At 63.5% G+C, this 57,671-nt stretch carries 41 protein-coding genes, 3 tRNA genes and 2 CRISPR repeat arrays (2 of these 46 running past the window's edge); of the genes, 33 read left to right on the top strand and 11 right to left on the bottom strand.

The genetic code is table 11. The annotated features are described in order from the left end of the window. From QUG03_RS04990 to QUG03_RS04970, 5 genes are all read left to right on the top strand, one after another. On the top strand, positions 1 to 1,141 hold the 3' portion of the coding sequence (locus tag QUG03_RS04990; RefSeq protein ID WP_500819561.1) for an ATP-binding cassette domain-containing protein. 599 nt of this gene lie to the left of the window's left edge; 1,141 of the gene's 1,740 nt are visible here — the last part of the coding sequence; its start codon lies beyond the left edge, outside the window; its stop codon occupies positions 1,139 to 1,141. Continuing rightward, on the top strand, positions 1,138 to 2,271 hold the full coding sequence (locus tag QUG03_RS04985; RefSeq protein ID WP_500819560.1) for an ABC transporter permease: 1,134 nt from the start codon (positions 1,138 to 1,140) through the stop codon (positions 2,269 to 2,271). Before QUG03_RS04990 ends, QUG03_RS04985 begins: the two co-directional genes overlap by 4 nt. A 154-nt stretch (positions 2,272 to 2,425) precedes the next feature. Then, positions 2,426 to 3,526: an ABC transporter permease gene (locus QUG03_RS04980; protein ID WP_500819558.1), complete on the top strand. Its 1,101-nt coding sequence runs from the start codon at positions 2,426 to 2,428 to the stop codon at positions 3,524 to 3,526. Then, entirely contained in the window at positions 3,523 to 4,938 is a 1,416-nt protein-coding gene (locus QUG03_RS04975; protein WP_500819556.1) for an efflux transporter outer membrane subunit, read from the top strand. Before QUG03_RS04980 ends, QUG03_RS04975 begins: the two co-directional genes overlap by 4 nt. A gap of 86 nt (positions 4,939 to 5,024) precedes the next feature. Beyond that, a complete protein-coding gene (locus tag QUG03_RS04970) occupies positions 5,025 to 6,308 on the top strand; it encodes a ferredoxin reductase family protein (RefSeq protein WP_500819554.1) in 1,284 nt (427 codons plus the stop codon). An 83-nt stretch (positions 6,309 to 6,391) separates the two neighbouring features. On the opposite strand, the gene QUG03_RS04965 is transcribed toward QUG03_RS04970, so the two are convergent. Next, a complete protein-coding gene (locus tag QUG03_RS04965; RefSeq protein ID WP_500819553.1) occupies positions 6,392 to 6,826 on the bottom strand; it encodes a DUF411 domain-containing protein in 435 nt (144 codons plus the stop codon). Between the two features lie 73 nt (positions 6,827 to 6,899). Continuing rightward, positions 6,900 to 7,214, bottom strand: a complete 315-nt coding sequence (locus QUG03_RS04960) for a hypothetical protein (RefSeq protein ID WP_253313764.1) — start codon at positions 7,212 to 7,214, stop codon at positions 6,900 to 6,902. A gap of 326 nt (positions 7,215 to 7,540) precedes the next feature. Here QUG03_RS04960 and QUG03_RS04955 point away from each other — a divergent pair, with 326 nt between their 5' ends. The 5 genes from QUG03_RS04955 to QUG03_RS04935 all read left to right on the top strand — a co-directional run bounded on the left by QUG03_RS04955 (position 7,541) and on the right by QUG03_RS04935 (position 13,308). After that, a complete protein-coding gene (locus tag QUG03_RS04955) occupies positions 7,541 to 9,664 on the top strand; it encodes a TonB-dependent receptor domain-containing protein (protein ID WP_500819551.1) in 2,124 nt (707 codons plus the stop codon). A 252-nt stretch (positions 9,665 to 9,916) separates the two neighbouring features. Continuing rightward, on the top strand, positions 9,917 to 10,207 hold the full coding sequence (locus tag QUG03_RS04950; RefSeq protein ID WP_227104831.1) for a DUF2218 domain-containing protein: 291 nt from the start codon (positions 9,917 to 9,919) through the stop codon (positions 10,205 to 10,207). Between the two features lie 160 nt (positions 10,208 to 10,367). Next, complete coding sequence (locus QUG03_RS04945) at positions 10,368 to 11,477, top strand: ABC transporter substrate-binding protein (protein ID WP_486635801.1); 1,110 nt, start codon at positions 10,368 to 10,370, stop codon at positions 11,475 to 11,477. After that, positions 11,474 to 12,538, top strand: a complete 1,065-nt coding sequence (locus QUG03_RS04940) for a FecCD family ABC transporter permease (RefSeq protein ID WP_166452709.1) — start codon at positions 11,474 to 11,476, stop codon at positions 12,536 to 12,538. Before QUG03_RS04945 ends, QUG03_RS04940 begins: the two co-directional genes overlap by 4 nt. Then, the gene (locus tag QUG03_RS04935; RefSeq protein WP_500819549.1) at positions 12,535 to 13,308 is read left to right on the top strand and encodes an ABC transporter ATP-binding protein; all 774 of its coding nucleotides are present in this window, start codon (positions 12,535 to 12,537) and stop codon (positions 13,306 to 13,308) included. Before QUG03_RS04940 ends, QUG03_RS04935 begins: the two co-directional genes overlap by 4 nt. Before the next feature lie 67 nt (positions 13,309 to 13,375). On the opposite strand, the gene cas3f is transcribed toward QUG03_RS04935, so the two are convergent. Then, complete coding sequence (cas3f, locus tag QUG03_RS04930) at positions 13,376 to 16,735, bottom strand: type I-F CRISPR-associated helicase Cas3f (protein ID WP_500819548.1); 3,360 nt, start codon at positions 16,733 to 16,735, stop codon at positions 13,376 to 13,378. After that, positions 16,732 to 17,706: a type I-F CRISPR-associated endonuclease Cas1f gene (gene cas1f / locus QUG03_RS04925; RefSeq protein WP_500819546.1), complete on the bottom strand. Its 975-nt coding sequence runs from the start codon at positions 17,704 to 17,706 to the stop codon at positions 16,732 to 16,734. Before cas1f ends, cas3f begins: the two co-directional genes overlap by 4 nt. A gap of 206 nt (positions 17,707 to 17,912) precedes the next feature. Then, positions 17,913 to 20,523: direct repeats of the CRISPR family, unit length 28 nt; unit sequence GTTCACTGCCGGATAGGCAGCTTAGAAA. 169 nt (positions 20,524 to 20,692) lie between these two features. Here cas1f and QUG03_RS04920 point away from each other — a divergent pair. Further along, positions 20,693 to 21,172 carry a DUF1203 domain-containing protein gene (locus tag QUG03_RS04920; protein WP_500819544.1) on the top strand — a complete coding sequence of 160 codons (480 nt, stop codon included), beginning with the start codon at positions 20,693 to 20,695 and terminating at the stop codon, positions 21,170 to 21,172. 701 nt (positions 21,173 to 21,873) lie between these two features. Continuing rightward, positions 21,874 to 24,654 carry a PKD domain-containing protein gene (locus QUG03_RS04915; RefSeq protein WP_500819543.1) on the top strand — a complete coding sequence of 927 codons (2,781 nt, stop codon included), beginning with the start codon at positions 21,874 to 21,876 and terminating at the stop codon, positions 24,652 to 24,654. A gap of 272 nt (positions 24,655 to 24,926) precedes the next feature. On the opposite strand, the gene QUG03_RS04910 is transcribed toward QUG03_RS04915, so the two are convergent. Further along, the gene (locus QUG03_RS04910; protein ID WP_500819542.1) at positions 24,927 to 28,823 is read right to left on the bottom strand and encodes an amino acid adenylation domain-containing protein; all 3,897 of its coding nucleotides are present in this window, start codon (positions 28,821 to 28,823) and stop codon (positions 24,927 to 24,929) included. Positions 28,824 to 29,495: 672 nt separating this feature from the next. Between QUG03_RS04910 and csy1 the strand changes: the two genes are divergently transcribed. The 6 genes from csy1 to QUG03_RS04880 all read left to right on the top strand — a co-directional run bounded on the left by csy1 (position 29,496) and on the right by QUG03_RS04880 (position 38,687). Then, positions 29,496 to 30,839, top strand: coding sequence for a type I-F CRISPR-associated protein Csy1 (csy1, locus tag QUG03_RS04905; protein WP_500819540.1), 1,344 nt, complete (start codon positions 29,496 to 29,498; stop codon positions 30,837 to 30,839). Next, positions 30,836 to 31,834, top strand: coding sequence for a type I-F CRISPR-associated protein Csy2 (gene csy2 / locus QUG03_RS04900; protein WP_500819539.1), 999 nt, complete (start codon positions 30,836 to 30,838; stop codon positions 31,832 to 31,834). The genes csy1 and csy2 overlap by 4 nt, the downstream gene beginning before the upstream one ends. A gap of 12 nt (positions 31,835 to 31,846) precedes the next feature. Further along, positions 31,847 to 32,899: a type I-F CRISPR-associated protein Csy3 gene (gene csy3, locus QUG03_RS04895; protein ID WP_500819538.1), complete on the top strand. Its 1,053-nt coding sequence runs from the start codon at positions 31,847 to 31,849 to the stop codon at positions 32,897 to 32,899. A 3-nt stretch (positions 32,900 to 32,902) separates the two neighbouring features. Continuing rightward, complete coding sequence (gene cas6f / locus QUG03_RS04890) at positions 32,903 to 33,460, top strand: type I-F CRISPR-associated endoribonuclease Cas6/Csy4 (protein WP_500819536.1); 558 nt, start codon at positions 32,903 to 32,905, stop codon at positions 33,458 to 33,460. Positions 33,461 to 33,589: 129 nt separating this feature from the next. Next, a CRISPR array of direct repeats spans positions 33,590 to 34,817; the repeat unit is 28 nt; unit sequence GTTCTCTGCCGGATAGGCAGCTTAGAAA. A gap of 152 nt (positions 34,818 to 34,969) precedes the next feature. Then, entirely contained in the window at positions 34,970 to 37,648 is a 2,679-nt protein-coding gene (locus QUG03_RS04885; protein ID WP_500819535.1) for a TonB-dependent receptor plug domain-containing protein, read from the top strand. Positions 37,649 to 37,727: 79 nt separating this feature from the next. Further along, the gene (locus QUG03_RS04880; protein WP_500819534.1) at positions 37,728 to 38,687 is read left to right on the top strand and encodes a bifunctional helix-turn-helix transcriptional regulator/GNAT family N-acetyltransferase; all 960 of its coding nucleotides are present in this window, start codon (positions 37,728 to 37,730) and stop codon (positions 38,685 to 38,687) included. 139 nt (positions 38,688 to 38,826) lie between these two features. Here the strand turns inward: QUG03_RS04880 and QUG03_RS04875 are convergent. The 3 genes from QUG03_RS04875 to QUG03_RS04865 form a co-directional block, all read right to left on the bottom strand. Further along, positions 38,827 to 38,901, bottom strand: a tRNA-Glu gene (locus QUG03_RS04875). A 6-nt stretch (positions 38,902 to 38,907) separates the two neighbouring features. Then, a tRNA-Arg gene (locus tag QUG03_RS04870) sits at positions 38,908 to 38,984 on the bottom strand. Positions 38,985 to 39,026: 42 nt separating this feature from the next. Then, positions 39,027 to 39,422, bottom strand: a complete 396-nt coding sequence (locus QUG03_RS04865) for a hypothetical protein (RefSeq protein WP_500819532.1) — start codon at positions 39,420 to 39,422, stop codon at positions 39,027 to 39,029. Between the two features lie 403 nt (positions 39,423 to 39,825). Between QUG03_RS04865 and QUG03_RS04860 the strand changes: the two genes are divergently transcribed. From QUG03_RS04860 to QUG03_RS04850, 3 genes are all read left to right on the top strand, one after another. Then, positions 39,826 to 40,344: a DUF2975 domain-containing protein gene (locus tag QUG03_RS04860; RefSeq protein ID WP_500819531.1), complete on the top strand. Its 519-nt coding sequence runs from the start codon at positions 39,826 to 39,828 to the stop codon at positions 40,342 to 40,344. Positions 40,345 to 40,347: 3 nt separating this feature from the next. Next, the gene (locus QUG03_RS04855) at positions 40,348 to 40,581 is read left to right on the top strand and encodes a helix-turn-helix domain-containing protein (RefSeq protein ID WP_500819529.1); all 234 of its coding nucleotides are present in this window, start codon (positions 40,348 to 40,350) and stop codon (positions 40,579 to 40,581) included. A gap of 282 nt (positions 40,582 to 40,863) precedes the next feature. Then, positions 40,864 to 41,163 carry a hypothetical protein gene (locus tag QUG03_RS04850; RefSeq protein ID WP_500819528.1) on the top strand — a complete coding sequence of 100 codons (300 nt, stop codon included), beginning with the start codon at positions 40,864 to 40,866 and terminating at the stop codon, positions 41,161 to 41,163. A 432-nt stretch (positions 41,164 to 41,595) separates the two neighbouring features. Here QUG03_RS04850 and QUG03_RS04845 read toward each other — a convergent pair. The 3 genes from QUG03_RS04845 to fdhD form a co-directional block, all read right to left on the bottom strand. Further along, positions 41,596 to 41,689, bottom strand: a tRNA-Ser gene (locus QUG03_RS04845). A 61-nt stretch (positions 41,690 to 41,750) separates the two neighbouring features. After that, the gene (locus QUG03_RS04840) at positions 41,751 to 42,977 is read right to left on the bottom strand and encodes an aspartate kinase (RefSeq protein WP_227104858.1); all 1,227 of its coding nucleotides are present in this window, start codon (positions 42,975 to 42,977) and stop codon (positions 41,751 to 41,753) included. A gap of 217 nt (positions 42,978 to 43,194) precedes the next feature. Beyond that, positions 43,195 to 44,004 carry a formate dehydrogenase accessory sulfurtransferase FdhD gene (fdhD, locus tag QUG03_RS04835; protein WP_500819527.1) on the bottom strand — a complete coding sequence of 270 codons (810 nt, stop codon included), beginning with the start codon at positions 44,002 to 44,004 and terminating at the stop codon, positions 43,195 to 43,197. A gap of 137 nt (positions 44,005 to 44,141) precedes the next feature. On the opposite strand from fdhD, the gene fdnG reads away from it, so the two are divergent. The 12 genes from fdnG to QUG03_RS04775 all read left to right on the top strand — a co-directional run. Next, positions 44,142 to 47,198 carry a formate dehydrogenase-N subunit alpha gene (gene fdnG, locus QUG03_RS04830; RefSeq protein ID WP_500819526.1) on the top strand — a complete coding sequence of 1,019 codons (3,057 nt, stop codon included), beginning with the start codon at positions 44,142 to 44,144 and terminating at the stop codon, positions 47,196 to 47,198. Between the two features lie 9 nt (positions 47,199 to 47,207). Further along, the gene (gene fdxH, locus QUG03_RS04825; RefSeq protein WP_500819525.1) at positions 47,208 to 48,080 is read left to right on the top strand and encodes a formate dehydrogenase subunit beta; all 873 of its coding nucleotides are present in this window, start codon (positions 47,208 to 47,210) and stop codon (positions 48,078 to 48,080) included. Then, positions 48,077 to 48,706 (top strand): formate dehydrogenase subunit gamma, encoded by a 630-nt coding sequence (locus QUG03_RS04820; protein WP_235086813.1) that lies wholly within the window; start codon positions 48,077 to 48,079, stop codon positions 48,704 to 48,706. Before fdxH ends, QUG03_RS04820 begins: the two co-directional genes overlap by 4 nt. Beyond that, positions 48,703 to 49,629 carry a formate dehydrogenase accessory protein FdhE gene (gene fdhE / locus QUG03_RS04815; RefSeq protein ID WP_500819524.1) on the top strand — a complete coding sequence of 309 codons (927 nt, stop codon included), beginning with the start codon at positions 48,703 to 48,705 and terminating at the stop codon, positions 49,627 to 49,629. Before QUG03_RS04820 ends, fdhE begins: the two co-directional genes overlap by 4 nt. Positions 49,630 to 49,776: 147 nt before the next feature. Then, positions 49,777 to 50,784, top strand: a complete 1,008-nt coding sequence (locus tag QUG03_RS04810; protein ID WP_500819522.1) for a hypothetical protein — start codon at positions 49,777 to 49,779, stop codon at positions 50,782 to 50,784. Positions 50,785 to 50,801: 17 nt separating this feature from the next. Beyond that, entirely contained in the window at positions 50,802 to 51,170 is a 369-nt protein-coding gene (locus QUG03_RS04805) for a response regulator (RefSeq protein ID WP_235086808.1), read from the top strand. A gap of 13 nt (positions 51,171 to 51,183) precedes the next feature. Further along, positions 51,184 to 51,534, top strand: a complete 351-nt coding sequence (locus QUG03_RS04800) for an STAS domain-containing protein (RefSeq protein ID WP_107800491.1) — start codon at positions 51,184 to 51,186, stop codon at positions 51,532 to 51,534. Beyond that, the gene (locus tag QUG03_RS04795) at positions 51,524 to 53,776 is read left to right on the top strand and encodes a chemotaxis protein CheA (RefSeq protein WP_500819521.1); all 2,253 of its coding nucleotides are present in this window, start codon (positions 51,524 to 51,526) and stop codon (positions 53,774 to 53,776) included. The genes QUG03_RS04800 and QUG03_RS04795 overlap by 11 nt, the downstream gene beginning before the upstream one ends. Then, positions 53,773 to 55,410 (top strand): methyl-accepting chemotaxis protein, encoded by a 1,638-nt coding sequence (locus QUG03_RS04790; protein WP_107800493.1) that lies wholly within the window; start codon positions 53,773 to 53,775, stop codon positions 55,408 to 55,410. The genes QUG03_RS04795 and QUG03_RS04790 overlap by 4 nt, the downstream gene beginning before the upstream one ends. Positions 55,411 to 55,422: 12 nt before the next feature. After that, the gene (locus QUG03_RS04785) at positions 55,423 to 55,983 is read left to right on the top strand and encodes a chemotaxis protein CheW (protein ID WP_107800494.1); all 561 of its coding nucleotides are present in this window, start codon (positions 55,423 to 55,425) and stop codon (positions 55,981 to 55,983) included. Between the two features lie 6 nt (positions 55,984 to 55,989). Continuing rightward, positions 55,990 to 57,570 carry a methyl-accepting chemotaxis protein gene (locus tag QUG03_RS04780; RefSeq protein WP_500819520.1) on the top strand — a complete coding sequence of 527 codons (1,581 nt, stop codon included), beginning with the start codon at positions 55,990 to 55,992 and terminating at the stop codon, positions 57,568 to 57,570. 76 nt (positions 57,571 to 57,646) lie between these two features. After that, positions 57,647 to 57,671: the 5' portion of a chemotaxis protein CheD gene (locus tag QUG03_RS04775; protein WP_107800496.1), read on the top strand. It continues 500 nt past the right edge of the window; the window shows 25 of its 525 coding nt (coding positions 1-25); its start codon is at positions 57,647 to 57,649; the stop codon falls past the right edge of the window.

The following is a 57,671-nucleotide window of genomic DNA, read 5'->3' as shown; positions in this document are numbered from 1 at the left end:
CGAACGCTGCGACGAAGTGCTGCTGATCAACGCCGGCCAGCTGAGCTACGCCGGCGCGCCCGGCGAGCTGATCCGACGCATGGAGGGCCGCAGCGTGCAGCTGCGCGGCATCGCCGGCAACCCTCGTCAGATACTGCGGCGCGCACTGCGTCAGCCGCAAGTGCTGGACGGCGTGATCCAGGGCCAGGCGCTGCGCCTGGTGCTGCGCCAGGCCGGCCGGCCGCCTGAGCTGAGCGCCTTGCAGGCCGGGCCGGACGCCTGTTTCGTCGTGGTTCCGCCGCGGCTGGAGGACGCCTTCATCGAACTGCTGGGCGGCGGCCCCGGCGGCGACTCGGGCCTGGCCGAGCAGATGCCGCCGGCGCAACTGCCGGCCGGCGTGGACCCGGACGCAGTGATCCGCGCCGAACAGCTCACGCGCCGTTTCGGCGATTTCGTCGCCGCCGACAATATCGACTTCCAGGTGCGGCGCGGCGAGATCTACGGCCTGCTCGGCCCCAACGGCGCCGGCAAGTCCACCACCTTCAAAATGCTGTGCGGCCTGCTGCGGCCCAGCGCCGGCCAGGCCAGCGTGATGGGCATAGACCTGAAACGCAGCGCCAGCCGCGCGCGCCGGCAGCTGGGCTATATGGCGCAGAAATTCGCGCTCTACGGCAATCTCAGCGTCGCCCACAATCTGGACTTCTTCTCCGGCATCTACGGCCTGAGCGGCCAGACGCAACGCGACACCGTCGCCGAAATGGTCCGTGTGTTCGCGCTCGCGCCCTATCTGGACATGCTCGCCGGCGCGCTTCCCCTGGGCTTCAAACAGCGGCTGGCGCTGGCCTGCGCGCTGATGCACCGGCCGCCGCTGCTGTTTCTGGACGAACCCACCTCCGGCGTCGACCCCATCACCCGCCGCGAATTCTGGACCCATATCAACGGCCTGGTGGACAAGGGCGTCACCGTGATGGTCACCACCCATTTCATGGACGAGGCCGAATACTGCGACCGCATCGGCCTGGTCTACCGCGGCCGGCTGATCGCCAGCGGCACCCCGGACCAGCTCAAGCGCCAGGCCGCCGGCGTCGATGAAGACGTCACCATGGAGGAAGCCTTCATCCGCCTGGTGGCGGCCGACGACCGCGCCGGAGTCCCCGCATGAGCGCCGCCGTCAAACCCGCCCGCCTGCTGGCCTTGTGCCGCAAGGAAGCCATGCAGATCGTGCGCGACCCCAGCAGCATCCTGATCGCCTTCGTGCTGCCGATGGTGCTGCTGTTCATCTTCGGCTACGGCATCAATCTGGACGCCAACAAGGTGCGCATCGGCGTGGTGCTGGAAGACAGCGGCGTCGAAGCCCGCCGCTTCGCCGACGCGTTGGCGGGCTCGCCCTATCTGGAAGTCCATCCCGGACATGACCGCGCCGAGATGCGCGCGCGGCTGGCCGCCGGCGAAGTGCGCGGCATGGTGGTGATTCCCGCCGACTTCTCCGCCAAAACCCTCCAGGGACGCGGCGCGGCCGCGGCGCAGCTGCTCACCGACGGCGCCGAGCCCAATACCGCCAACTTCCTGGCCAGCTATCTGCAAGGCGCCTGGCAGATCTGGCAGACCCAGCGCGCGCAGGATCGCGGCCTGCCGCCGCCGGCCCCGCTGCGGCTGGAGCCGCGCTACTGGTTCAATCCCGACACCGTCAGCCGCAACTATCTGGTGCCCGGCTCCATCTCGGTGATCATGACCATCATCGGCGCGCTGCTCACCTCGCTGGTGGTGGCGCGCGAATGGGAGCGCGGCACCATGGAGGCGCTGCTGTCCACCCCGGTGACCCGCGCCGAACTGCTGCTGTCCAAAATCCTGCCCTATTACCTGCTGGGCATCGCCGCGATGCTGGTCTGCGTGCTGGCGGCCACCCTGTTGATGGACGTGCCGCTGCGCGGCTCCTGGTGGCTATTGTTCATCGTCAGCAGCCTCTTCCTGGGCAGCGCCCTCGGCCTGGGCCTGCTGCTCTCCACCGTCACCCGCAACCAGTTCGTCGCCGCCCAGGGCGCGCTCACCGCCGCCTTCCTGCCGGCCACCATGCTGTCCGGCTTCGTGTTCGAGATCAACAGCATGCCGCCGCCGGTGCAGGCCGCCACCTATCTGGTGCCGGCGCGCTATTTCGTCAACGCGCTGCAAACCCTGTTCCAGGCCGGCGACATCTGGCCGGTGTTGTTGCTCAACACCGTCTGGCTGCTGCTGTCCGCGGCCTTCTGGCTGGGGCTTACCGCGCTTAAATTCCGCCGTCGGCTGGATGATTAGAGCCTGTTCAAAATCTCGCGAGCAAGAGCGAGACAAGGCGAAAACGGCTGAAGAAGCGGAATGTACATAAAGTACATGAGCATTCTGAGGAGGTTTTCAACGCGGTATCGCCGCAGCACAGCAGATTATGAACAGGCTCTTAGAAAGGTCTACCATGTGGCACGCACTGCTCACCCTGATCCACAAAGAACTGCGGGCCCTGCTGTCCAACCCGCAAAGCCGCCGGCTGCTGATCATGCCGGTGCTGTTGCAACTGCTGCTGTTCCCCTTCGCCGCCACGCTGGAAGTCAAGAACAGCACCCTGGCCATCTACAACCAGGACGGCGGCGCCGCCTCCATCGAACTGTCCCAGCGCCTGGCCGCGGCCCAGGCTTTTCCGCAGCTGCTCAATATCCGCAGCGAAGCCCAGTTGCGCGACGCCATAGACCGCCAGCAAGCGCTGCTGGCCATCCGCATTCCGCCGGATTTCTCCCGGCGGCTGGCTCAAGGCAGCGCGCCGCCGCTGCAAGCCGTCATCGACGGCCGCCGCTCCAATAGCGCGCAAATCGCCTTCGGCTACGCCCAGCAAATCGTCGCCCAGTACACGCGCGAACTCAGCTCCGCGCCGCCGCCGGCCCAGTTGCTGGTTCGCCATCTGTACAACCCCAATCTGGAATACCGCTGGTTCGTGCTGCCCAGCCTGGTGGCCATCATCACCACCATAGGCTGTCTGATGGTCACCGCGCTGTCATTGGCGCGCGAACGCGAGGAAGGCACGTTCGACCAATTGCTGGTCACCCCGCTGACCCCCGGCTACATCATGGCCGGCAAGGCCGTGCCCGGCATGCTGGTGGCCGCGCTGCAAGGCAGCGTCATTTCCGCCGCCGCGGTATGGATCTACCAAGTACCCTTCGGCGGCGGCGTCGCCCTGCTCTATCTTTCCATGCTGTGCTACGGCCTGGCCCTGTCCGGCTGCGGCCTGCTGATCTCGGCGCTGTGCGCCAACCAGCAGCAGGCCTTTCTCGGCGTGTTCGGCTTCATGGCCCCGGCGGTGATTCTGTCCGGTTATATGGCGCCGGTGGAAAACATGCCCTGGCCGCTGCGCGCGCTCAGCGCCGCGGACCCGCTCAGCCATTTCATCATCGTGATCAAGGGCCTGTTTCTCAAAGGCTACGGCGCGGCCGAGGCCTGGCCGCACTTGTGGCCGCTGCTGCTCATCGCCGCCGCCACCCTTGGCCTGGCCTACCTGATCTTCCGTCACCGGAGCGGACAATGAATCCATCTCGCCTCGCCATCTGCGTCTTGCTAGCCCTGCTCGCCGGCTGCGTCGTCGGCCCCGACTACCGGCCGCCGACGCCGGCGCAACTGCTGCCCGCCGTCAGCGCGGAAACCGAGCCGGAAGCCGCCGGCTGGTGGCAGGCCTTCCAGGACCCGGCGCTGAACCGCCTGGTCGGCGCCGCGCTGCGCCATAGCCCGGACCTGGCCAGCGCCGACGCCAACATCCGTCAGGCGCGCGCCGCGCTGGAGATCAACACCGGCGCACAATGGCCTCAACTCAACGCCGGCGGCCGCGTCAGCCGCGACCAACTAAGCCGCCGCGGCGAAGCGCTGGCCAATATCCCCTTCGCCAACCCGCAGACCCTATTTACCGACTACCGCGCCGGCTTCGACGCCAGTTGGGAAATCGATCTGTTCGGCCATACCGCCCGCAGCGTGGAAGCCGGCCGCGCCCGGCTGGACGCCAGCCGAGAGCAAGCCGCCGACGCCGCCTTGCGCGTGGCCGCCGAAACCGCGCGGCTGGCGCTGGACTACCGCTACTGGGGCTTGCGCGCCGACAACGCCGCCGCCCAGGTCCGCTGGCGCGCGGAACTGGCGCGGCTGAGCCGGCTGCAAGTCCAGGCCGGCCTCGCCGGCGCCGGCGAACTGGATCAGGCGGAAACCGAAAGGCTGCGCGCCGACGCGCAGCTGCAACCGCTGCTCGCCGCCCGCCAGGCCGCGCTCGCCGCGCTGGGCCCGCTGACCGCGCTGCCGACGGAACAGCTGCGCGCGCTGCTGGACGCCGCCGCGCCCGCCCCGCGGCTGCCCGCCGCGCCCGCCGCCGGCCTGCCGTCGGAACTGCTGCTGCGCCGGCCGGACCTGCGCTCCGCGGAACGGCAGTTGGCGGCCGCCAGCGCCGACATCGGCGTAGCCGCGGCCGAGCAATACCCGCGCTTCAGCCTGCTGGCCAGCGGCGGCTGGGACAGCGTCCGCCCCGGCGACTTCGCCTCCCAGGCCAGCCGCTACTGGAGTTTGGGGCCGCAGCTCAGCCTGCCGTTGTTCGCCGGCGGCCGGCTGCAAGCCCAGGTCCGGGCGCGCGAGGCAGGCTACGACGCCGCGCTGGCGCAATACCGCAAGGCGGTGCTGCAAGCGCTGGCCGATGTGGAAACCGCGCTGCTGCGCAGCCAGGCCGGCCGCGTCCAGGACACGCGGCTGGCCGAGGGAGAAGCCGCGCTGCAACGCCAGCTTGGCTACGCCCGCCAGCGCGTCGCCGTCGGCGAGGCCGCGCAAAGCCACGTGCTGGAAGCGCAATTGCAGCTTGCCGCGCTGCGCGAACAGCGGCTGGCCGCGCGGCAAACGCTGTCCGCCGACCTGATCGCGCTGTACAAGGCGCTGGGCGGCGACACCCAGGCCGGCAAGCCGCCACGCTAAACCGGCCCCCGCGCCGCGTTTAAGCTGCGCTTAAGTTTGCGGTGTTCCAATCGCCTTAATCCCCTATCGCAAGAAAGGACATGGCGATGAACCGTAGACTCCCCCTGCTCAGCCTGCTGCTGCTCGCCAGCGGCGCCTTGTACGCCGCCGCCAGCCTGTGGCAAAACGGCCTGCCGGCCAACTACTGGCAATGGCGACACGAACTGGTGCTGCTCAGCGGCGTGCAATTGATGGCCGTGATGAGCGCCGCCATGCTGCTGGCCGTGCGCCCGCGCTGGCTGGAACCGCTGCTGGGCGGCCTGGACCGCCTCTACGCGCTGCACAAGCAGCTGGGCATCGCCGCCGGCCTGCTGCTGGCGGCTCACTGGCTGGTCAAGCTGTCGCCCAAGCTGATGCTGGCGCTGGACTGGGTCGCTCCCCGCATCAGAAGCGGCGGCGGCGGCAAAGACCCGCTGGTCTCGCTGGCCAAGGACATGGGCGAATGGGCGGCCTGGGCGGTGCTGGCCATGGTGATCCTGGCGCTGCTGCGCGCCGTGCCCTATCGCTTCTGGCGCAAGCTGCACAAGCTGTTCGCCCCGCTCTACCTGATGGGCGCCTTCCACGGCCTGATCCTGATGCCGGCCGAGATGTGGGCGCAGCCGGTGGGCTGGCTGCTGGCCGCGCTGATGCTGATCGGCTCCGGCTGCGCGCTCTACTCGCTGGCCGGCCGCATCGGCAAGCGACAACAATACGCCGGCCAGGTGCATAGCATCGAAGCGCTGCCGGCCGGACAGTTGGAAGTGATCTGCCAGATAGACGCCTGGCCCGGCCACCGCGCCGGACAATTCGCCCTGGTCAGCTTCGACGCCGCGGAAGGCGCCCACCCCTTCACCATCGCCAGCGCCGACCATGACGACGGCCGGCTGCGTTTCATCATCAAGGCGCTGGGCGATTACACCCGCCGCCTGCCAACCGAACTCCAGATCGGCCAGACCGTCACCGTGGAAGGCCCTTACGGCCGCTTCCAGCCGCGCGGCGGCGCGCGCCAAGCCTGGGTAGCCGGCGGCATCGGCGTCACCCCCTTCCTGGCCTGGCTGCAAAGCCGGGAACTGAAGGAGAAGCAGCTGGACGTGGATTTCTATTATTGCGTGCGCAACCGCGGCGAAGCGGCGCGGCTGGAAGAAATGCGCCAGGCCTGTCGTCAGCGCGGCGTGCGGCTGCATCTGATCGAAAGCGAAGCCGGGGCACAGTTGAACGCCGGCATGCTGCCGGAAGTGGACGAGGTCTGGTTCTGCGGCCCGCAAGGCTTGGGCGAGGCGCTGCGGCGCGGCCTGAAACAACGCGGCGCGCAGGCCCCGGCTTTCCACCACGAGGCGTTCTCAATGCGCTGACGCAAGACGGGCGTTCCGACCTGCCGGAACGCCCGTCATACACTCAAGCAAGCCGCTGCAAGGCGGCTGGCGCATCACCAACTTTAGCGCGTGGCGTAGACGCTGCGCCTCCCCTGCCCATCAAAACTCAACACCTGATAGGCCTGCTTGCTCGGCCCTTCCATCCCCGGGCTGCCCATCGGCATGCCCGGCACCGCCAGGCCGACGATCTTGGGCTTGTCCTTCAGCACCTTCTTCACCAGATCCGCCGGCACATGGCCTTCGAACACATAGCCGCCGATCTCGGCGGTATGGCAGGAACGCAGATCCGCCGGCACCTTCAAGCGGGCCTTCAACGCTGACATATCCGCCTCGTTGCGGCTTTGCAGCGCCACGCCGTTCTTTTGCATATGCTCGGCCCAGGCGGTGCAGCAACCACAATACGGGTCCTTGTGCATCACGCCGCCGGCGGCGGCCACCACGGGGGACATCAAGGAAACGGCCAGCGCGGCGGCGGCCCAATACATGCGTTTATTCATGAGATGAAATCCAATGCTATTTGAATGAAAAAGCGAACCAGCCCGCAAAACCGCGGTTGGCGCAAAAAAAGGATCATTCAACAGATTGGGGAGGCCGCTCCGGCGGCGCGGGGATGAAACCGGACCACACTATTTCAGCCTTGGCCTGCAGCACCGGGCGGATCGCCTGCAAGGGCAGGCTGGGCGCCGCCGGCCATGGAGCGGCCGGCAACTGGCAGCAAGCGGCGGCCTGAGCGGCGCTGGCCGGCTGGGTATGGCAAGCCGCGCCGTCGTCGGCCATCCAGACGCAGGGCGCGCTGGCGTCCACGCGTCCGCCCATGCTCCAACCCGCCTGCGGCAAGAGCAGCAGACACGTTAGCAACAGTAGCAAGGGCAGACGAATAGGCATCGATTCAGGTAGGGCGCTGAGTCCGGAACAGGCTTGAGACTGACGGATAGCGCCTTGGTTCCCAAGCCATTTCGCCATTTCTCCCACCCCGCGCAAAGTTTGAGCCAGGTCATATCCGCGCCAGATTTGTGGCGACCGAGTACAATCACACCCTCAATCAATAACGATTCGCATTTGCGTTCGCATTAATTCGGTGGGATACTTATGGTCCCATTTGACATTCCTTGCGCAAACTAAACGCCAACGGCATGCACACAGCGCCGGCCTTGCCGGGACGCGGATCAAATGGGCTTCGTTCATGTGATGATTTCCAGGTATCCACGATAATGAAAACCTTTGACTCCGCCGCCCGTCACGGCGTGCGCCTTGCCCTGTTGTCCGCGGCGGTTTCCGCCCTCTACCTGCCCGCCGCCCACGCGGCGGAAGTCGAAGCCACGCTGCCCTCGGTCGTGGTCACCGCCTCCGGCTACGAGCAAAAAATCAAACAAGCCCCGGCCAGCATCTCGGTGATCACCCGTGAAGACTTGGCGAAGAAACCGTTCACCAATCTGACCGACGCGCTGACCGATCTGGAAGGCATCAACATCAACGGCTCCGCGCCCAGCGACAAAGACATCTCCATTCGCGGCATGCCCGGCGAATACTCGCTGATCCTGGTGGATGGTCGCCGCCAAGGCACCCGTGAAGTGCGTAGCCGCGGCACCGGCGGTTTCCAGCAATACCAGATCCCGCCGATGGAGGCGATTGAGCGCATCGAAGTGGTGCGCGGCCCGATGTCCTCGCTATACGGCTCCGACGCCATGGGCGGCGTGATCAACATCATCACCCGCAAAGCCCCCAAGGAATGGCATGGTTCGATGACGCTGGGCGGCACCATCACCGAACATTCGAACGAAGGCAATACCGGCCAGAGCAGCTTCTGGCTGGGCGGCCCGCTGATGAAGGACCTGCTGTCGCTGCAAGTCTATGGCTCGCTGAACAACCAGGCTGAAGACAATATCTTCTACAGCAAGAGCGGCGACGGCGGCAAAGACGCCAATCACATGTCCGACATCAACGCCAAGTTGAGCTTCACCCCGAACCAGGACCACGAGATCACCTTCGAAGCCGGCCATAACGAACTGCGCAAGACCACCACGGGCGGCAAGAGTTTGTCCCCGACTCTCGGCAAATACGATCAATACGATACCCGTGATCACTGGAGCCTGAGCCACAACGGCAAATACGGCAATATCCGCTCCAATGTCGCGCTGTATCAGGAAATGGCCAAGTCCAGCTCGGACGAAAACAACGTCAGCGACGGCAAAGGCGTGAAGTTGACCAACACCACGCTGGACGGCCAACTGACTTTCCTGCTGGATCGTCACACCGTGAAAGTCGGCACCCAGCTTGGCCGGCAAGTCGGCTCCGATCTGCAAGCGCAAGAAGCTTTTGATCCGAGCAGATTCAAATACTCCGGCGCGGCCAACCCGGATAAAGTCACTGTCAATACTTGGGCACTATTCGCCGAGGACAGCTTTGAAGCCACGGACAGCCTGACCATCACCGCAGGCGGCCGTGTCGACCACCACAGCGTGTTCGGCACCCACTTCACCCCGCGCGCTTACCTGGTCCAGCACCTGGGCTCGCAGTGGACGCTGAAAGGCGGCGTCGGCAAGGGCTTCAAGGCGCCGACCATCCGCCAGAGCACAGACGGCTATTGCATGCGTACCGGCAGTCGCGTGGAAACCGGCTTGTTGTGCGGCAACTCCAAGTTGAAGCCGGAAGAAAGCACCTCTTACGAAGTGAGTCTGCACTTCGACAATGAGCAAGGCCTGAGCGCCAACGCCACCCTGTTCAACAACGACTTCAAGAACAAGGTAGTCAGCTACGGCACCGATCAATTCACCAACGCATTGATCTCTAAGGGCAAGCCGGCCCGCGTCTACATTTACGACAATGTGGACTCGGTCAATATCCGCGGCCTGGAATTGTCCAGCAGCTGGACCTTCATGCCGAAATGGACGCTGTCCGGCAACTACACCTACACCAAGTCCAAGCGTGAAGGCGGCAGGGAAACCTCGTTGTCCGGTCAATCTCTGAACGGCCTGCCGCTGGACAAGACGCCGGAACACGCCGGCAATGTGAAGCTGGCCTGGGCCCCGATGGAAAAGCTGGACCTGTACACTCGCCTGAACTTTGAAGGCAAGCAGTACTACACCGGCTTCCGCAACGGCGCTTACGATGCGCGCACCCGCGGCGGCTCCAGCACCTGGGACTTTGGCGGCAGCTACAAGCTGAGCAAGAGCTTCGATGTCAACTTCGCCGTCTTCAATCTGGCCGACCGCAAGGTGGCGATTGATGACCGCGTGGGTAATGCCGAACCGGATCGCAGCAAAGCGCCGCTTAACGGCAACTGGATGGTCGACGAGGGCCGCCGCTATTGGCTGACCTTGACCGGCAAGTTCTAAGAAGGTGTTCACAATCTCGCGAGCTAGAGCGAGACAAGGCGCAAACGGTTGAGGAAGCGGAATGTACAAGTGGTACATGAGCATTCCGAAGCCGTTGGCAACGCGGTATCGCCGACGCGCAGCAGATTGTGAACAGCTTCTAAGCCGCACCCTGACGGCCCGTCCCCGGACGGGCCGGAAACACCGCACGGCAGTTGCCGAATCCGCCGGATTCGCCAACTGCCTGTTCCCGTTTTTACGATTGGAGAATTGATGATGTTGAGCAGCCGCGCCCAATTGACCACGCCCAATGCCGACAAGGTGCTGTACAAGCTGTGCAAGCACTACGCGCTGAAAGTCCCGGTGGAGTTCGACAGCCACCAGGCTCATGTGCACTTCCCCATCGGCGAATGCCGGATTCAGCGCCAGGACGACACCCTGGACATGATCTGTGCCGCCGACGCGGCCGACAAGCTGGCCAAGATCGAATTCATCATGGACGAGCACCTGGGCCTGATGGCCAAGACGCCGGACTTGAAACTGGATTGGGCCAAGACCGAGTAAGACCCCCAGCCCAGCCGCGTTTTCCGAGCGCGCCAGGCCTGCCCGGCGGCTCCCGTTTCTGTATGATGCTTGCCACCCGCTCCACGGCTAAAGCCCGTCCACCCGCCCTCTCCACCGCGGCGGGCTTTGGCAGCGGAGCCGTATCGCTCAAGGAATCACAATGAAAACACTGTTCTCCCGTCTGCTGCTGGCCGGCGCGCTGGCCGCGGCCACGCTGGCGGCCCAAGCCGCCACCGTCACCGACATCGCCGGCCGTAAAGTGGAAGTGCCGGCCAAGGTCAACCGCATCCTCCTGGGCGAAGGCCGGCTGTTCTACGCGCTGGCCCTGCTGGAAGGCAAGCAGCCCATCGCCCGCATCGCCGGCTGGCAGGGCGACTTCCGCCAACTGGACCCGCAAACCTACGCCCAGTACAAGCAGCGCTTCCCGGCCATCGACCAGATTCCGCTGATCGGCAAGACCAGCGAAAACTCGGTCAGCGCGGAAAAAGTCTTGACGCTGCGCCCCGACATCGCCGTGTTCAGCATCTCCGGCCACGGCCCGGGCCTGAACAACCCCATCGTGCAGCAATTGCAAGCAGCCAAGGTGCCGGTGGTCTTCGTCGATTTCCGCAACGCGCCGCTGGAACACACCGTGCCCAGCCTGCGCATCATGGGCAAGGCGCTGCAGCGCGAGGCCGAGGCTGAGCGCTTCATCCGCTTCTACCAGGGCAAGATGGAGGCCATCCGCAAAGTCGTCGCCGCCATCCCGGCGCAGCAAAAGCCCAAGGCCTTCCTGGACCTGCGCGCCGGCGCCTTCAGCAACGTCACCAGCGCCGGCCGCGGCAGCCTGGGCGAGCTGGTGGACGCCGCCGGCGGCGTCAATATCGCCGACAAGCTGATTCCCGGCGCGGTGGGCGAAGTGAATATGGAGCATGTGCTGGCCAGCAATCCGGATCTTTACATCGGCACCGGCACCGCGGACGCCGCCGACAAGACCGGCATCCAGTTCGGCGCCAACATCAGCGCGGCGCAGGCGCAGGCCTCGCTCAAGCGCACCGCCGCGCGCAGCCCGGTGGGCGCCTTGCGCGCGGTGCGCGAAGGCCGCACCTTCGGCGCCTGGCACCACTTCTACAACACGCCTTACCACATCGTGCTGCTGGAAGCCTTCGCCAAGGAACTGCAGCCGGCGCGCTTCGCCAAGCTGGACCCGGACGCCAGCTGGAAGCAGCTGCACCGCGACTTCCTGGCCATAGAGCCGCAAGGCACTTACTGGGTCAAGGGCGTTAAATGAGCGGCGAAACCCTAACGCTTTCCGCCGCCATGGTGGCGGCGGACTACCGCCGCACCCTGCTGCGCCGGCTGCTGCTGGTGGCCGTGCTGCTGAGCCTGCTCGCCGTCTCGCTGACGCTGGACGTCACCACCGGCGCCAGCGGCATGCCGCTGGCCGAGTTCTGGCAGACGCTGTGGCACCCGGCCGCCGCCGATCCGGCCACCGAGGTGATCGTTTGGCAGATCCGCCTGCCCTATGCGCTGATCGCCATCGCCGCCGGCCTGGCGCTGGGTCTGGCCGGCGCCGAAATGCAAACCGTGCTGCACAACCCGCTGGCGGACCCGTTCACCCTGGGCCTGCAGCCGGCGGCCGCCTTCGGCGCGGCGCTGGCCATCCTGCTGGATGTCAGCATCCCCGGCGTCCCCGGCCCGTGGATGCTGCCGGTCAACGCCTTCGTGTTCGCGCTCGGTTCCGCGCTGCTGCTGGACGTGGTGGCGCGCTGGAGCAATATGCCCACCAGCGGCGTGGTGCTGTTCGGCATCGCGCTGTTCTTCAGCTTCAACGCCCTGGTGTCCCTGCTGCAATTCGTCTCCACCGCGGACTCGCTGCAAGACTTGGTGTTCTGGCTGATGGGCAGCCTGTCGCGCGCGGACTGGCCCAAGATCGCTTTGCTGTTCGGCGCTTTCGCGCTGATCCTGCCCTGGTCGCTGAGCCAGTCCTGGCGGCTGACCGCGCTGCGCCTGGGTGAGGACCGCGCCGCCAGCTTCGGCATCAATGTGCGCCGGCTGCGGCTCAGCTCGCTGCTGCGCGCCAGCCTGCTCACCGCGCTGGCGGTGGCCTTCGTCGGCACCATAGGCTTCATCGGCCTGATCGCGCCGCATATCGCGCGCCGGCTGGTGGGCGAGGATCACCGCTTCTACCTGCCGGTGAGCGCGCTGACCGGCGCCGCCATCCTGTCCATGGCCTCGGTGGTGACCAAGAATCTGGTGCCCGGCGTCATCGTGCCGGTGGGCATCGTCACCTCGCTGGTGGGCATCCCCTTCTTCATCGCCATCGTGCTGCGCAACGGAGGCCGCCAATGAGCTCCGCTCTGTCCATCCATCAACTCTCGGTCAGCTACGGCAAGCGTCAGGTGATACGCGGGCTGGACGTGCCCTGTCTGCGGGCGGGCGACATCACGGCCTTGCTCGGCCCCAACGGCAGCGGCAAGTCCACCTTGCTGCGCGCCTTGGCCGGCCTGCAGCACAGCAGTGGCGACGTCCGCCTGGACCAGCGCGCGCTCAGCCGCCAGCGCGGCGAAGTGGCCTACCTGCCGCAAACCCTGCCGCCCAGCGTGCATCTGTCGGTGTTCGAATCGCTGATGGTGGCCGGCCAGGCCACCGCCGCCGGCCTGTCGCGCCGCCATGACGACCAACAGGTGTTCGCGCTGCTGCAATCGCTGGGCATCGAGCAACTGGCGCTGCGCTATCTGGACCAGTTGTCCGGCGGCCAGCGCCAGCTGGTGGGCATCGCCCAGGCGCTGATCCGCGAACCGGCGGTGCTGCTGCTGGATGAGCCTCTGTCGGCGCTGGACCTCAACTACCAGTTCCACGTGATGGACCTGCTGCGCCGCGAAACCCGCCGCCGCGGCATGGTCACCGTCATCGTGCTGCACGACCTCAATGTGGCGCTGCGCCACTGCGACCGGGTGCTGATGCTAAAGGACGGTGCGCTGCAAGCCAACGGCGCGCCGGACGAGGTGATAGACAGCCAAAGCCTGCGCCGCGTCTACGGCGTCAGCGGCCGGGTGGAGCGCTGCTCCCAGGGCGTGGCGCATGTGCTGGTGGACGGGCTGCACAGCGGTTTGCGCTGAGCCCCCACACGGCCGAGGCCCCCGGCGATACGCTCGCCGCCTCGGCCGTTTTCATTGCTGGCGCGCCTCAAGCCTTGCAAAACCCCAGCGCCGGATGGAAGCGCCAGCCATTGTCCGACTGCGGCAAGCTCAGCCCGCCAAAGCGCCGCGCGCAGGCGTCCAGCTCCATGCCCAGTTCCGCCGCCAGCTCGGCCAAGGCCGCCGGATAATCGCTGACGCCCCAGGGCCGGATATTCGGCTGCGTCAACGCCGCGTCCGGCACCCGCTGGTTCAGGCTGGCCTCCACCGGCGTGAAATGCGGAGGCTCCGGCCACGGCCGGCTTTCCACCCGGTGCAGCGCGTAATCGTCCCCGTCCTCGGTGGGCAATAACAGCAAGTCCAGCTCCGGCTCCCCGCCGGCGCGGAAAGGCTGCTGCTGCGCCAGCACTCCGCTGAGCAGCGCCTGCGGCTGCTGCCAGCAGCTATACGCGCCCAAGGGCGCGATGGCCTGGCCCTCGCGCCCCGGCCGGCTGCTGGCGACTTTGGCCTGGCCGGCCGGCGACATCATCTGCGCCAGCCGCGCATGCTCCAGATGCGACAAGCGCCGCGTCGACTGCAAGGGCTCCGGCTGCACGATGCGCGGCCGCGCGTCCAGATGCCGGTACTCGTCCTCCTCCAGCAGTTCGCTCAGTAGATAGCTGTCCAAGACAAACTCATCGCTCTCAAAGCCTGGCTGGTAGAAAGCCAGTGATTTTCCTGATGACCTCTTCGGCTGTTCCACGCTGCGCAGATTGCGCTCGGCAATCAGCACATTCACCTTGTCCCACGGATCCGGACGGTGGCGGCGCAGCCGGCCGGCCAGCTGGATCAGCGAACGCATCGACGAGGGCTCGACGATCGCCCAGTCGTAATCGTGATCCCGACCCACCTCGGTCACCGGCGAACCCAGCACAATGAACACATGCTCGCGCTCCGGCTCAGCGTCCAGCTCGCGACGGATGGCCGGCAGCGTGAACACCGCTTGCGGATTGGAACGATTCAGCGCCTGGTCCAGCTGGCGTTCGATGGCGGAACGCAACATCAACGGGTATTGCGAGTGGTAGACGCATAAATGCAGCTGCCAGTGCGCCGGCCACGGCAGCGCGTACAAGGCCAGCGCCACCTCGAACAAGGGCTGGATATTGGCCATGCGCACCAGGCCGAAACTGACCGCCTGGCCGCTGATCGGGTCCCGCTGCTGATTGAGCCGGTGCAAGCGCTCGATGGCCGGCTGCAACTGGGCGGCGAACTCCCGACGCAAGGCCGGCGCCTGCCCCTGGCCAAAACTCAACGGCAATAGTTCAGCGTTGCGCCGCGCCGGCTGTGTGGCCAGCCAATCGGCGCGCCGGCCGGCAAACTGACCTTGCCGCCGACGGAAAGCGTCGACATCGGCGCAGTCTTCCTGGGCCCGGTCCTGTTCATCCACCCAGGCGCAGCACACCGCCAGCGGCCGTCCCGGCTGGCCGCGATTGGCCTGGAACTGACGGCGGCCGGCCAGATAAGCCTCGAACAAACCCTCGATCAGCGCCGGCGGCAAGGTGGCGGACGACAGCAGCAGCCGGCTGCCCAGCAAGCCGGCCCAATGCGCCAGCCGGGTCAGCGCCGGCAAATCCGCTAGGTCGAAATCGTCCGGCTCGTCCAGCACCAGGTCCCCGCTCATCAGCCGCAGCATGGGCGCGATCTGCCGCCCGCCGCGCTGGTTTTCCGTCGCCGGCGTCAGATGGTCTATGGTGCACACCAGCAGCGGCGCCTGCAGTAGCTTGGCCGTTTGCGGATCGCGCAGCGCGCGCGACAGCAGCGGGTGTTCGCCGCCGGCCTCGTAACGCACCTCGCCGCCCTCGTCCCACAAAGCCTGGCGCGAGGCCGAGCCGCTGGCCTCCGCCTGCCGTTGATAGTGTTTGAACAACTGGGTGTTGGCGCTGCCGCCCACGCAGATGGCTAGATCCTCCTCGTTCAGGCGCAGCCGCTGGCGGAAGGCCTGGCCGGTTTGCAGCGTCAGCGCGCGCAAGCCCAGCGCAAACGCGCAACGCAGGCCCAGCGCCGGGTCCGCCAAGGCGTACATGATCCGCGCATTGCCCAGCGTCTTGCCGCAGCCGGTGGACGCCATGTTGACGATGAAAGCGCCCTGCTCCGCCGCCCGCGCGCGCATTCCCGCGGCCAGGTCCGCGGCGCGGTCCTGCCAGCGGAAGCGCCCATCGGCGCTGCGCTGCAGCAAGCGCTTGCGCCGCGACAGCCGCGGCAGCTCGCGCTCAAAACCGGGCAAGGCGCGGCATACCAAAGCGCTCTGCTCCGCCACGCCCAGCAAATGCTCGTCCAGCGGCTGATTGAAATCGCCGGACCGGCCATGAGTATTCGCCCACAGCGGATAGCCGGCCTGGCCGCGCTTGTGCCGCAGTTGGGCGTAATCCAGGCTGGAAAAATGGTGATCCGCCAGCATCAGGCTCAGCCGCGCCACATGCATCGCGTAAAGATTGTCCAGCCAGCGCGTCTCGCCGCGCGCGGTCAGGCGCGCGGCCAGCTTGTCCGCCAGCCGCGCGGCGCGGCGGCTCCAGGCCGGCGTATTCACCGGCAGGCCCAGCGGGAAACGCCAATACGGCGCCAGCTGCGCCGGCTCGGCCTCCGTCTCCCGCCATTCGTTCCAGCGCGCGTCGATATGGGCCGGAATATTCAACAGCATGCGGCTTTGAAAGCCCTGCAGCTTGCCGCCCAAGCGGCATTGCCGCTCCTGCTTGAACTCCGGCATCAGCGGCAGCCGGTGATGAGTCAGCACCAGCCAGCCCACCGCGGCGGCCAGCGGCGGCAAACGGGCAAACGGCGGCTCGCACGCCTCCCCCATGCCGTCCGCCTGCAAACGCGCCAGCCAGCTGGCGTGATCCTGCTCCGTCGGCTGCCGCAAGCGCGCCAGCCAGCCGGCGTCGTCGTCATCGCCGACAAAGGCCTGGAACAAGCGCAGCGACACCCACTCGTGGCGGTAGAGATTGCGCTCGGTCCGTTCGCCGCGCAGCCGTTGCTGAAACGCCTGGCTAGCCTTGCCCAGGTCATGCAGCAAGGCCGCCAGGCCGGCCAGCAGCTGGATGTCCTCGCCGCTGTGCCAATCGTTCTCGTCCGCGCTGCGCAGCACATTGCGGCGGGTGCTGTGCGTGGGCGTGGCGCCGTCGGCGTTGAAGCGGCTGGCGTCGCCGACTATCCACAGCAGCTCGCTATGATCCTGGCCGCGTATCCAGTGGCAGGCCACCGCGGTGTTCTTGCGCGCGCTCTGGCGCAGCAAGCGCCGCAGCGTGTCCAGCCCGGCCTGGGTGATGGGCGTTTGCCAGACGCGGTCGCCGCGGCGCTCGGCGAACTGGTCCAGAATCTGCCGGCTGCGCGTCAGCGCCCTCTTGTCGCATTGCGAAATCAGCAGGATATTCATGCCGCCCGCCCCCGCCGCTCGGCAATGTCCTTCAAGGTGTCGATGATGAAGTCCAGCGCCTCGCCGCGGGTCAGCGCCTCGATGCAAGCCTGGCGGAAAGTCTGCTCATCGTCGCCGCGCATCGCGGAAACAAAGGCCTGCGGCAGAATCAGCGCGTCCTTGACCAGATCCGCCGCGTCGAACACCAGCCCGCCGCGCCGGGTCTTGCCGTGCAACACCGCCAGGCCGTGCGGCAAACCCAGCACCCAGGCCGCGGTGGCGCCCAAGCCGTAAGCCAGGTAATTGCCGTGATCCAGAAAAGCATTGGCCGGGTCCGTGCCGGCGCCGCGCTTGGCGCGGCTGAAATCGCCATAACCGGTGGCCTGCGCCGCCAGGCGGAACAGCAGCTTGGTCAGCCGCGCCTCCACGGTCAGCAAATGCGCATGGTCCGGCGCCTGGGCGATCGCCTGGCGCGAAGCCTGCAAGGCCGCCTCCAGGCCGGCCTCCTCCACCACAAAACCGGCTTCGCGCAAGGCGCGGCTGCCCAGCCAATGCCGCTGCAAGCAGCCCAGCCGCGCCAGCTGCACATCCTTGGCCGCAGCCAGCCGCTGCGCGTCGTCAAACCAGAAACGCACCCAGTACTGCAGATATTCCGTGGGCCGGTACTCGCTTTGCGGCGCAAACCACGCCGCCTCCTGCTCCAGCTCATTGGCGCTGAATAAGGGCGTGCCGCCCCCGCCGCAAAACCCCACCATCACCCCGGCCTTGGCCAGCTCCCGCATCGCCGCCTGCGTCACCGAGGTGCCGGTGCCCAGCAGGATGCAACTAGTGTTGGCGATGGGGATATTCCAGTACAGCGAAGCCTTGCCCGCGTCGGTGACGTATTCCACCCGCCCGCCATTGACCAGCACCCGGCAGTGCTGCAGGTAGTAAAGATTGGCGCGCTTGGAATGCAGAATGGTCTTGAGATCGGACGGGGAAAAATCGGACACGGCGAATCCTTCGGAATGGAACGCGACAGCGCATCTTGCCATGGGCATGAGCGCAGGGACAGCCAGCGCGGTCTACCCTTTTTTTCTGCCCCCTGGAGCTGACATTTAAAAACAATGACTTAGCGATAAGCTGAAAATTTGGGTCAAAGCCGAAAGAATCGCTGCAAATGCCCACGCCATAAGGACTGTGGGCGGTGTAGACTCTAGTTCACTGCCGGATAGGCAGCTTAGAAAAGCCTGGAGATCGCTTCGTGCCGAGTGTCATGGTTCACTGCCGGATAGGCAGCTTAGAAAAAAACTGAGCCTTTGACGCCTCAGCAGTATGTGTTCACTGCCGGATAGGCAGCTTAGAAAGACAACGCCATACGGCGCTGGTGGTCCCAATAGTTCACTGCCGGATAGGCAGCTTAGAAATGAAAAAAAGACATGATCAAATTCACACAATTGTTCACTGCCGGATAGGCAGCTTAGAAAAACCAGATGAGCGGCAATATACCTGCCCCCATGTTCACTGCCGGATAGGCAGCTTAGAAACACAAGCTCCCGCATCATCCCGTAGTACTGTTTGTTCACTGCCGGATAGGCAGCTTAGAAATTCACGGTCGTAGCCGTAGATGTAAACCGTCTGTTCACTGCCGGATAGGCAGCTTAGAAATAAAAAGCGTGGCCGTCCGGCCTCTGGTAAGGGTTCACTGCCGGATAGGCAGCTTAGAAAACGATACGAGTTTGAGTTTTGCCGGCCAAAGCGTTCACTGCCGGATAGGCAGCTTAGAAACTTCATGATGTCACTCATTTTGTGTGGGTCTATGTTCACTGCCGGATAGGCAGCTTAGAAATTTTTCGTAGAGCCTTGCCATGTGAACGTGGCGTTCACTGCCGGATAGGCAGCTTAGAAACTAGGGGCCCCACTGTGGCGGTTTGTGCCACAGTTCACTGCCGGATAGGCAGCTTAGAAATTTTCCAGAATCTTTGCAGGGTGGCTTGAATTGTTCACTGCCGGATAGGCAGCTTAGAAAAAAGGCGTACGCAACCAAATAACACAGCATGATGTTCACTGCCGGATAGGCAGCTTAGAAAATCCGGCGAAGGAAGGCAGGCAGGATTAACCGGTTCACTGCCGGATAGGCAGCTTAGAAAACTACGGCTCATTCGTCGATATCGCCCGTTATGTTCACTGCCGGATAGGCAGCTTAGAAATTCACTTCACTGGAGATTGACATGAAATTCCTGTTCACTGCCGGATAGGCAGCTTAGAAACGCCGGGGTGAAATTGCAAATAATTATGAGAAGTTCACTGCCGGATAGGCAGCTTAGAAAAACGCCGGCCGTAGCGAGCAAAACGCGAGAACGTTCACTGCCGGATAGGCAGCTTAGAAATGAAGGGGCCGCGCCTTTGCCTGACAGTCGGCGTTCACTGCCGGATAGGCAGCTTAGAAATTGATGTGAACATCTTGTCCGATGTCGCCCAGGTTCACTGCCGGATAGGCAGCTTAGAAAAGGTCGGCCTCGTTATGCGCCAGCCGCCATTCGTTCACTGCCGGATAGGCAGCTTAGAAAGCCCATAAAAAAAGCGCCGCCGCCGTTGGTGTGTTCACTGCCGGATAGGCAGCTTAGAAAGTCTTCGTGCGGGGCGCAAGAGGTGACACATGGTTCACTGCCGGATAGGCAGCTTAGAAATTGATGACCGATGCGAACTTGTGCAGCGACGGGTTCACTGCCGGATAGGCAGCTTAGAAATCAGGCGGCAGTGTCGGCCAAGACTGCGGATCGTTCACTGCCGGATAGGCAGCTTAGAAACTACGGAAGATGATGAACGCGGCCACGACAAGGTTCACTGCCGGATAGGCAGCTTAGAAATGCTCGGCCAGGGCCAGCCGCTGACTCAACTCGTTCACTGCCGGATAGGCAGCTTAGAAAAGGATCTGCGCTCGCCCTGCTACTCGACTCGGGTTCACTGCCGGATAGGCAGCTTAGAAAAGTACCAGTGCCTGACCCAGTATTAGCCGTATGTTCACTGCCGGATAGGCAGCTTAGAAAAAGAACATCGACGGGCGCCGCGCTGACTCGTCGTTCACTGCCGGATAGGCAGCTTAGAAAGGATTGCCAGGCCGAGGCACAACCCGCCCTTGGTTCACTGCCGGATAGGCCGCTTAGAAAAGCACGGCAGCTATAGCGGCGCTGATACGCTGGTTCACTGCCGGATAGGCAGCTTAGAAATATCCGGCTGTGAAAACTAGCATCGTCTGACTGTTCACTGCCGGATAGGCAGCTTAGAAATGGATGACATCGCCAGCGCGGGCGCCTCCGCAGTTCACTGCCGGGTAGGCAGCTTAGAAACTGAAGCCTACGGCCGCGGCCCGATGTGGAAGGTTCACTGCCGGGTAGGCAGCTTAGAAATTCAGGCCGGTGCGCCGGCTGTAACGCTGGGCGTTCACTGCCGGGTAGGCAGCTTAGAAATGCCAGGTGTCGGCGCGCCACTCCAGTCCGGAGTTCACTGCCGGGTAGGCAGCTTAGAAACTGTCGCGGCGGGTGGCCATCAAGACCCTGCTGTTCACTGCCGGGTAGGCAGCTTAGAAAAATCTACGGTGAAGGGGAATCGGCGCGGGAAAGTTCACTGCCGGGTAGGCAGCTTAGAAATATCGGATGCGATGGTGTTCCGCAGTCAAGTTGTTCACTGCCGGGTAGGCAGCTTAGAAATCAATCCGAAGGTGGCCAGCCGCAACGCCAAGGTTCACTGCCGGATAGGCAGCTTAGAAACAGCTCCAGCGCCTTGGCCGGGAAACGGCCCAGTTCACTGCCGGGTAGGCAGCTTAGAAAAGTCACCGAGGAAATGCACCGCGCGGCGGTGAGTTCGAAAACGGAGACGGGGCAATTCCACTTGCCATACACAGCGATTGCCTGAAAACGAGCACAGCAAGAATCGGGTCGCCCGCAGGGGTACGCCGCCATAGACTTCGGACCTCTCAATGATACGAAGGAGCGCGGCATGGCTTGGCAACTGGAAACCTTGGATCCGGTTTTCGTCGAACGGGCACGACACAAAGGGATTGATGCGCTCGGCCAGCCCGTGCGGCGGATGGCTGCCGCCGGCGGCGAACCGTTCCGCGATGCGCTGCGACGCGCCATCTGTGGAGAGGAGCTGATTCTGGCGAGCTACAGCCCATTCCACCAAGTCGGTCCATACCGCGAGTATGGCCCGGTTTTCCTGGCGGCTGAATCACAGCCGGAGCCTCTGCCCGAGCTGTCAGCGCTACTGCACCGCGTCGGCGAGAATGCCTACCTCGGCGACAGCGTGGCGCTGCGCGCTTACGACAAAGAACAGACCATGCAGGAAGCCGCACTGCTGCCAACGCATGAGGTGGAGGCGACTCTGACACGCTGGGAGGCACGGCCCGAGATCGCTTTCGCGATGCTGCGTTTCCCCGCCCATGGATGCTATGCGCTGCGACTGAACCGGCACGAATAAATGGAGCCCATGCGATGCGTGATCGGCCACCTGAAAATCAGTCCTTAGAACCTGTTTACGATCTGCTGCGCGTACACGGTAAACAGCCCTTCGAAATGCTCATGTACCGGATGTACACTCCGCTTTCTCAGCCGCAACGCCTTGTCTCACTCTTGCTCGCGAGATCGTAAACAGACTCTTACGGAGCAAGCCGCGCTCAAAAAGCAAAAACGCCGCTCACCCAAGGTGAACGGCGTTTTTCCTCAAACCGGCGCGGCTCAAGTCAAACGCCGCGCCAACTCCTCGCCTATCCTTCGCATCGGCTCCGGATCGCTCATGCCGAAGCGGTTAAAGTCCTGCTCCACTTTTTAGCTTACCGCAAAGACAAGGGTCGAATCTTCAGCCGCTATCTGTCCTCGTTCGTGAACCTTTGAACCACTTTTTAGAAAACATCCACCGCGTCGGCGGATTACTACGCCACATTCACCGCCAGATCAGTGTCTTAGAAAACTCATCGAGCTTGCCGAACCCACTCTAGATAGCCCTCATCGCTTTTGCCCGCTGCACCTCGTTCCAGCAAAGATCTTGTTGCCAGCACTCGTAAGAACTAACTCACGCTCAAACATGACATGCGCTTATTGCATAATATAATGATTGGCATTAGAATATTTCATTGAATAATCATGTAATAAATTAAACAATCATTATAAAGAGTTCAACCCGTGATCCGATTCAATTTAATTAAAAAAACGATTGTCATTCTCATGTGCGCAATACTAGCAGCCTGCGGAGGAGGAGGTGGTGGAGGGGGAGGCTCTGGGGGAGGCGCTCCATCGACAACGCCAAGCGCGCATATCAATATAAATGCCCCGAAAGGAGTTTTTGCGGGTGAGCTATTAAGCTTTATTGGTGAAAGCAATCAGGGTCCTCATACTTACGAGTGGGATTTTGGCGATGGGAAAAAATCAACTGATGCAGCGCCTTCGCACTCCTACGCGTCGGAAGGCAGCTATACGGTAACTCTGGCAATCACTAATCAAGCTGGGCTTAGGGCGCAGTCAAGCTCGAAGATCTCCATTCTTCCGGCAAAAGTCACCGCCACGATCACCGGATTAAGTACCAATGCGCTGACAATTGGGGATTCAATTGAATTGGAGGCAATAGGCACAGGTAGCCTTCCCATAAATTATGAGTGGGATTTTGGTGATGGCAGCATCATCCAAGGGAAAAAAGTAATTCATGCTTACTCTAAGGCTGGCAGCTATCAAATAACGCTAAAAGCTAAAGACAAGAATGGAAACACATCAACATCGCAAGCAAGCGTTAACGTTGCCACTTCCAAACCAACCGCGCAATTGGTCATTCAAAATACCGGCCAAATCACCTCAGGCCAAGCGGTAAGCCTTAAAGCCTATGGTAGCGGCTATAGAAGTGTGCGATTTTCATGGGAATTTGGAGACGGAGAAAAGGGCGATGGAGATTTTCAAACCCATACCTATAAAAAGGCAGGAACGTATCTCGCCAGAGTCACAGTAACCGATGAAGCCGGTGAGATAGCAACAGCCGCCACGACAATACAAGTTGTCTCTCCTCCCTCTCCAATCATTTACTCCATGAACCCCAGTAATTTATCCATCTTGGCGGGAGAGTTCATCCGGTTTGATATGATAGTGACAGGAGAGGGCAATCTTGACTATGCGTGGGATTTTGGAGATGGTTCGAGTTTGGTAAAAGAAAAAAGCCCAACCCATCACTTTCCCTCTTCCGGAACATTCACCGTCACCGCCTATGCCTACAGCAGCAATGGGCAACAAACCCAGGCAACCGCGACAATTTCAGTGGCGCGCTCAGGCATGCGTGTTCTAGCAGGCAGCATCTTTGGTCCAGGCAACCTAGATGGCAATGGCACGAATGCCCGATTTACTTCGCCAGGCAAAGTGTCAAGCAGTATCGATGGCTACTTGTTCTTAATTGACACTGTAACTACCGTTAATGATCTGGGAGGGCGAGTTGAACAAAAGTCTATAAGACGAATAGACAAAATGGGCAATGTCGTCACGATACTTTCCGGAGAGAACTTTGCCAGCGTCTCTGCGGGGGAAAATGGCGGCTTCTATTATTTAAATGGTGATTATATTCCAGGGGGAAGAGTAACCATCTATAAAGTATCCCCAGCAAATGTAAAGTCGGTCATTCTATCACCCGACAATGGGGATATTTATCAGATCTTGTCCAATGGCAATGGCAAGCTCTACGCCTTGCTTGATATAGGCCTATATGAATACACCGAGCGGAATGGCTGGAGCAAAACACCCACGACCAGTGCTTACCCTCGTGACTTGGAGCAAATAGATAGTCTAGGTCGACTCTATTTTGGTTCTTCCGACAGCTACTACCGGATTGACTCAAATAAAAAGCTAGAGTTATTAAGAAAGAAAAATACTTTCAGTGCAGGTATCGATAGCGATGGCAATATTTACGACGTTCACTACTACACTCATGACATCGAGAAAGTTACTCCTAGTGGGGAGTCATCTACCATCATTAGAGGGGAGGCTGACTTAAACCTTACTGATCCATTGGATGCGGATCCTCTTCTCACCATGGAGAGTGATGGCAGTGTCTATATTGTAAATAGCAAAAATGCGACCATTCAAAAAAGAGATCTGCAAGGGCATCTCAGTATCGTGGCAGGCGGCTATAGAATTGAAAACAGAATGCAAGACAGCTGTGGCGATGCGATATTAGCCAAGCCATTCATGCTATCTGCTGGGCTGGATGGTGAAAAGATATTTGTGGATCACAGCTTCATAAGATCCATTGAAAGCAATGGTTGCGTTAAAAGCCTGTACACCCCATCAGATTATGACAAAATAACCGGCTTGCTAAAGAGTCAATCTGGAGCGATTTACTTCACAACCACTAATAAAAATGGGGTATTCAAGCTTGTAAATGGCAAAGCTGAGGTTTTCTATCAAGATGTCTACCGGTATGGTGATGTACAGGGCTTAACGGAAGATGCCGCAGGAAATATTTACCTCATCGACACCACCGGCATTCACAAGCTAAGCGCCAGCGGTGCTAAAACCACTATCTTTAGTCAAAGATCCTTCCCTATTCCAGACAATGACATCATTGGAGCTGACATCGCCATATCTCCCGCTGGTGAGATTTTCATGGCCAGTAATGCGGTGTTCCGCCTTAACACCTCCACACAACAAATGGAGGCAATTTCCTCGCAAGCTCAATTCAAAAAAGCAAGAGGCATTGCGATAGATAAAGCGGGCAATATCTTTGTCGCGGATACCGGAAATGCGGTCATCCGAAAAATATCGCCGGATGGGAGTGTATCGATTGTCGCCGGGCAACTCGGCAAAAAGGGAACGCTTGCCGGAGCACTGCCAGCGACGCTAACCGCGCCAAGAGATGTCGCCATTGACCCTCGTAATGGCCATTTACTCGTCAGCGATACCGGAGCCATACTTGAAATTAGCATAGATTGATAGCACGCGTTCACCCAGCCTCCATTTCCGTACCTAATCAGTGGTGATTATTGATATTGTATTTTTCATCCACTATTAGATTAAGCATAGAAAAACGCCGCGCTTCACTCAGGAATGCGCGGCGTTGTTTTTTGCTCAACGAACCATTCTTAACACCCTTGGTGCCTTGAAGTCGCTCACAATTCAGTTTTACGGCAAAGGCAAGGCGTGCCGACCTAGGCAGTACTTGGGTACGGTAAGCCTCTGGCAGCTTGATCGCCGCTCCTAGCCCATTAGATGGACTTTCCACCCAGCCGCCGCGCCAACTCCTCGCCTATCCTTCGCATCGGCTCCGGATCGCTCATGCCGAAGTGATCGCAATCCAGCTCCACGCACTCCAGCGTGCCGCCGAGGAAGGGCCGCCAGTCTTCCGGCTTAGGCGCGTCTTCCGGGTGGACGCCGGCGCGGAACAGCAGCACGTCGCCGTCGTAACGCGGGGTCTGGCTGTCGCGGAACAATTGCATGCCGTGCAGCGAGGCCGCGCCCAGCCGTTCCAGCGCGGCGCGGCCCAGCGGCGCCAGCGGGCTGCCGGGGCGCAGCAGGCGCTGGTAGATCGCCTCATTGTCCAGCGGCTGGCCGTTCTCGTCGGCGTCCACTTCGCCGTTGACGCTGAGCACCGTCACCAGCGCGTCGTGCAATGTCGGTTGCGGCCGGCCCTGCCAGCTGGCGGTCGGATAGCTGTCCATCAGCGCCGTCAGTTCCACGGTTTCGCCGGCGGCGCGCAACTGCGCCGCCATCGCCTGCGCCAACCCGCCGCCCAGGGACCAGCCCAGTAGCCGGTACGGCCCTTGCGGCTGGACTTCGCGCACGCGGGCCACGTAGTCCGCCACCATGGCGTCGAAGCTGGCCGGCTTGTCGCCGGTGATGCCGGTGGCCTGCAAGCCGTAGATGGCCACGCCGGGCAGGTGTTTGGCCAGGCCCAGATAGCACCAGGACAGGCCTTCCGCCGGGTGCAGGCAGAACAGCGCCGGCAGCGCGCCGGGCTGGATGGTCAGCAGCGGCGCGAATTCCTGGCCTTCGCTGGCGGACGGCGGCCGGTGCGCGGCGGGCGCGCTCAGCGCCTGCGCCAGCGCCGCCACCGTGCTGTGGCTGAACAGCGCGGACACTGCCACTTCGCGGTTCAGGCGCTGCGCCAGCCGGTTGGCCACCTGGATGGCTTGCAGCGATTTGCCGCCCAGTTCGAAGAAGTTGGCGTAGCGGCTGGGCGGGGTGACGCCCAACACTTGCTGCCATACCTCCATCACCTGGCGTTCCAGCGGGCTGGCGTCTTCCGCCGCGGCCGGCGCTTGCGCCTCCATGCCGGCGGCCAACTGCTTGCGGTCTATCTTGCCGTTGACGTTGCGCGGCAGGCTGTCCAGCCAGCGCCAGTGATCCGGGATCGCCGCCGCCGGCAGCACCTCGGCCAAGCGCGAGCGCATCGTCGCCGGCTCGGTCTCGCCGCCGCTGAGGAAGGCGGCCAGGGTATAGCCGCCGCCGACCAGCGGCAGGCCCACCACCGCCGCCTCGCGCACCTCCGGGCAGGCCAGCAGCGCGTTTTCGATTTCGGCCGGGTCGATGCGCAGGCCGCTGATTTTCATTTCATGATCCAGCCGGCCCAGGAAGCGCAGCTGGCCGTCGCTCAGCCGTGCGCGGTCGCCGGTACGGTAGGCGCGCGGCGCGCCGGGCAGCGCGTCCAAGGTGACGAAGCGGCGCGCGGTCAGTTCTTCGCGGCCTAAGTAGCCGATGGCCAGCGCCTCGCCCAGCAGGCACAGTTCGCCGTCCTCGCCCTGCGCCACCGGCTGCAGGCGCTCGTCCACGATGGCGGCGCGCACGCCGGGGCGCGGCAGGCCGATGGGCACGCTGTCGCCGCCGTCCCATACCGCGCCGGGACCGGACAGAATGGCGCTGGTGGCGATGATGGAGGCCTCGGTGGGACCATAGCTGTTGAGCAGCACGCTGCTGGGCAACAGCGCCTGCCAACGGCCGGCGCGTTCCGGCAGCGCGGCTTCGCCGCCGATGATGGTCAGCCGCACGCTGGCCAGCTGCGCGGCCAGTTCCGGCTGCAAGGCGAAGGCCAGTTCGTGCCAGAAGGCGGTGGGCAGGTCCAGCACGCTGATGCGCTGGCGCGCCACCGCGGCGGCGAAGGCCGGCATGGATTCCAGCATCGCGTCGGTGCGCAGCACCAGGGTGCCGCCATGGCACAGCGCCAGGAAGATTTCCTCGATGCTGGCGTCAAAGTGCAGCGGCGCGAATTGCAGAATGCGTTCGTCGGCGCCGATGCGGTACAGCTGGCCGGCGCTGCTGACGAACTGGGCCAGCGCGCCGTGGCTGACCAGCACGCCGTTGGGCTTGCCGGTGGAACCGGAGGTGTAGAGCAGATAAGCGGCTTGGCCGGCTTCCGGCGCCGGGTCCGCGGCGGCCAGCGCGTCCTGTTGCGGCGGCAGGTCCAGGCATAGCGCCGGCACGGCGCCCAAGAGCGGACGCCAGGCGTTCAGGGTGACGGCCAGCCGCGGCTGCGCGTCGTCCAGCACCATGGCCAGCCGCGTGGGCGGGCCGTGCGGGTCCAGCGGCACATAGCAACCGCCGGCCCACAGCGTGGCCAGGATGGCGACGATGGCTTCCGGGCTGCGCGGCAGCACGATAGCCACCCGCTCCTCCGCCTGCAGGCCGGCGGCTTGCAGGCGGCCGGCCAGTTGCAGCACGCGCTGCAACAGCTCGCGGTAGGACAGGCGCTCGCCGTCCTGCTCCAGCGCCGTCGCGTCCGGCCGCGCGGCGGCGGCGGCGCGGATCAGGCTCAGCACCTCCCGCGGCTCGCGCTCCAGCGCCGGGCCGTCCAGCACGCTCAGCGGCGGCAGCTCCGGCAACAGCTCGCTCAGCGCGGCTTCCGGCGCGCGGCCGGCCCAGGCGTCCAGCCAGGCCAGCAAATCGTCGCGGAAACCGTCCAGCTCCGCCTGCGGGTAGGCGTTGGGATTGGCTTCCAGGCACAGCCGCCATTCGGTGTTCAACAGACTGAAATTGATCGACACATCCTCCACCGGGCCGGAGCCCAGCGGCAACACCCGGCTGTCCAGGCCGGCGAACGGCGCGCGGCGGTCGAAAGGCATCAGGTTCACCACCGCGCCAAACAAGCGCTGCTGGCCGCCGACGCGCGCCAGATCGCCGCGCAGCTGCTCGTAGCGGTAGCGTTGATGCGGCCGGATCGCGCGCAGGCTGTCCGCCAGCTGGCGGCTCAAGTCCGCCGCGCCCAGCTCTTCGTCCAGCCGCAGGCTCAGCGGCGCGATATTCATCGCCATGCACGGCACCGCCAGCGCCGGCGTGCCCAGGCGGTTCATCACCGGCAGGCCCAGGGTCAGCGCGCGGCGGCCGCTGCGCTTGGCCAGCCAGGCACCCACCGCCGCCAGCAGCCAGGCGCCCCAGTCCACGCCGTGCTGTTTGGCCGAAGCCTGCCAGGCGGCGATCTGCGCCGGGCTCAGCCATTGCTCGGCCTTGTTCACGCCATCCGCCAGCAAGGCGGTGGGCGCCAGCGTGCTGGCCGCCGGCTGCCGGCCCTGGCGCTGTAGCCAGAAGTCGCGGTCCTGCGCGCAGGCCTCGCTGGCCTGGTAGGCGTGATCGGCGGCGACGATCTTGTCCAGCGACCAATCCGCCAGCGGCGGCAAGGCCTGCTGTTTGACGCGGGCGCTGTAGCGCGCCGCCAGCGCCTGGCTCAGCAGGCCGTAGGCGAAACCGTCCAGCGCGATATGGTGGGTTTGCAGATACCACCAGTGCCGCTCCGACCCCAGCTTCAGCACCGCGCCCAGATAGAGCGCGTCCCGCGCCGGATCGCATGGCCGCGTCAGCGTCTGGGCCACCCAGGCCCGCGCCGCCGCTTCCGGCTCCGCCTCCGCGCTGAAGTCCAGGCAGGGAATCTCCGCCTGCGCGGCCACCGGCTGCTGCCACAGCTGGCTGCCGTCAAACTCGAAGCGCATGTTCAGCGCCGCGCAATTGGCCAGCACCTCGGCGGCGCTGTCGCGCAAGGCGTCCAGGTCCAGCGCGCCGCGCAGCTCGGTGGCTTCGGCGGTGAGGTAACTCGGGTTGTCCGGGGAGAGTTGCTGCCCCATCCAGATGCCGTGCTGCGCGGCGCTGACGGGGAGGCGAGAAGCGGTCAAAGTCATAAGAAGGCGTGCCGTTGCGGTTCCATGCCAGCGCGTATGATGCGTGGGCAGATCAAATGAGAGCAGCAATCTTACACTATAAATAGGAATGATTATCAATATTGGTTTGATTAGGCCTATCCCATCTCCAGCCTCAGCCCCGCTCGGCAAAGCCGCCGCCCTTGCAGGCTATCCCCCAGCCGCATGCCTCCTCCAAAACACCAACCCTCCCCCGCCTGATTCAAATCAAGTAAATCCGGACCACTGTCCATTCCAATACGATCCCGCCGCAGGCACACTGGCAGACGGCATGCCAAGCGGATGGACGTAAAAAAAGGCCAGTCGCTTGCGCGCTGGCCTGTTCGAATCTGCCTATCCGGCAGAGAACTGAAAAGAAAATTCGACTTCGTCTATTTCTAAGCTGCCTTATGCCGACAGTGGCGCCGATGTTACAAGTCGCCACCATCAATTAACGATAAAAGTGAAATTGACTTTGTCTAGGTAAAAAAATGGCGTATGGTCGGTGTTGCGTAAGCACGTGACAAAGTTGGAAGACCGGACCCACACCCATCCTAATCCCTTGCATAACAGGAGGATGCGCATGCGATGAAGCACCGAACCAAGGCCCCGGCAGCCTAATAGCGCCGGGGCCGCGTTGCTGTTTGTTCCTGACTTTGTGATCCAAGGACAGCCATGCCCCCTACCCTCACGCCCCGCGCCACCGCACTACGCGCCTTGATGGCCGGCTTCATCCGGCAACGGCGCGACGACAAGCTGGACAAGCTCGCGCCCGACGACGACGCCAAACGCGAAGCGCTGCTGGCCCAGCATCAACCGGCCGCCTGGCTGGCGGACGCCGCCCGCCGCGCCGGCCAGCTGCAAGCCGCCACCCACACCCTTAAAGCCGTTCACCCGGACGCCCGCGGCAGCAATCTGTACGCGCCGCCCTCCACCCTGCCGGCGCGCCGCGAAGTGGGCAGCCACTGCCTGGACGCGGATTTTGCCGACGACGTGGTGGGCAACGCCGCCGCGCTGGATGTGTACAAGTTTCTGAAGCAGCAACACGACGGCCAAAGCCTGCTGGCACTGGCCTTGGCGCAGGACGCCGACCTGGCCGCCGCGCTCAGCGACGACGCCGAGCAGGCTCAGGCCTGGATCGCCGCCTTCGCCGCGCTGACCGACGCCGGCGCGGCGGCCGCCAGCCATAGCCGCGCCAAGCAAGTGTATTGGCTGGTGGGTTACGAGCCGGTCGAGGACAAGGACTACCACCTGCTGGCTCCGCTCTACCCCAGCGCGCTGGCGCAGCGGCTGTACCAAACCATCCAGGAGCACCGCTTCGGCGAAGCCGCCAAGGCCGCGCGCCAGGCCCGCCGCGAGCAACGCGATCACCCGCACGGCTATTGCGATTATCCGCAGCTGGCGGTGCAGAAGCTGGGCGGCACCAAGCCGCAGAATATTTCCCAGCTCAATAGCGAGCGCAAGGGCAATAACTATCTGCTGGCTTCCCTGCCGCCGCAGTGGCGGAGCCTGAGCCTGAAACCGCCGCTCAATAGCGAGGACGCGCTGCTGCGCTTTGGCCGCCGCAACGATGTGCGCCGGCTGGTCCGCCAACTGCGCGTCTTTCTGGAAAGCCAGCCGCCTCAAAACAAAGATGCCCAAGATCGTCGTGACGATCTGGGCAATGCGCTGCTGGAGGAACTGCTGCTGTTCGGCAAGGAAATGCACGAAGGCCTGCCGCCCGGCTGGAGCGCGGACACGCGCTGCCGGCTGCCGGAATACCAGCAGCTGTGGCTGGACCCTTGGCGCGCCGATACCGACGCGGACTTTGCCGCGCGCTGGCACGGCGAGGACTGGCCGCTGGAAGTGGCCAAGCGCTTCGGCCGCTGGCTGAACCAGCAATTCGACGCCAGCCCGCTGGAGATGGGCGACGCGGAATTCCGCCACTGGGCGCGCGAGCTGGCCGGGGATCTGGGCTGGCAGGCCCAGCACGATCAAACCCGCCGCCAGCTGGCGGCCATGGCCAAGGAGCAAGCATGAGCACTCTGCCCGTGATCACCGGCCTGCTGAGCGTGCCCCGGCTGCGGGTGCAAAACGCCAACGCCATTTCCAGCCCCTTCACCTGGGGCTTTCCGGCCATTACCGCCTTCACCGGCCTGGCCCAGGCGCTGGAGCGCAAGCTGGCCGGCAGCCTGGATTTGCAGTTCGAGGCGGTGGGCGTGGTCTGCCACCATTACCAGGCGCAGACCAGCGGCGCGTACACCCAGGGTTTCCACCTCAGCCGCAATCCGGTGGACAAGGACGGCGCCACCGCCGCCATCGTGGAGGAAGGCCGCATCCACCTGGACATCAGCCTGCTGTTCGGCCTCACCGGCGAAGCGCTGGCCGCGCCCGGCGAGCAACTGTCGGAACTGGCGCGGCAGGTGGCGGACACCCTGCACGGCATGCGCATTGCCGGCGGCAGCGTGATGCCGCCGCTGCCCGGCCGTCGCCGTCCCGCGCCGCAGTTGATGACCTTGAACGAGGACGAGGCGACGCGGCGCGAAGAATTCCGCCAGCTGCGGCGCAGCCTGCTGCCCGGCTTTGCGCTGGTATCGCGCGACGACTTGCTGCAAAGCCATCTGGCCACGCTACGCGCCAGCCAGCCGCAAACAGACCTCTTCGACGCCTGGCTGGATCTGTCCCGCATCAACCACGCGCCTCACTGGCAGGAACAAGCGGACCCGACCGGCGGCGAGCCGCGCCGCACGCTGGAATGGCGCAGCCAACGCGGCCACAGCCAGGGCTGGACGGTGCCGATGCCGGTGGGCTACGGCGCGCTGTCCCCGCTCTACCCGGCCGGCAGCGTGGCCAACGCCCGCGACGCGCAGACGCCGTTCCGCTTTGTGGAAAGCCTGTATTCGCTGGGCGAATGGCTCAGCCCGCACCGGCTGCACGATGTCGGCCAGTTGCTGTGGTACGCCGACGACGACACCGCCAGCGGCCTGTACCGCTGCCGCAATGATTACGCCGCCACCTTGGAAATAGAAGACTAGAAAGGAAGCCTCATGAGCACCGCACCGCTGAAAACCGCTACCGTATTGGCCTTTGAACGCAAGCTGGACCCGTCCGACGCCTTGTTCCACGCCGGCGACTGGCAACAGCGCGAGCAGCACGCCGGCTGGGAGCCGGTCAGGGTCATCGAAAAATCCGTGCGCGGCACCATTTCCAACCGCCTGAAAACCAAGGACCAGGACCCGGCCAAGCTGGACGCGCAGATTGAAAACCCCAATCTGCAAACCGTGGACGTGGCCGCGCTGCCGCACCACGCGGACACCTTGAAAATCAGCTTCACGCTACGGGTGCTGGGCAATGTCGGCGCGCCGTCCGCCTGCAACGACAGCGCCTATCAGGCCAAGCTGCGCGCCACCGTGGCCGGCTATGTGCAGGCTCACGGCTTTGCCGAGCTGGCGCGCCGCTATGCCTGCAACCTGGCCAACGGCCGCTTCCTGTGGCGCAACCGCGTGGGCGCGGAGCAGGTGGAAGTGCGGGTGGCGCTGCTGGAGCAAGGCCAGCCGGCGCAGCAATGGCAGTTCGACGCGCTGGCGCTGTCCCTGCGCCACTTCGACCCCGGCAGCCAGGCCGCCGCGCTGGAACAACTGGCCGCCGCCATCGCCGCCGGCCTGGCCGGTCAGCGCCATCTGCTGCTGCAAATCACCGCCTTTGCGCGGCTGGGCGCCGGCCAGGAGGTGTTCCCGTCGCAGGAACTGGTACTGGAGCGCGGCCGCGGCGACAAGAGCAAAACCCTGTACGCCATCGAGCAAGGCACGCTGAGGATCGCCGCCATCCACTCGCAGAAGCTGGGCAACGCCATCCGCACCATAGACGACTGGCACCCGGAAGCCGAACAGCTCGGCCCCATCGCGGTGGAGCCCTACGGCTCGGTCACCACGCTGGGCAAGGCTTGCCGCCCCCCCAGCAAAACCAAAGACCAGCCTAAAACAGACTTTTACACATTACTGGACAACTGGGTACTGAAAGACCAGGCCACGGCGCCGCATGATCAGCACTTTGTGCTGGCCACGCTGATCCGCGGCGGCGTGTTCGGCGCGGCGGAGTAAGCCATGGATCATTACCTGGACATCCGGCTGCGCCCGGACCCGGAGTTTGCGCCCACGCTGCTGATGAACGCGCTGTTCGCCAAGCTGCACCGCGCGCTGAGCGAGCAAGGCCGCGACGACATCGGCCTCAGCTTCCCGCGCGCGGCCCCGGCCGCCGCGCTGGGCGACACCCTGCGCCTGCACGGCGGCCACGCTGCCTTGCAGCGGCTGATGGCCGGCGACTGGCTCAGCGGCATGCGCGACCACATCGCGCTGGCCGCCATCCAGCCGGTGCCGCCGCAGGCGGAAGCCTGGCAGGTGCGGCGCAAGCAGGCCAAGACCAACCCGGACAAGGAACGCCGCCGGCTGGTGCGGCGGCTGGGCATCAGCGCGGAAGAGGCCGCGCAGCGTTTCCCGGACAGCGCCGCCCGCCGTCTAACCCTGCCCTTCCTCACCCTCAACAGTGCCAGCACCGGCCAGCGTTACCAGATGCACATCGAGCAACGCCCAGCCCCGGCCACCCACAGCGGCCGCTTCAACGCCTTCGGCCTCAGCCCCGACGCCACCGTGCCGTGGTTCTAACCCTTTTTTTCCTGCCCCGCCGCCAAGCCTGTTAAATCAGGGGCTTGGCGCGGGGTGGGATAAAAGGGGTTTTATTGGGGAAAGCGATGCTTTCCCCCGCTGACGCGGGTTTGCGGGGGAAAGGCTCTAGTTCTCTGCCGGATAGGCAGCTTAGAAATTGATTAATGTACAGTTGCCAGTCGACTCTGAGTTCTCTGCCGGATAGGCAGCTTAGAAATCGTTACTCAAATCAACGGCTCCAATGCCAAGGTTCTCTGCCGGATAGGCAGCTTAGAAAGAAACGCGCAAGCAGTTCGTTGCAACGCTGAAGTTCTCTGCCGGATAGGCAGCTTAGAAAGCAGAAGAAAACTTCAGCGCTTCGGCGGCGGCGTTCTCTGCCGGATAGGCAGCTTAGAAAATGCGGCTTTCTTGATGGTTTTGCGGATGAAGGTTCTCTGCCGGATAGGCAGCTTAGAAATGACGGAAAGCCGTCGCAAATCATGGCTTGGAGTTCTCTGCCGGATAGGCAGCTTAGAAAATGCCCGCCATTCCGTTACGGTAACGCCAATCGTTCTCTGCCGGATAGGCAGCTTAGAAAACCGAGAGCTAATCGCTTTACTTGCGAATCATGTTCTCTGCCGGATAGGCAGCTTAGAAAGGTCAAAAATGAAGACAGTAGAGATGACCAATGTTCTCTGCCGGATAGGCAGCTTAGAAAAAAATCTGGCTTGTAGCGGCAAGCGGCGATTTGTTCTCTGCCGGATAGGCAGCTTAGAAAGTATAAGCGTTTGAATCGCTCGCGCCGCCTAGGTTCTCTGCCGGATAGGCAGCTTAGAAACAGCGGCCGCGTCGACCTGTTCATGAGCGGCAGTTCTCTGCCGGATAGGCAGCTTAGAAATTGCACCGAGGAAAAGGCGGACTTCAACCCGGGTTCTCTGCCGGATAGGCAGCTTAGAAAATGACCATCAAATCCAAGAAGAACACGATTTAGTTCTCTGCCGGATAGGCAGCTTAGAAATGTCGGACTGCGGCTCCGCTTGCGAAAGGGATGTTCTCTGCCGGATAGGCAGCTTAGAAACTACGGTGTGGTTGATATCGTTTCCGGCGCCGGTTCTCTGCCGGATAGGCAGCTTAGAAAAAAGGGAAAAAAGGCGGCAAGAAGGGGCGCAAGTTTTCTGCCGGATAGGCAGCTTAGAAACGAATGTGTGTTTCAGATCGTGGACCCTGAACGTTCTCTGCCGGATAGGCAGCTTAGAAACATTCCACCAGCCCGCTATCCGTCCCCACGGCGTTCTCTGCCGGATAGGTAGCTTAGAAACACTCAAACACCTCCGCCATGTCTACCCCTTCGTTCTCTGCCGGATGGGCAGCCTAGAAAGCCCCCCCCCAACCCCTCCCCCGCAATCCTTCCAATCACGTTATTCTCAATTTGAATAACAATCTAATTTTCCAGATTTTTAACATATATGCAATCGTGCTAGATTTTGTTTTCCAAAATCAATAAAGGGCCGGCACAGCCGGCGTTCCACGATGGCATATCCCCATTTCACTCTCTCCGCGCTGGCGCTGGCCTTGGCAGGGCAAGCCTTGCCGACGCTGGCCGCCGACGGCAACACGCTGGACAGCGTCACCATCACCGGGTCGCGCATTGCGCGCGCCGGCAAGGAAGGCCCCACCGGGGTCACGGTGCTGAGCGGCGCCGATATCGAAAAACAGGGTTACACCAATGTTTACGACGCGCTGAACAATCTGGCGCAGAACACCGGCTTCACCCAGGGCGCGGATTTCGGCAATACCTTCACCCCGGCCGCCAACGCCATCAGCCTGCGCGGGCTGGGGCCCAACCATACGCTGACCTTGCTCAACGGCCGCCGCATCGCCGATTACCCGGTGGCTTACGAGGGCTCGGTCAACTTCGTCAATCTGGCCAATATCCCGGCGGCGATGATTGAGCGCATCGAGGTGCTCAACGGCGGCGCGTCGGCGATTTACGGCTCGGACGCCATCGCCGGCGTGGTCAATGTGATCCTGAAGAAGAAGGCCGACGGCACCACGGTCAACGTCAAGGCCGGCGGCAGCGAGCATCACGGCGGCGAAAACCTGCGCCTGCAGCTGAGCGGCGGCAAGAGCTGGGACAAGCTGAACCTGGTCTATGCGCTGGAGTTGAGCCAGCGCAACCCGATCTGGTCGCGCCAGCGCGGCTTCATGGCGGACAACACCGTCAACGGCGCGGCGCCCACCACGGTGTGGTCGCAGAAGGATGTGAGCAGCGGCAAGTTCATCGACCCCGGCGCGGCTTGCGGCGCGCTGGGCGGCCTGTACGCCGGCAGCGTGCGCGCTTACCGCAGCAGCAAGAGCAATGTCTGCGCCAGCCCGCTGGCCAAGGCCTCCTACTGGACGGTGCAGACCGCCAACCAGAGCCAGAACGGTTATCTGAGCCTGAATTACGCGCTCAACGATCACCTGGAGTTGTTCAGCGACGCGCTGCTAGCCTTCAACCACAGCGAGAACAACACCCGCGGCCCCAGCTGGACCTCGGCCGCCGGCAACGGCGGCTATTTCCTGAACCAGAACAGCGGCCGCTACGAGGTCTGGAGCCGCTTGCTGTCGCCGGAGGAGATGGGCGGCGCCAGCCGCTACAACCGCAAGTGGGACGATGTGGCAGCCAACCTGACTTTCGGCCTGCGCGGCACGGTGCCGGGCAGCAGCTGGAGTTACGAAGCCGCTTACAACGCGTCCATCTACACCAGCCAGAACATCGCGCCGCGGCTGCTGGCCAATGCGGACAGTTTCTTCCTGGGCCAGCAGCAGGGAGTGGACGCCAAGGGGGTGCCGATTTACGCGCCGTCGGCCGGGCCGTTCAACCGCCGGCTGACGCAGGCGGAGTTCGACAGCATCGCCGGGCGCTCGGTGAGCCAGAACAAGTCCTGGCTGCAGGCGCTGAGCCTGAGCGGCAGCGGCGAGTTGTTCAAGCTGCCGGCCGGCGCGGTGAAGCTGGCCGGCACGCTGGAATGGGGCAGCCAGGGCTTCAGCAATGATCCGGACCCGCTGATCAATCAGGGCGCGTTCTATAACACCTCGCCGGCCGTGCACGCCGGCGGCACCCGCTCGCGCCAGGCGCTGGGCGGCGAGTTGTTCATCCCGGTGTTGAAGCGGCTGGACCTGACGCTATCCGGCCGTTACGACCGCTACCAGTTGCCAGACAGCAGCGCCGGCAAGTTCACTTACGGCGCCGGCCTGGCCTTCCGTCCGCTAAACAGCCTGCTGCTGCGCGGCAGTTACGCCACCAGCTTCCGCGCGCCGGACATGAATTATCTGTTCCTAACTCAGAGCCGCGGCTATTACTCGTCCAGCACTGACTACTGGCGTTGCGCCCAGGCCGGCCAGCCCTTGGCCAGCTGCGACTACAAAAGCATGTCGCCGGGCGCGGACTACGTGAAGAACGGCAACGCCGAACTGAAGCCGGAAAACGGCAAGTCCTACGGCTTCGGCTTTGTGTGGTCGCCCAGCAGCAGCGCGGATATTTCGGTGGATTACTGGGACATCGCCATCAATGATCTGGTCACCGACCTGAGCGGCGACAAGCTGTTGCGCGACGAGGCGCAGTGCCGCGCCGGCATGCTGGACGCGTCGTCCCAGCTGTGCCAGGACACGCTGCGCCGAGTGCAGCGCAATCCGGCCAATGCCTTGATCAATCCGGGCGCGATCAAGCAGATCGTGGTCAACCCGATCAACGCCGCCAGCGAGCGCACCAGCGGTTTCGACATCGCCGGCAAGCTGCGCTGGAAAACCGCCAACTGGGGCAGCTTCCTGCTGAAAGCCAATTACACCAAGGTGCTGAAGCACACTTACCAGCAGTTTGCCGGCGATGTGGAAAAGAATATGTTGAACGACCCGGAAAACACCGATTGGCCGGACAAGCTGGACACCAGCCTGAGCTGGGACATCGGCCCCTGGTCGTCCACCGTGCTGCTGACCCGTTACGGCAAAATTCCCAAAGCCGACGGCTCCGGCAATCTGACGCCCACGGTACTGGCCAATTTCAGCACTCAGTATCAATGGAGCAAGCAGACTTCGGTGGGGCTCATCATCAACAATGTGCTGGACACCATCAAGCGCGACGACACCAGCAACTGGCCCTACTACCCGGTGGGCAGTTATCTGCCCTATGGCCGCCAGTGGTGGGTGGAGGTGAATCACAAGTTCTGAACGGCTGGCGCGCTCACGATTTATTGTAATAAGCAACTATTTAGTTGTATGTTACAACCATTACCACAGGAGAGCGCGCATGAACCCTACACAGCCGCAGCAGCTTGTCATCGACCAGATCCGCTCCGCCTCGCGGCGCATCGTGCGCGAGCTGGGTTTCATGCGCAGCACCCTGGCCATGAGCCGGCACTCCGCTTCCGCCGTGCATGCGGTGGTGGAGATCGGCCTGGCCGGCAGCTTGTCCGCCAGCCAGTTGGCGGACAAGCTGCAGCTGGAAAAATCCACGGTGAGCCGGCTGGTGCGCAAACTGACGCAGGGCGGCGAGCTGCTGGAGCAGGCCAGCCCCAGCGACGGCCGGACCAAGCTGCTGGCCTTGAGCCCATCCGGCCAGCAGCTGTTCGCGCAGTTGCAGGATTATGGCCGCGGCCAGGTGGGCGGCGCCCTCGTCCACCTGTCGGCGGAGCAGCAGCGGCAGGTGGAACAAGGCCTGAATTGCTATGCGGCGGCGCTGGAAGCCAGGCACGCCGAGCACACGCCGCCGGCCGCGGCACCCATCGCCGTTGAAACCGGTTACCGTTGCGGCGCGCTGGGCAGCATTGTCGCCATGCATGCGCGCTATTACCACGCCCACGCCGGCTTCGGCGCTTTTTTCGAACGGCAGGTGGCCACCGGCCTGGCCGATTTCCTCGGCCGCCTGAGCCAGCCCGGCAATCAGCTGTGGCTGGCCTTTCGCGACGGCCGCATCATCGGTTCATTGGTGATTGCGGCGGAGCCGGACGCGCCGGGGCAGGCGCAGCTGCGCTGGTTCATTCTGGACGAGGAGGCGCGCGGCAGCGGCCTTGGCCGCCGCATGATGGAACAGGCGATGGCGTTTTGCGATCAGCAGCGCCTCGCCGTCCGGCTGTGGACCTTCCAGGGCTTGCTGGCGGCGCGGCATTTGTACGAGGCCTTCGGCTTTGTCTTGAGCGAGGAGCGCCCAGGAGCGCGCTGGGGCGAACAGGTGGTGGAGCAGTGTTTTACACGGCCCGCCAAAAGCTAGCCGCGCGCCGTGCTTCTGCCGGATGGGCCGCTTAGAAACAGCGGTCCCGTATGGTGATGGTGCCAATGGGGTTCGCTGCCGGATAGGCAGCTTAGAAATGCAAAAAACCCACCGCTTGCGCGATGGGTTTTTCTAAATTTGGCGTCCCCACGGGGAATCGAACCCCGGCTACCGCCGTGAAAGGGCGGTGTTCTAACCGCTAAACTATAGGGACAGCAAGTGGCGCACCCGGAGCGATTCGAACGCCCGACCCTCTGGTTCGTAGCCAGATACTCTATCCAACTGAGCTACGGGTGCGCTGATTGGCGTAGAAAGAGGGATTCGTGAAAATGCCTGCTCTCAAACAACCAAACCCTTGAATTTTCTAGCAGCAGCGCTTGCTGTGCTGTCGATCAAGAGGCGCACAGTATGTGTCCTTTGCTGGACCTTGTCAACAGCTTGCTCTGAAATTTTTCCAAACCCGCAAAATGGAGAAAATTTTCGCAAAGCCATGCCTGACTCAACAAAACTCGCAATTTTCCCCGCCCGGCCTAGAGCAAGCGCTACCCGCCGATTCTCATTTGTACGGTTCATTTTGGGTATGGCGTGTGGGCATCCTTCCGGTTCACCGATGGCGATGGCAGGTATGAGGATAGCGGCGGCTATTCGCTGCTCGACGAAGTGCCCTGGCGGGCTCGACCAAAAGTATTCAATTTGGATGTTTTCGGCTGATTCAAACGTCCAACCAAGGTACAAGTTTCATCAGCTTTAACCCCTCAATCGAATCCAGCTGATGGCCTTTGATGGCCTTGTTAATGAAAGGCTTTCAGCGGCTTTTGATGGCGGTTCACTCCGTTCACCCTGGGAGAAAATGAACGCATGGCCAAATTGGCCAGACTGCAGAAGCGGCGCCTGCGGGATGCGGATGATCCCCATGCCCTGTTCGGCAAAGAAAGGCAGTACCCGGTCATCCAGTACCCGGTCATTGAGCAAGTTGGCCCCCGTTCGACGGGTCGCCGCAGCGACCTAGACCGGAGCCGTTCCCTCCTTATTGTTCCCTGGTTGCGACAAGCTCAAGCAAGATTATCGAACAACGATAAATTTCTTGCGGAATACCAATGTCCTATTTATCGTTTAACAATAAACCCAGGAGGAGGAAATGATACCTAGCCGTCCGAACCTTTTGTCTACGACCCGCCTGGTCTTGCGCGCCCTGCTCAGCCTGAACTTCATATTGGGCATGGGAATTGGGGCACTTTTGCTTGCCAGCTTTTTCGCGCCGCAATGGCTGCAAGCCGCGCTGGGCGCGCGACCGGAGGCTCCGCCCGCGCTAATGACAGGCATGCGCCTGATCATGCTGATCGGGCTCGCTGGCGTGCCGCTGGCGAATCTTGTCTTGGCGCGCTTGCTGGCGATGGTGACAACGGTACGCGATGGCGACCCCTTCATTCCGGCCAACGCCGCCCGGCTGCAAGCCATTGCTTGGGCGCTGCTCGCCATACAAATTCTCAACCTTGCCGTCGGCGCGGTTTGCGCAAGCGTATCCATGATCTACCCGTTGGACATTGGGTGGAGCCCTTCGGTCGATGGATGGCTATCCGTATTGCTGCTGTTTATTCTGGCGCGAGTATTTGATGCAGGAACGAAAATGCGTATCGATTTGGAAGGAACCGTATAAGCCATGGCTATTCTGGTAAAGCTCGATGACCTGTTGCATGACCGAAGAATGACTTTGAGCGAGCTTGCGGACCGTGTAGACATCACCCTGGCGAATCTTTCCATCCTCAAAACCGGAAAAGCCCGCGCCATCAGGTTCTCGACCTTGGAGGCAATTTGTGAAGCCTTGCAATGTCAGCCGGGCGATTTGCTGGACTATGCGGCCAGCGCTAAGGAAGACCAAGCCGTCCCCAAATAAAGCTTAAGCCATCTGTTTACGCGCCGGGCCTTGGCCAATTCCATCTGGCGGGCCAGTAGCAAGCGCCCGCCAAATCGAACGGCGTCCGAAGCAAGCTGTATCCACTCGCCCAAATGGGTCATTTTCATGGAGAAAGATAAAATGCAAGACATTTCACTATTTCGCCTGAACTGCTTGAGAGGCCTGTATCTGTTTATCGCCGTCGGATTTGGAGTCTCCCTGCTGCCTAATATCTTGAGTCCCCATACCCCGGCGGTTCCCACTAGAACCGTGGTGGACCACATGCTCTTGGCCTTTTGGCTGTTAACCCTATTTGGCGTGCGCTACCCGCTGCAAATGCTCCCGGTGCTGCTATGGGAAATGATCTGGAAAACCCTGTGGGTGGTGTTGGTAGCCATTCCCCAGTGGCGCAGCGGGCGCATAGAGCCCTTTACCGAAGCCAATCTGGGCTGGATTCCCTTGCTGATCGTCTTCTATGCAGTCGTGCCCTGGCGCTACGTATACGCCAACTACCTGCTCAAGCCATCCGAGCCATGGAGAAAGAAGACCAGCGCACCGCGCGGCGCGTCGCTGGCGGATTAGCGGGTCGGGCGTCTGCTCTAGCGCCATTACGCTAACGGACAGGAAGTGGCGGTGAATGAAACAGAGGCAACTATTCAGCTCCCCTGACGGTTTGAATAGCAGCGTGAGCAAGCGACAAAATGGCCGGAGCGGATCACCCACCTGCTTCCGGCCATCAATCGAATTCATCCGCCACCATCCTCCAGCCGATGGAAGACTCCCCTTTTCCCAATACACAAAGGCAATCGGGCATTGCCGCGCAAACCGCTCGAGGGCGTGTCTCGACTACGTTTTATCTCGGTCAAACGGATTGATCGCGTTTTCGCAGAGACGGTTACGCTTCTAGGAAGCTCTTGGTCTTGTTGATCCGCTTCAGGAATCTAACGATGAGGTTCGGACCGCTAGGACGCAAAAAAGCCCTCGACTGTTTCCAATCAAGGGCTTAATGCGAACTGGCGGAGAAAGAGGGATTCGAACCCTCGATACAGGTTTAAGCCCGTATGCTTCCTTAGCAGGGAAGTGCCTTCGACCACTCGGCCATTTCTCCGTTCAGAGAGCGCCATATTAATTAGCGCTGCGCCCCCTGTCAAGCGTGTATCCGAAATTATTTACGCCGGCTGGTCCAGCCCGAAAACTTTATGCAAAACGCGAACCGCCAGTTCCAGATACTTCTCGTCCAACAGCACCGACACCTTGATTTCCGAGGTGGAGATCATCTGGATATTGATGCCCTCTTCCGCCAGGGTGCGGAACATGGTGGAGGCGATGCCGCAGTGCGAACGCATGCCCACGCCCACGATGGAGATCTTGGCCACCTTGTCGTCGGCGTCGATCTTGGCGGCGCCGATATGGGTCTGCACTTCGCGCAGGATGGTCAGCGCGCGCTGGAATTCGCCGCGCGGCACGGTGAAGGAGAAATCGGTCGCGCCGTTTTCGCCCACGTTCTGGATGATCATGTCCACTTCGATATTGGCATCGGCGATCGGCCCCAGAATCTGGTAGGCGATGCCAGGCTTGTCCGGCACGCCCTTGACGTTGATGCGCGCTTCGTTACGGTCAAATGCGATGCCTGCGACAACGGCCTTTTCCATGCTTTCATCTTCCTCATACGTAATCAGGGTGCCTTCGCCTTCGTCTTCGAAGCTGGAGAGCACGCGCAAACGAACCTTGTACTTGCCGGCGAACTCCACCGAGCGGATCTGCAGCACCTTGGAGCCCAGCGACGCCATTTCGATCATTTCCTCGAACGTGACGGTCTTCAGGCGGCGCGCTTCCGGCACCACGCGCGGATCGGTGGTGTAAACGCCGTCCACATCAGTGTAGATCTGGCATTCGTCGGCCTTCAGCGCGGCGGCCAGCGCCACGGCGGAGGTGTCCGAGCCGCCGCGGCCCAGCGTGGTGATGTCGCCGTCCTCGTCCACGCCCTGGAAGCCGGCGACGATGACGACGCGGCCTTCATTGAGGTCGGAGCGCATCGCGGCGTCGTCTATCTCCTGGATGCGGGCCTTGGTGTGGGCGTTGTCGGTGACCAGCTTCACCTGCCAGCCACAGTAGCTCTTGGCCGGCACGCCGATTTCCTTCAGCGCCATGGCCAGCAGGCCGATGGTGACTTGCTCGCCGGTGGATATCACCACGTCCAGCTCGCGCGGGTCCGGATAGTCCTGAATCTCCTTTGCCAGGGCGATGAGGCGGTTGGTTTCGCCGCTCATGGCGGACACCACCACCACGACATCATGTCCCTGCGACTTCCACTTGGCGACACGGCGGGCAACGTTCTTGATCCGTTCGGTGGTTCCAACCGAAGTGCCGCCGTACTTTTGTACGATGAGTGCCATGCTTGTTTCTTATATTCGAAAGGGTTGAAATGTCGAGCTTCGATTCTGACCCTATCCTGGCCAGAATTGCAAGGCGGAATTCTCCGCGGATGCTGCAACGCAAAACCCGCGGCCAGCCCCAGCCGGCACTGCGCGGCGCAAGCTGCCGACGCTGCGACGCTTGCCGGCATCAATCCACGGCTGCCATGCCGTTTACTGGCAGAATATTTCTGTTGGATTACATGCGCAAACGTTCGGGGCAGCTGTACAGATTGGCGCGGCCGTGGCCGGCGAAGCCGATCAGGGTCAGGCCGTAGCGCGCGGCCATCTCCACCGCCAGCGAGGTGGGCGCGGACAGCGCGATCAGGATCTCGATGCCGGCGGCGGCGGCCTTCTGCGCCATTTCATAGCTGGCGCGGCTGGTGACGATGGCCGCGCCGTCCCGCCAGCCCTGGCGCGCGCGCGCGCCGATCAGCTTGTCCAGCGCCACGTGGCGACCCACATCCTCGCTAAGGTGCAGAAGTTCGCCCTGCGGCGTCACCCAGCCGGCGGCGTGGGCGCAAGCGGTGGCCTGGGACAGGCTTTGCGCCTGCTGCAGCGCCGGCAAGGCGCGCGCCAGCGCGTCCAGGCTGAAGCTTTGGGTCTGCGGCAGCGGCGGCAGCGGCCGGTGGATTTCGGCCAGCTGTTCCACGCCGCACAGGCCGCAACCGGTGCGGCCGGCCAGCTGGCGGCGGCGCTCCTTCAAGGCCATGAAGCGGGCCGAGGCCAGATCGATGCGCGCTTCCACGCCGCGTTCGCCCGGAACGATGTCGATGCCGTAGATCTCGCCCGGATGGGAGACGATGCCTTCGGCCAGACTGAAGCCCAGCGCAAAGTCTTCCAGCTCCCGCGGGCTGGCCATCATCACCACGTGGGAGAGGCCGTTGTACACCAGCGCCACCGGGGTTTCCACCGCCACCCAGTCCTGCCTGGCCTGGGCGCCGCCGTGACGGCAATCGACAATGCCGAGCTCAAGCGCCGCCTGCTCCAGCGCTTCGGTTTTTTTCATAAAATGTGGCCTGCCATTCACTGCAATAGTTTGTACTAATTGATACCTAGGGCGATAATAGATTTTCCGCTGTGAGTGAGCAACGCGTCCTTGGTGGGTCAGGGACGCGCCCAGTTCAACCCCAAGGAGACAAACCCATGCAAGTCAGCAGACGGCAGTTTTTCAAGCTCTGCGCCGGCGGCATGGCAGGCACCACCATCGCGACCCTGGGCTTCATGCCCGAGACCGCGCTGGCCGACACCCGCAGCTATAAATTGCTGCGCGCGACGGAAACCCGGAATACCTGTCCATACTGTTCGGTGGGCTGTGGCATCTTGATGTACAGCCTGGGCGACGGCGCCAAGAACGCCAAAGCCGATATTTTCCACATTGAAGGCGATCCGGACCATCCGGTCAATCGCGGCGCGCTCTGTCCCAAGGGCGCCGGCCTGATCGACTTCATCCACAGCCCCAACCGCCTGCGCTACCCGGAAGTGCGCGAAGCGGGCTCCAACGAATACAAACGCATCAGCTGGGACGAGGCCTTCGAGCGCATCGCCGCCCATATGAAGCGCGACCGCGACGCCAACTTCGTCGAGAAGAACGCGGACGGCGTCACCGTCAACCGCTGGCTGACCACGGGTTTCCTGGCCGCTTCCGCGTCCAGCAACGAGGCCGGCTGGCTGACCCACAAATTCACCCGCAGCCTGGGGCTGCTGGCGGTCGACAACCAGGCGCGTGTATGACACGGACCAACGGTGGCAAGTCTTGCCCCAACATTTGGTCGCGGTGCCATGACGAACCATTGGGTCGACATCAAGAACGCCAACCTCATTGTCGTCATGGGCGGCAATGCGGCCGAGGCGCACCCGGTGGGTTTCCGCTGGGCGATTGAAGCCAAGACCCGCAACAAGGCGAAGCTGATCGTCATTGATCCGCGCTTCACCCGCACGGCCTCGGTGGCGGATTATTACGCCCCCATCCGCACCGGCACGGACATTGCGTTCCTGTCCGGCGTGATCCGCTACCTGCTGCAAACCGGCAAGTACAATAAGGAATACACGCTGGCCTACACCAATGCCGCACTATTGGTGAACCCGGACTTCCAGTTCGACGACGGCCTGTTCTCCGGCTACAACGCGGAAAAGCACAGCTACGACAAATCCACCTGGACTTACCAGCTGGACGACAAGGGTATGGCCAAGCGCGACGACAGCCTGTCCGACCCGCGCTGCGTGATCAATCTGATGCGCGAGCACGTGGCCCGCTACACGCCGGAAATGGTGGAAACCATTTGCGGCACGCCCAAGGACGCCTTCCTCAAGGTCTGCGAATACCTGGCGGAAACCGGCGTCCACGACAAGACCACCTCCTTCCTGTACGCGCTGGGCTGGACCCAGCACTCCATCGGTTCGCAGAACATCCGCACCATGGCGATGATCCAGCTGCTGCTGGGCAATATGGGCATGGCCGGCGGCGGGGTCAACGCGCTGCGCGGCCACTCCAACATCCAGGGTCTGACCGATATCGGCCTGCTGTCCACCAGCTTGCCGGGCTATCTGAACATGCCCTCGGAGAAGGAGCCCACGCTGGACGCCTATCTGGCCAAGTACACCAGCAAACCGCTGGCCGACGGGCAGATGAACTACTGGCAGAACTATCCCAAGTTCTTCATCTCGCTGATGAAGGCGATGTGGGGCGACAAGGCCACCGCCGACAATCAGTGGGGCTATGACTGGCTGCCCAAGTGGGACAAGAGCTACGACGTGCTGCAGTACTTCGAGCTGATGCACCAGGGCAAGATCAACGGCTATTTCTGCCAAGGCTTCAACCCCATCCTGGCCTTCCCGGACAAGAACAAGGTGGTGGCCTCGCTTTCCAAACTGAAATACCTGGTGATCATGGACCCGCTAGCCACCGACACTTCCACTTTCTGGAAGAATCACGGCGAGCAGAACGATGTCAACAGCGCGGAAATCCAGACCGAGGTGTTCCGCCTGCCCACCACCTGTTTCGCCGAGGAAGACGGCGCGGTGGTCAATTCCGGGCGCTGGCTGCAATGGCACTGGAAAGGCGCGGACGCGCCGGGCGAAGCGATCACCGACGCGGAAATCCTGGCCGGCATCTTCACCCGTCTGAAAGCGCAGTACGCCAAGGACGGCGGCAAGAACGCCGAGGCCGTCATGAGCCTGTCCTGGGCTTACGGCGACCCGCACGAGCCCAAGCCGGAAGAACTGGCTAAAGAGCTCAACGGCAAGGCGCTGGCGGACATCCCGGATCCAAAGAACCCCGGCCAGTTCCTGGCCAAAAAAGGCGAGCTGCTGTCCGGCTTCGCCCTGATGCAGGCGGACGGCAGCACCGCGTCCGGCTGTTGGATCTTCGCCGGCAGCTGGACCCAGGCCGGCAACCAGATGGCGCGCCGCGACAACAGCGACCCGTCCGGGCTGGGCAACACTCTGGGCTGGGCCTGGGCGTGGCCGGCCAACCGCCGCGTGCTGTACAACCGCGCTTCCTGTAAGCCGGACGGCACGCCGTGGGACAAGAAACGGACGCTGATCAAGTGGAACGGCGAAAAATGGGTGGGCGTGGACGTGCCCGACTTCAAGGCCGACGAGCCGCCCGGCAGCGCCATGGGCCCCTTCATCATGCAGGCCGAGGGCCTGGGGCGGCTGTTCGCGCTCGACAAGATGGCGGAAGGCCCCTTCCCCGAGCACTACGAGCCGTTCGAAACGCCGCTGGGCACCAACCCGCTGCATCCCAAGGTGGTGTCCAATCCGGCTGCGCGGGTGTTCCCGGCGGACCGCGAACAGATGGGCAAGCACGACGCCTTCCCGTATGCGGCCACCACTTACCGGCTGACCGAGCACTTCCACGGCTGGACCAAGCACGCGCGCCTGAACGCGATCGCCCAGCCGGAGCAGTTCGTGGAAATCGGCGAGGCGCTGGCCAAGGAGAAAGGCATCGCCCACGGCGACACGGTGAAAGTGTCGTCCAAGCGCGGCTACATCAAGGCCAAGGCGGTGGTGACCAAGCGCATCCGCGCGCTGCAGGTCAACGGTAAGACGGTGCACCAGATCGGGATTCCGATTCACTGGGGTTATGAAGGGGTGGCCAAGAAAGGCTTCAGCGCCAACACGCTGACGCCGTTTGTAGGCGACGCCAACACCCAGACCCCGGAATTCAAGTCCTTCCTGGTCAACGTCGAGAAAGTATAAGGAGCGACCATGTCACTGCAATCGCAAGATATCCAGCGCCGCTCCGCCAGCCCAACCCAGCCCCCGGTGGTGCGCGATTACAAGGCCGAGGTGGCCAAGCTGATCGACGTGTCCACCTGCATAGGCTGCAAGGCCTGTCAGGTGGCCTGCTCGGAGTGGAACGACATCCGCGACGAAGTGGGCAGCAACGTCGGCGTCTACGACAACCCGGCCGATCTCACCGCCCACAGCTGGACGGTGATGCGCTACAGCGAGGTGGAGGAAAGCGGCAAGCTGGAGTGGCTGATCCGCAAGGACGGCTGCATGCACTGCGCCGACCCGGGCTGTCTGAAGGCCTGTCCGTCGCCGGGGGCCATCATCCAGTACGCCAACGGCATCGTGGACTTCCAGTCCGAGCACTGCATCGGCTGCGGCTATTGCATCTCCGGCTGTCCGTTCAATGTGCCGCGCATCAACCAGAAGGACAACAAGGCGTATAAATGCACCTTGTGTTCCGACCGGGTGATGGTGGGCCAGGAGCCGGCCTGCGTGAAGACCTGTCCCACCGGAGCCATTCGCTTCGGCACCAAGTCCGATATGCAGGCCTACGCCCATGACCGGGTGGAAGAGCTGAAGACCCGCGGCTACGCCAACGCCGGGCTGTACGATCCGGAAGGCGTGGGCGGCACCCACGTGATGTACGTGCTGCACCACGCCGACAAGCCGGAGCTGTATTCCGGCCTGGCCAAGGATCCCAAGATCAGCCCGGTGGTCAGCCTGTGGAAGGGCATCCTCAAGCCGCTGTCCACCATCGGCCTGGCGGCTTCGGTCTTGTTCGGCTTCTTCCACTACATCGGCGTCGGCCCCAATAAGGCGGAAGAGGAAGAGGAGGAAAAGGCATGAGCAAGGAAAAGCTGATCAAGCGCTACAGCGCGGCGGAACGCGTCAACCACTGGATCGTGGCGGTGTGCTTCGTGCTGTTGGCGATTTCCGGCCTGGCCTTCTTCTACCCGGCCTTCTTCTGGCTGACCGGCGTATTCGGCACGCCGCAGCTGGCGCGCATCATCCACCCCTTCGTCGGGGTGCTGATGTTCGTCGGCTTCGCGCGCCAATTCCTGCGCTACTGGCATCACAACTTCCTGGACAAGGAAGACGTGAAGTGGATGATGGCGGTGAAGTCGGTGCTGTCCGGCCACGAGGTCGGCGACATCGGCAAGTACAACGGCGGCCAGAAAGGCATGTTCTGGCTGATGACCGGCTGCATGCTGGTGCTGGTGTGCACCGGCTTCATCATGTGGCGGCCGTACTTCGCGCTGTACTTCCCCATCCCGGTGATCCGCGTGGCCCTGCTCCTGCACGCCTGGAGCGCGCTGATCCTGATCGCCGGCATCATCGTCCACGTCTACGCCGCCATCTGGGTGCGCGGCACGATACGGGCGATGGTGGAAGGCGTGGTCACCCATGCCTGGGCCAAGAAACATCATCCGCGCTGGTACCGTGAAATGACCGGAGACAAGAACAAGCCATGAGCATACGCATCGTCCCCCTGGACGAGGCTGGCCGGCTGCAAACCGCGGCGGGAGAGATCCCGCCGTTATTGCTGCCCCAGCCCGCCGAACGCTATCTGGCCCGCAGCCGGCGCCTGACGGCGCTGGCCGACGGCCACCCGATGGCGGCCTATCTTGCCTTCGCCGCCCGCATCGCCGCGGCTCAGCACCGCCTGGTGCGCGAACAGCCGGTGACGCTGCCGCCGCGCGGCAATTACTTCCATCATTGCGCCGAACACGGCCTGCCGCCGCTGGGCGCCGCCGCCTGGCCGCGCGATCCGGTCTGGCGCGATCTGCTGCGCGCGCTGTGCGCGGAGCTCGCCGCCCTGCCCGGCCCCGCCGGCCAGATGGCGCGCGAGCTGGAACAGACGGACGACGCCGCGCTGGAAAGCGCCGCCCGCGCGCTGCTGGACGGCGACTTCGCCGCCGTCGGCTCGGCGCGCGCGCCCTTGCTGTGGGCGGCGCTGTCGGTCTACTTCAGCCAGCTGGCCGCGCAACTGCAGGTGACGGCGGTGGCCGAGCCCGACGACGCCCGCCACCTGTGCCCGGTGTGCGCGATGCCGCCGGTGGCCAGCGTGGTGCGCCTCGGCAACGAGTCCGGCCTGCGCTATCTGCATTGCAGCCTGTGCGAGAGCGAATGGCATCTGGTGCGCGCCAAGTGCAGCAATTGCGAGGCGACCCGCGACATCGGCTACTGGTCGCTGGAGCAAGGCGACAGCCAGCAGGCCGCGGTGCGCGGCGAAAGCTGCGGCGACTGCGGCAGCTATCTGAAGATCCTGGCGCTGGACAAGGACCTGGACGCCGAGCCGGCGGCCGACGATCTGGCCACGCTGGCGCTGGACCAGCAGCTGGAACAGCGCGGCTTCGCCCGCAGCGGGGTCAATCCGCTGCTGTTTCCCGGCTAAGCCCCCGCTCCCAACGTCCCCCAAGCCTCCTACACGGAGGCTTTTTTCATGGCGTCGGCGAGCGCTTTGGCCGCGCCGTCCGTTTGCATAAGAAAAAACCAACAACTACAAAAAAGGTATGACTTTTTTCCATCCCGGTTGATCGACATGGTCCTGCTCCCGCCTCTGACGCCAAGAAACCGCCTGTTGCTGGGCCTGGCCATCAATGGCGGCGTCCTCTGCTGGCTGTTCTGGGGGCATCCGCTGCTTTGGGCCGGACTGGCGCTCAGCTGCGCCGCGCTGGCGCTGGTCCTGTTCTGGCCGGCGCCGGCCGCCGCCGCGGAGCCGGCCCCGACTCCGGACGAATACTGGCAGGGCTTCGCCAGCCACGTCTGCGCCTTGCTGCCCTTGTGGGCCGGCCACATCTCCTTGGGCAAGGAGCAGATGGACGACGCCGCCAACCGGCTGACCTTGCGCTTCGACGGCATACTGCGCCAAGTGGGCGGCGCGGTGCCCAAGCCGGGCGAACACACCGACCAGGCGGCGCTGGCCCAGGCGGAGAGCCGGCTCAAACACATGCTGCAGCTATTGCAGAACGCCACCCGGCAACAGACCGATCTCGCCATCCACCTGCACACCCTGGGCCAATCGGCCAACACCCTGCAGAACCTGGTGCGCAGCCTGGTCAGCGGCCACCAGCTGGACGGCGAGCAAAGCATGGAGCAATTGGGCAGCGACACGCTGGAACAACTGTCCCGGCTGCAGAACCAGATCGACAAGGCCATGGACAGCCTGGCGCAGATGGCGCACGAGCCGCTGCGGCTGCACGCGCCGCTGAACGCCGCCGATGCCTCCGCGCCGGCGGAAGAAGCCGCGCCGGACGACGAGGCCGTCCAATCCCAGTCCTTGCAGCAAGCGCTGGAAGACATTCTGGTGCAGCTGCAATTCCAGGACCGGGTCGACCAAATCCTCAGCGGGGTGCAGAACGATATGCGCCGGCTGGAGAGCGTCTTCAGCCAGGCGCTGGTGGACACCGAGCGTCGGCCGACGCCGCCGGACACCGCCGCCTGGCTGGACGCCTTGAAAAACAGCTATACCACCCATGAGCAGCGCGTCCTGCACAGCAGCGACCAAGCGGAATCGGGCAATAAGCAAAACAACATCACTTTCTTTTGATCCGGGGAATGTTCCAGATGGCCAAGACCATACTCATCGTCGATGACTCGGCCAGCCTGCGGCAGGTGGTTCGCATGACGCTCGCCGGCGCGGGCTATGAGGTGCTGGAGGCCGCCAACGGCCAGGAAGCCCTTGACGTGCTGGACGGACGCAAAGTCCATTTGATCGTCTCCGATGTGAACATGCCGTTGATGGACGGCATCGCGCTGCTGCGCAATATCAAGATCCATCCCAATTACAAATTCACTCCGGTCATCATGCTGACCACGGAATCCTCCGAGGAAAAGAAGCAGGAAGGCAAGGCCGCCGGGGCCAAGGCCTGGGTGGTCAAACCCTTCCAGCCGCCGGTGCTGTTGACCGCCGTTTCCAAATTGATCCTGCCCTGATCGGGAGCCCGACATGCCGCGCGCCCGCAAAAAACCAGACGCCAAAGACAGCGCGCCCGCCGCGCCGGCCGCCGCCGTTTTCCAACTGACGCTCAGCGGAGAACAAACCATTTACCAGGCGGCGGAACTGCATCAGCAGCTCCACGCCGCCCTCGCCGGCCACGCCGCCATCGAGCTGGACCTGTCCTGCGTCGGAGAGCTGGACTGCGCCATCGCCCAGGTCTTGCTGTGGCTGCGCCGGGAAAGCCTGCGCAAGGACGTCGCGTTGCGCTTCATCGCCCCCAGCCCGGCCTCGCTGGACTTCATCCGCCTGGTGGGCCTGCAAGGCCAGCTCTCTTTGGAGGAGGTCGCGCATGGATCTTGAACTGGCGCTGCAAACCTTCTTCGAAGAATCCAACGATCTGCTGGGGGAGATGGAAAGCATTCTGCTGGACGCGGAAGCCGACTCCACCACCACGGAACAGTTGAACGCCCTGTTCCGCTCCATGCACACCATCAAGGGCTCGGCCGGGCTGTTCGGCCTGGACGTCGTCGTCGGCTTCACCCATGAAGTGGAAAACGTGCTGGATCTGCTGCGCGACGGCGCGCTGCGGCTGGACGATATGCTGACCGGCCTGCTGCTGCGCTGCCACGACCACGTCAAGGAAATGCTGACCGCGCTGGCGGCCAAGGACAGCCTGGAGCGTTTCACCGGCACCGAGCTGCTGGACGAGCTGGTCGCCTACAGCCGCGCCGCCGGCGGCGCGGCCGCCCAGGAGGCGCCTGCCGGGGTGGAGCAAACAGAAGCGCCGCCCGAGCCGCAGCCCGAGCCCGCCGCGCCGCCGCCGGAGCAATGGCTGCTGTCGCTGCGCTTCGGTCCGGACATGCTGCGCAACGGCATGGACCCCTCGTCCTTTATCCGCTATCTCGCCACCATAGGCGAGATCGACCGGATCGAGGCCGTCGCCACCCAGCTGCCAAGCGGCGACGACTTCAACCCGGAAACCAATTATCTGCGCCTGGAGGCGCTGTACCGCAGCCAGGAGGCGCAGCAGACGCTGCTGGACGTTTTCGAGTTCGCGCGCGAAGACAGCGAGGTCCATATCTGGCCGTGGCCGCCCAGCTCGCGGCAGCAGGCTCAGACCCTGGCCAGCGCGCCGCGGGAGGAGGCCGACGCGGTCCGGGCGGTATGGCTGCGCTTTGGCCTGGAGCCCGCAGCCGATGCCTCCGAGCCGGAGGCGGCGTTCGCCGAAGCGGAGGCGACGGCGCCGTCGGTGGAAATCGTGGAGTTCGCGCCGGACGAACCGCTTGCCGTCGACGCCGCGCCGGAAGCGCCCGCCGCGCGCGCCGCCGCCAAAACCGCCGGCGACGCCAAAAGCGGCAAATCGGCCGAAAGCAAATTCATCAAGGTGGAGGCCGGCAAACTGGACAGCCTGATCAATCTGATCGGCGAACTGGTGATCGCCGGCGCCGCCGCCAATCTGGTGGCGCGCCGCTCGCAGCAAAGCGCGCTGGTGGAGTCCACCCAGACCATCGCCAATCTGATCGAACAGATCCGCGCCGGCACGCTGTCCATGCGCATGATACAGATAGGCGAAATCTTCAACCGCTTCCCGCGCGTGGCGCGCGACGTCTCGCGTGAACTGGGCAAGGACATCCAGCTGCACATCTCCGGCGCGGAGACCGAGCTGGACAAATCCATGGTGGAAAAACTGGGCGATCCGCTGATGCACATCGTGCGCAACGCCATCGACCACGGCATAGAAACCACCGAGCGCCGGCTGGCCGGCGGCAAGCCGGCCGAAGGCCATGTCTGGCTCAACGCCTACCATGAATCCGGCAGCATCGTGATCGAAGTGGCCGACGACGGCGGCGGCCTCAATCAAGAGCGCATCCTGGCCAAGGCGGTGGAGCGCGGCCTGCTGCCCGCCGACATGGCGCTGCCGGAGCAGGACGTGTTCCGCCTGATCTTCGAGGCCGGCTTCTCCACCGCGGACCAGGTCACCAACATCTCCGGCCGCGGCGTGGGCATGGACGTGGTGAGGAAAAGCATAGAGCAGCTGCGCGGCACCATAGACATCGAATCCGAACTGGGCTTAGGCACCACCTTCCGCATCCGGCTGCCGCTGACCCTGGCCATCATCGACGGCTTCCTGGTGGAAGTCGCCGCCGCCACCTTCGTGGTGCCGCTGGAAGCGGTGATCGAATGCATAGAGCTGCCCGCCGCGCTGGACAAGGACAGCGTTCACGACTGCCTGAACCTGCGCGGCGAACTGCTGCCCTTGCTGCGCCTGGACGGCTTTCTGGAACTGCCCGCCGTCGCGGCCAAACGCCGCAACGTGGTGGTGGTGCACTACGGCGAACGCAAGGCCGGCCTGGTGGTGGACGCGCTGCTGGGCGAATTCCAGACCGTGATCAAGCCGCTGGGCAATCTGTTCCGCCACCTCAAGGCCATCAGCGGCTCCACCATTCTGGGCACCGGCGAAGTCGCCTTGATTCTCGACGTGCCCGCCCTGATCCACCATGCCACCCAAAAAGAGGCGGAGCGGTACGCGCTGCTTCCCGCCCGGGAATGGGAAGCTGGCACCACAAACACCGCGGCGAAAACGGATAGGAGCGCCCAATGAGCCAATACAAACACGGCATGTCCATCGCGCAGAAGCTCGGCCTGGGCTTCGGCCTGATCATCGCGCTGATGCTGATCTGCGTCAGCGCGGCGCTGTACGGGCTGGAGATCAGCAATATCGCCCTGCGCGACATCACCCAGGTCAACAATGTGGAAAGCCGGCTGGCGCGCCAATTGATCAGCGACAACCAGGACATCCGCATCGCCTACCGCAATGTGATGCTGGCCGAGGGGCCCGCCGACATCAACAGCGCGCTGCAAGCCTATCAGGCGAGCAAAGTCGCCTATATGGACAGGGAAAAGAAACTGGCCGAAGTCTTCCGGCAGGCCGACAACAACACCCCCCAGGAGCTGGAACAGATGAGCCGCATTCAGAACATGCGGCCGGCCACGCTCACGATGGTGGACAAGGCGGTGGACCTGGCCAATCAAGGGCGTCAGGACGAAGCCAAGAAACTGATGCAGAACGAGATCGCGCCGCAGATGGTCGCCTTCAACCAGCAACTGACCGCGCTGGCGGACCTGGAGGACAAACTCAACGACCAGTTGGCCAATCAGGCCAACGCCAGCTATCAACAGGCGCACTGGGTGATGATCGCGCTGTCCTTGCTGGCCGCCCTGATCAGCGCCGGCCTGGCCACCCTGATCACCCGCAATCTGCTGCGCACCCTGGGCGGAGAGCCGCACTATGTGTCCGAGGTGATGCGCCAGGTGGCCGACGGCAATCTGGACGCGGAAATCCGGCTGCGTCCGGGCGACCAAAGCAGCTTGTGCGCCGCTATCGCCGTCACCATTGAACGGATGCGCAACATCATCGCCGAGGTCAAGAGCGGCTCCGAGGCGCTGTCCAGCGCCGCGCAACAGATCAACTCCACCTCGCAGGCGCTGTCCCAGGCCGCCAGCGAACAGGCGGCCGGCATCGAGGAAACCTCGGCCTCGGTGGAGGAAATGTCCTCGTCCATCAGCCAGACCAACGACAACGCCCGCGTCACCGAGAGCATCGCCACCAAGGCCTCGCGCGAGGCGGCCGAAGGCGGCGAGGCGGTGCGCCGCACCGTGGAGGCGATGCGCCAGATCGCCGACAAGATCGGCATCGTCGACGACATCGCCTACCAGACCAATCTGCTGGCGCTCAACGCCGCCATCGAAGCCGCGCGCGCCGGCGAACACGGCAAGGGCTTCGCCGTGGTGGCGGCCGAGGTGCGCAAGCTGGCCGAGCGCAGCCAGATCGCCGCCCAGGAAATCAGCGGCGTGGCCGGCAGCAGCGTCAAGCTGGCCGAGCAGGCCGGCCAGTTCCTGGAGGAAATCGTCCGCTCCAGCAGCCGCACCGCCGATCTGGTGCAGGAGATCGCCGCCGCCTCCAATGAACAGGCCAGCGGCGTCAGCCAGATCAACTCCGCCATCCAGCAACTGAGCCTGACCACGCAGCAAAACGCGTCCGCCAGCGAAGAGCTGGCTTCCACCGCCGAGGAAATGAACGATCAGGCCGAGCACCTGCACGAGTTGATGGGCTACTTCAAGCTGGGCGCCGCCGAGTCCTTCCACCCGGCGCCGCGCGCGCGGCGCGAGCCCCTGTTGCCTCACAAGCCGCTGCACCCGCCGCTGGCGGAAGAGTCCGACTTCATCCGTTTCTAACCGGACAGCGCCATGAAACCGCTCCATCTGCAGCGCAAGCACGACAACGCCGCCTCCGCCGAACCGCAGGCCGACGCCCGCCAATACCTGACTTTCCAGCTGGGCGGCGACGTCTTCGCCATCGGCATCCTGGCGATACGCGAAATCCTGGAATACCTGAAACCCACCCACGTGCCGCTGATGCCGGCCTTCATCCGCGGCGTGATGAATTTGCGCGGCTCGGTGGTGCCGGTGATAGACCTGTCGCTGCGCTTCGCCCGCGGCGAAACCGAAATCAATCGCCGCACCTGCGTCGTCATCATCGAAGTGGAGGGCGAAGAACAATTGCAGCTGATCGGCATTCTGGTGGACGCGGTGCATGAGGTGCTGGCCATCCCCGACGCCGACATCGAACCGCCGCCTCAGTTCGGCAGCAAGATACGCGTCGACTTCATCGCCGGCATGGCCAAGCTGGACGGCCATTTCATCGTGCTGCTCAACGTCAACAAAGTGCTGTCGGTCGATGAAATGGCCTTGATCTCCAGCCTGGGCCAACAGGACGCCGCCGCGGAAACCCAGACGGAAAAGGCCTGAGCGGCGATGCCGGCCCACTTCGTCCCCGCGCCCGGCCGAAGCGCCCTGTCCGTCTCCCGGCAACTGAAACTGGGCTTCGGCGCGCTGCTGATCCTGCTGCTGGCCCTGATCGCCGCCGGGCTCTACGGCCTTGAGCAATTCCATACCCAGTTGGAAGAAATCACCCAAGTCTATGGCCGCCACGCCCGGCTCAGCGACCGCATGCACGTCCAGATCCAGGAAATGCGCATCGACTACCGCTCGCTGATCATCGTCTCCAGCCGCCGCGACATCCAGGCCTGGCGGGAGCGCTATCTGGCCGCCCGCGGCCGCTATCTGGAGTTGGAGCGGAAACTGGCCGACGCCATCGAACGGCAGCAGGCGCCGGGCAAGGACGCGCTGCAACGCTCGATGCGGCAGCTGCAAGCCCAGCGCGGCCTGGCCTTCCCCATGCTGGATCAGGGCGTGCGCCAGGCCGCCGCCAATCAGAAGTACGAAGCCCGCAAAGCGCTGGACCAGGCCGCGCCGGCGCTGCTCGCCCCGCTGCGGCAAGTCCGCGAACAAGCGCACGCCTTGCGCCAGCAAGCCGCCCTGCAAGCGGAGCGCCGCGGCCGCGAACTGAAAACGCTGCTGATGGCGCTGGCCGGCGGCAGCGCGCTGGCCGGCCTGGCGCTGGCCTGGGCCATCCACCGCAATCTGTGGCGCATTCTGGGCGCGGAACCCGACGCGCTGGCCCAGCGCATGCGCGAGATGGCCGCCGGCCGGCTATCCCGCGGCGACAGGCCGCCCTCCGGAACGCGCCGCAGCGTGCACGCCACCCTGGGCTACTGCAGCCGCCACCTGAGCGACATCATCCTGGACGTGCGCCGCAGCGCCGACCAACTGGCCGACAGCGCCCAGGAAATCCGGGCCACCGCCGAGGCGCTGGCGCAAAACAGCTGGGCCGCCGCGCTCAGCGTCGGCGCCACCGCCCACTCCTGCGCCCAAATGCACGAAGTCAGCCAAAGCAATCTGGCGCAGGCGGAACTGACCAACGCCGCCGCGCACGACGCCGCGCGCCAGGTGGCGGACGGCAAGCAAGCGGTGCAGACCGCGGAAAGCGCGCTGGAGCAGATCGCCGGGCGCATAGAAATCGTCGAGGACATCGCCTACCAGACCAATTTGCTGGCCCTCAACGCCGCCATCGAAGCCGCCACCGCCGGCCCGCACGGCCGCGGCTTCGCCGTGGTGGCCGACGACGTGCGCAAACTGGCTGAACGCAGCCAGAACGCCGCCCGGGAAATCGGCGAACTGGCCCGGCGCAGCCGCCATGAAGCGCGTCTGGCCGCGCGCGCGCTGTCCGGCATTCTGGAGCGCAGCGCGGCCACCGCGGAGTTGGTGGGCGGCATCAGCACCGCCAGCCGGGAAGAAGCGCGCGGCATCGCCCAGGTCAACGGTTCGATGGAACACCTGGGCGACGTGTCTCAGCGCAACACCGCCAACAGCGAAGCCCTGGCCGCCACCGCCGCCGAAGTGCACAAACAGGCTGCGCGCCTGCAACAGCAAATCGCCTATTTCCTGGTCCGGGAATCGGGCGCGGCGGCGGAGGACGCGCCGAATCCGCCCTGAAACGGCGCGGCAACTGTTCTACATTGAAACGAATGAACCGGTCGCTTGGCCGACTTTCGGCGCAAAGGCCCTGGCAATGACAAAACAAGAAGTCGATATAT

This window comes from Chromobacterium sp. CCUG 30098 (assembly GCF_059916605.1).
Note: the sequence above shows the minus strand (reverse complement) of the source record. Positions and strands in the feature narration are given on the sequence as shown.

Bases quoted from the DNA above. Each gene is read 5' to 3' on its own strand.
- QUG03_RS04985 (WP_500819560.1), top strand. From the start codon at position 1,138: ATGAGCGCCGCCGTCAAACCCGCCCGCCTGCTGGCCTTGTGCCGCAAG.
- QUG03_RS04980 (WP_500819558.1), top strand. From the start codon at position 2,426: ATGTGGCACGCACTGCTCACCCTGATCCACAAAGAACTGCGGGCCCTG.
- QUG03_RS04975 (WP_500819556.1), top strand. From the start codon at position 3,523: ATGAATCCATCTCGCCTCGCCATCTGCGTCTTGCTAGCCCTGCTCGCC.
- QUG03_RS04970 (WP_500819554.1), top strand. From the start codon at position 5,025: ATGAACCGTAGACTCCCCCTGCTCAGCCTGCTGCTGCTCGCCAGCGGC.
- QUG03_RS04965 (WP_500819553.1), bottom strand. From the start codon at position 6,826: ATGAATAAACGCATGTATTGGGCCGCCGCCGCGCTGGCCGTTTCCTTG.
- QUG03_RS04960 (WP_253313764.1), bottom strand. From the start codon at position 7,214: ATGCCTATTCGTCTGCCCTTGCTACTGTTGCTAACGTGTCTGCTGCTC.
- QUG03_RS04955 (WP_500819551.1), top strand. From the start codon at position 7,541: ATGAAAACCTTTGACTCCGCCGCCCGTCACGGCGTGCGCCTTGCCCTG.
- QUG03_RS04950 (WP_227104831.1), top strand. From the start codon at position 9,917: ATGATGTTGAGCAGCCGCGCCCAATTGACCACGCCCAATGCCGACAAG.
- QUG03_RS04945 (WP_486635801.1), top strand. From the start codon at position 10,368: ATGAAAACACTGTTCTCCCGTCTGCTGCTGGCCGGCGCGCTGGCCGCG.
- QUG03_RS04940 (WP_166452709.1), top strand. From the start codon at position 11,474: ATGAGCGGCGAAACCCTAACGCTTTCCGCCGCCATGGTGGCGGCGGAC.
- QUG03_RS04935 (WP_500819549.1), top strand. From the start codon at position 12,535: ATGAGCTCCGCTCTGTCCATCCATCAACTCTCGGTCAGCTACGGCAAG.
- cas3f (WP_500819548.1), bottom strand. From the start codon at position 16,735: ATGAATATCCTGCTGATTTCGCAATGCGACAAGAGGGCGCTGACGCGC.
- QUG03_RS04920 (WP_500819544.1), top strand. From the start codon at position 20,693: ATGGCTTGGCAACTGGAAACCTTGGATCCGGTTTTCGTCGAACGGGCA.
- QUG03_RS04910 (WP_500819542.1), bottom strand. From the start codon at position 28,823: ATGACTTTGACCGCTTCTCGCCTCCCCGTCAGCGCCGCGCAGCACGGC.
- csy1 (WP_500819540.1), top strand. From the start codon at position 29,496: ATGCCCCCTACCCTCACGCCCCGCGCCACCGCACTACGCGCCTTGATG.
- csy2 (WP_500819539.1), top strand. From the start codon at position 30,836: ATGAGCACTCTGCCCGTGATCACCGGCCTGCTGAGCGTGCCCCGGCTG.
- csy3 (WP_500819538.1), top strand. From the start codon at position 31,847: ATGAGCACCGCACCGCTGAAAACCGCTACCGTATTGGCCTTTGAACGC.
- cas6f (WP_500819536.1), top strand. From the start codon at position 32,903: ATGGATCATTACCTGGACATCCGGCTGCGCCCGGACCCGGAGTTTGCG.
- QUG03_RS04885 (WP_500819535.1), top strand. From the start codon at position 34,970: ATGGCATATCCCCATTTCACTCTCTCCGCGCTGGCGCTGGCCTTGGCA.
- QUG03_RS04880 (WP_500819534.1), top strand. From the start codon at position 37,728: ATGAACCCTACACAGCCGCAGCAGCTTGTCATCGACCAGATCCGCTCC.
- QUG03_RS04860 (WP_500819531.1), top strand. From the start codon at position 39,826: ATGATACCTAGCCGTCCGAACCTTTTGTCTACGACCCGCCTGGTCTTG.
- QUG03_RS04855 (WP_500819529.1), top strand. From the start codon at position 40,348: ATGGCTATTCTGGTAAAGCTCGATGACCTGTTGCATGACCGAAGAATG.
- QUG03_RS04850 (WP_500819528.1), top strand. From the start codon at position 40,864: ATGCTCTTGGCCTTTTGGCTGTTAACCCTATTTGGCGTGCGCTACCCG.
- QUG03_RS04840 (WP_227104858.1), bottom strand. From the start codon at position 42,977: ATGGCACTCATCGTACAAAAGTACGGCGGCACTTCGGTTGGAACCACC.
- fdhD (WP_500819527.1), bottom strand. From the start codon at position 44,004: ATGAAAAAAACCGAAGCGCTGGAGCAGGCGGCGCTTGAGCTCGGCATT.
- fdxH (WP_500819525.1), top strand. From the start codon at position 47,208: ATGTCACTGCAATCGCAAGATATCCAGCGCCGCTCCGCCAGCCCAACC.
- QUG03_RS04820 (WP_235086813.1), top strand. From the start codon at position 48,077: ATGAGCAAGGAAAAGCTGATCAAGCGCTACAGCGCGGCGGAACGCGTC.
- fdhE (WP_500819524.1), top strand. From the start codon at position 48,703: ATGAGCATACGCATCGTCCCCCTGGACGAGGCTGGCCGGCTGCAAACC.
- QUG03_RS04810 (WP_500819522.1), top strand. From the start codon at position 49,777: ATGGTCCTGCTCCCGCCTCTGACGCCAAGAAACCGCCTGTTGCTGGGC.
- QUG03_RS04805 (WP_235086808.1), top strand. From the start codon at position 50,802: ATGGCCAAGACCATACTCATCGTCGATGACTCGGCCAGCCTGCGGCAG.
- QUG03_RS04800 (WP_107800491.1), top strand. From the start codon at position 51,184: ATGCCGCGCGCCCGCAAAAAACCAGACGCCAAAGACAGCGCGCCCGCC.
- QUG03_RS04795 (WP_500819521.1), top strand. From the start codon at position 51,524: ATGGATCTTGAACTGGCGCTGCAAACCTTCTTCGAAGAATCCAACGAT.
- QUG03_RS04790 (WP_107800493.1), top strand. From the start codon at position 53,773: ATGAGCCAATACAAACACGGCATGTCCATCGCGCAGAAGCTCGGCCTG.
- QUG03_RS04785 (WP_107800494.1), top strand. From the start codon at position 55,423: ATGAAACCGCTCCATCTGCAGCGCAAGCACGACAACGCCGCCTCCGCC.
- QUG03_RS04780 (WP_500819520.1), top strand. From the start codon at position 55,990: ATGCCGGCCCACTTCGTCCCCGCGCCCGGCCGAAGCGCCCTGTCCGTC.